Genomic DNA, 53095 nt, shown 5'->3' on the forward strand with positions numbered 1-53095 from the left:
ACCCAACCACCCGGGCGGGGCGCGGCTGTTGATGGAATATCAGCGCCCGAATTGCTTTCCCCCACTCACGCGAGGAATAACGAATTGGGAAGCTGCGGACCCGAGCCACAGAACGGTACCTCAGATGTCGGAAAGCTCGAATTCCGGCGTTCGGAGGTGCCTGAGCCGAGCGGCCCCCAGGGCCGGGCGGCGGAACCCGCCACGGAGGCCGGCCCCTCCTCCTGATGCTTGTTCGTCACGGTTGGCGCCACCCGAGACTCAGAGCCCGCTGGTGCCGACCACGACCCGCGCGGAGCCCGCGGAGCCGCACGCGAAGCCGCCTCAGCCACGTCGGGTCCGGCCGGCACCTGGCGACGGCGGGATAGGTGCGTATAGAGCGATCACGCATCGTCGCAGGTCAGTGGCCATGTGATGTATCGCTGAGGGCTATTTGAATGTCAGATCGGGACGCACCTTTCCCCTAGAGGGGAAATGATCAGGTGCCCGATCGAGGTGGATTCGGCGTGGCGGGTTCCCCTCCAGGGGAAACGCCCACTACGGTCAGGGCGCGTACATCGTTCCCCTCTAGGGGAAAGCCCGAGGTGAGGAGCGGTATGGGCCGGGCAAGGCCAGCAGCGAACACTGCCACCGGCGAGTACCTCCAGCTGGAGCTGCTCGACAAGAACGACAAGCCTTTCGCGTGGAGCGGCGGCGGTCGGCACGTCAACGCCAGCAAGAAGCTGGGCGCGGCGCTGTACGCGAAGGACAGCGGGTACACGAAGAACGACAAGCTGGTCTACGGCTTCTACCTGTTCAACTCGCCGCCCGGGGACGAGCCGCTGCGGATGAGTTTCCGTGAGATCGGCGTCGACCTGGAGTTGCGTCCGAACGCGGTGAGCAAGTCCGTGGGTAACCTTCATCGTGGGGGCTACCTCCTGGAAGCGGAGAAGGTGGGCCGGGTGAAGTTCTACAAGCTGAACCCGCGGGCCGCTTACGACGGCTCCTCGGGGCAGCAGCGGCACGCCACGCAGCACGCGCGCCACCCGTCGACCACCTGCCCGCCGGAGAAGAAGGAGGCGTCATGACCACGCAGATCGCCGAGCCGTTCGCCCCGCGCTTCATGGAGGCCGCCGAGCTCAACGACCTCCTCCTTCGCTCCCAGCTCAAGCAGGGCGCCGACCTGAAGGTCCTGATGTTCTTCGCCACGGCCGTCCCGATGGGCGACCCGGTGCGCAGCACTGCCACGGACATCGGCAGGCTGGTCGGCCTGAGCACCACCAGCGCCTCGCGCAGCATCGGCCGGCTCGCTGAGAACGGCTGGCTCCAGCTCGCCTACACCGCCGTCGGCGTGAAGTTCTACCGTCTCGGCACCAGGGCCACCGGCCTACCGCCGGCACCCGAGTCCGAAGACGACGCCGACGCGCCCCTGGCGACCGTCCGGCACCTCCACGCCTCCTGACCCGCCCGGCTGGGCACCACGGCGCTGCACCCCACGGTGCGGCGCCGTTCCCATGCGTGCAGCCCAGAGCGATACATCGTTCCCCCAGGAGGGAAACCGCAGCTAGGACGGCCTCCCAGCGCCGTTTCAGGGCCTCTCCCGAACGCGCTGACCTGCGACAGCGCTAGACCAGAAGGCCACCGCGATACATCGTTCCCCTCCAGGGGAAACCCTCCTCGCTGCCACGCGTTTGCCCACGTCAGCGGCGTGCGCGGTGCGACGTCGGTTTCACTAGTGCTACCGACATGTTCTGGAGGAGCAGAACAAAGTCCGTGTTGAGCGGAGCCCGCCGCGAGCAGGCGCGTACATCGTTCCCCTGGAGGGGAAAGCGGCAGGCCGTCGCCTCGTACGGTGGCGCTGCTGCCACCAAAAAGTGGCAGCAGCGCCACACAACGGTGTTGTTGGTCAGTGGGCTCTGACCATGCAGCAGCCGTGCATAGATCACGGACGGAACATGGCAGAACTGCGATGTTATGCAGCCGCCAGATCGCAGCGCCGCACAGCGCTGCTGCCCTCCGCTGCAACCGCCGGGACCGGCCCCGCTGCACGAGCAGCACCCGTGTGCCGCCTGGGTCGGGCGAATGTTGCACCGCGAGCCGGAAGACCGGAGCAGCACACGGTCTTGCACCCCTCCGCCGCCCTTGCACCCTTCACCACCAGGAGCAGCAGCCCGTGCAGCAGGACGGGCAGCAAGCGGGAGGGTGCAAGGTGCTGGCCGGTGCTGGAGATCCCGCCAGGGCTTCGCCGGGAGACCGCTGGGGGGGCGAGCGGGCCAGGGCCGGGCACCGTCTTGCACCCCAATGTAGTTAGGTACTTGTAGTACCTATGTGCGGGTTGAACTCTCCCCCCCTGAGAGCGGAGCTCGCGGCCGGAGAGCGAGAACACCGGCGCTGGAGACGAGCCGCAGCAAGACGGCCAGGGAGCTACGGAGTCACCCCGGACCGCGCGAAGCGCTGTACGCCGCTGTGACGGCACGAGAGACCCGTGATCACCGCTCGGGAGCCTGGAAGCGATCAAAGCGCCGCAGGAGGCCGCACAGCGTCGGGAAGGATCATGCGGGCCCTGGGGTGACGGGCGTAGTGGCCCGACCGTGCGAATGCTGCGCACCCACCAGAACCGCCGACCGAACATCCGCGTCAGCGAGGTCTTGCGCAGCCTCTACTGCCGGTACTTCGCCTACGGCGGGTGAGGAGGAGCGCGCTCGTCATCTGGTCAGTCAGTCCTAGGTCTTCCTCATTACGCGAGCGATCCCTCACCAACCGGCGGACCCGATCCCTCACCAAACGACGGACACGCCGATCCGCTGCGGACTGTCCTCGCGGTCGGCGCCGGCTTCTTCGACCCGGGCGAGCAGCACGCGGTCGGCCTGGTCCAGGACGTCGCGGGTCAGACCTCGATGAAGGCGACCACAACCACGGTTTTCAACGCGGTCACCCAGTACACGAGCCGGACGCGTTCGACGTCGTCGACGTACTGGCGCAGCCGCGGGCCGCTGCTGTCGCCGGGCAGGAGTTCGCCGGCGTCGGGGTCGACGGAGATGACGACCAGGGCGCGGTCCAGGGCGTGCAGCTCGGCTTCGCTGGTGATGGTGTCCAGCTGCTTGGCGGCGGAGTCGGAGAACGCGATGCGGGCGCGGCGCGGGCCGTGCGGTGTGGGCATCAGGCGACGGCCGGGCGCTGGGCGGCGAGCCGGGCGAGGTGGGCCTCGCGCAGCTCCTCCCACGGCGTGCAGTCCTCCACCGAGGGCAGGCCGTTGGTGGCGATGTCCTCCAGGACGGCGGCGAGCTGGTCGGCGCTCTCGCGGGTCCGGGCCGCGTACGCGCGCAATCCGTCGGCGGCGGCGGGCTCCAGCTGCTGCCGGACGGTGGTGTCGGCGGGGGCCGGCTGTTCGCTCATCGAGGGCCTCCAGGGCGCGAACGGGCGTGTGTCACCACGGTATCGGCCGTACGGCGGCCGTGGGGCCGCTCGGCTTCACTCAGGCACGGGCTGCGCGGCCGCGGCGACTTCGACCTTGGCGCACCAGGGTTCGCCGGCGCACTTCCCGCCGAAGCCGGGGTTGGCGCAGGTGCACTCCGGTTCGCGCTCCGTGACCTGCGTGATGCGGTAGAGGCCCGGAGTCATCGTGTCGATGCGCAGCTTCTGGACCTTCGCCGTGGCCTCTTGGATCGAGGCGGCGTGGGTGGTGTAGATCAGGGTGGTGGCGCCCGGGTGGGACGGGTCGGTGCACCGTGCCACGACCTGGTATTCGTGCTTCGTCGGCACGGTGCACTGGCTCGGGTCGGCGGCGGTGCTCTGCAGGGCCTGGGCATAGAGGGCGGCGGTGGCGCTGTCGGTGCTCACCCGGCGATTCTTCCGCACTCCACGGGCCGCCCGGGGACGATCCCGGCGGCTCGTACGAGGGCGCGCTGTCCGATGACACAGATCAGCTGAACAGTGACACAGGTGAGCGTGTCCACCTGGGGAAACAGGGGGTCGATGACACAGATCGGCCCACTGTTCAGGCGGGCGAGGGATCGCGGCCGGATGCGGACCGTAGCCGCTTGGGGAGGGGTGTCACGCTGATCGGCGAGGTGGCCCAAATCCGGGGCCGGGCCCGTGGTTCCGGGCCGGATCGTCAGCGTGACACCCCGACGTGACAGCCGGATCGGGGTGCGTGACACCGGTCAGCGTGACAGCGTGACAGTCACCCTCGGTGATCGCGGATGCGGTGCTACGGGCGGGCGCGGGTGAGGAACGCGGCGAGCGCACCGGCTGCTTCGGGCTCGGTGGTGGCGAGCCGGGCCGCGAACGCCAGCTGGTCCATGTCGGAGTCGGGGACCAGGCGGGCGAGTTCGGCGAGCAGCGCGGCGTGCGTGAGGACCGACGGCGTGAGAAGGCCGGCGGCTTCCTCGCGGGCGGCCGGGTCGCGGTAGTGCCCGAGGTGCGCGGCCAGGGCGTGCGCGAGCCAGGCGTCGACGTCGGCCTGGACGTACCCGCCCGCTCGCCGGGTGAGTTCGTCCCGGACGGCTTCGTCCCCGGGACGGGGCTCGGTCTGCTCCAGCGTGCCCAGCTCGCGCAGCGCCTGGAGCTCGTCGGCGCGGGCCGCGATCCGCGCGGCCTCGCGCAGTTCGGCTTCCCGGGCGGCGGCGGCCGCGGCTTCGGCGGCGAGCTCGGCACGGACGAAGCCGTCGGCGTCCGGGTCGTAGACGGTGCCCGGGGCGGCGTCGGCGAGCAGCTGCGCGATGCGCTCCCACTCCGCGAGCTCCGCCGGGCCGCGGACGTCGTCGGCCAGGTCCTCGTGCCGGGACGCCTGCCGGGCGTCGAACCGCGCTTCCTCGAGGGCCGCCGCGACAGCGCCCGCGTCCATCCCCTTCGCCCGGCGCCGTACGACGCGGCGGCCGATGCGGGCGGGGTCGACCGGCTCTCGGGGCGCGGCGACGCGCGGGGCGAGCGGGCGACGGGTACCGCCGCCGGGCGGCCACATCCTGGTCATCATCGGCCTCGCATTCGTGGTGAGGAATCAGAGCGGGCCGCCGCCAGAGCGCTGTACGACGACCCGCCGGATTGTTTTATAGCAGGCCCGGAATTCGACCGTGTCAGAACAGGAACTCGATGGCCTGAACGTGCGTGAAATCCGCGCGCAGACCATCGGCGCGGGTGCCCCATTCCGTGAAATACGACTCGGTGATGGCCTCCGCGACGATCGGATGCAGATCCTCCTCCGTCGCTCCTGCCTCCTGGAGAGCCAGGATCTGCCGCGCGTAGGTGGGCGAGATCGGAGTGGTGATGGTGCGTATGCGGCCGTCGTCGGAGCTGCCCGTGCACGTGAATCCGAAGTACGCGGTCACCTCCACCATCATCCCGCTGAACGTGGACGCCTGTTCGCGCGCCTGTGCCCTGACCTGCGGTTGCCACTCGGATTCGGTCTCCTCCACCAGGGCGGCCTGGAGGCGCTTCTGCGGGGTCGTCAGCTTCCCGGCGCGGTAGCGCTCCACCGTGCGGCGCGAGACGCCCAGGCGCTCAGCCAGGGCCTTGGTCGACCCCTTCGCCCGCGTGAGGAGGAATTTCACCTGAGCCTTCGCGGATTTCGGCGCGGGCCGGGTGAAGACCTTCCGCTCAGCCCGCGCGAGGGCCTCCAGGACCTTGCCGCGGCTCGGGGCCGGCTGCTGCTGCTCGTGATCGCTCATGCCTCCCAGGGATCACGGATCGCCTGTGGACAGATTCCGGGCGGCCTCCCCACGCGAGCGAGCCCGGACCAACTGGTCCGGGCTCGCGGGCTGTTCGGGGCGCGGCTGCTACAGGTCGAACTCGAGGTGTTCGACGTCGGTGAACCGGACCTCCTCCAGGGAGCCGGCGCGGCGGCCGCCGTCCTGGAAGTAGACCTCCTTGAGTGCTTCGGCTGCGATCTCCTGGAGCTGGGCGTCGCTGGCGCCGGCCTCCTGGGCCTCGAAGAGACGGGCGGCGTAGACGGGCGGCAGGGCGACGGTCAGGTGCCGGATGCGGTCCTGGTCCGTGGACCCGATCGGCGCGGTGTAGCCCATGCGGGCGCGGGCGTCGATGACGATGCCGCCGGTCGTCGCGGCCTTCTGCCGGGCCTTGGCTCGGATCTGGGGCTGCCAGCGCTTGGTCACCTCGCGCTCCAGGCGGGCGGCGAGGTCGGCGCGCGGCTTCTTGGCCTTGCCCGCCACGTACCGCTCCACCTGCCGCTGCGACATGCCGAGCAGGTCGGCGACCGCCTTCGTGCCACCGAGCTGCTTGACCATGTACCGCATCTGCGGGCCCGCGGACTTGGGCGCCGGGCGGGTGAACGCCTTCTGCACCGCCTTGTCCAGGCCGTCCCCGAACATGCTCATCGCCTGTCTGCTCCCCTACTCGCCGTTGTCGACGTCGGTGACGGTGCCGTCCTTGATGTACCGGGCGAGGTTGAGCTCCGGGGCGTTGAACCGCTCGCGGACCTCTTCGCCCCACAGGACGTCCTGGGTGCCCTCCCACTTGACCAGGCCCGGGTTGACCCCGAGCTTGAAGCCGCCAGGCAGCGGCTTGCCCTCCCGGTAGGGCAGGAAGTCCAGCGGGCTCGGTCCGTTCGCGGCGTAGACGACGCAGTCGGACAGGATCGCGATGGGGTACTGCCCGGTGAACGCCGCGTGCTTGACGATCTTCCGGTGCAGGTTGATCCGGGTGCGGGAGATGACCCCCGCGCGGATGTGGGGATTCCACGTCGGACGGGACAGGGCCCGCCACGGCTCCCCCGGCCGCCAGCCCTCCCCGCGCGGGCGCTCGCGCAGCTTGCCCAGGCCGCCCTTCACCGTCGCCTTGACCGCAGAGACGACGATCGCCAGCTCCGGGTCACGGGCCTTGTAGCCGTTCATCGCCGCGAGGAAATCCTCCGGGGCGAGGTCGGCGTCGACGCCGAGGTCGGCCATCGTGGCGAGGTAGGCGTCCCGCAGCCGGTTGTACCAGCCGTCCAGGTAGCGGCCGTTCTCGCGCCGCACCCACGCCTCCAGCGGGCGCACCTCGTAGCCGAGCTCCACCGCATAGGCCACGGTGGGCGTCGCGTACCAGGCCGGCCCCTCGGGCCGCTCGCCCTTCGGCGTGAACGGCGAGGGCAGCAGGCTGCCGTCCAGCTCCACCCACTCCTTGCCGACCTTCACGCGGGACAGGTCGACATGGCTCAGGTCCACCAGCCACGAGCCGGGCAGCTTCGGGTCGAACACCGGAGCCTTGACGTGCGTTGCCTCACCGAGGCCGACGTTCAAGCCGTTGGCGCCGGCCGCGAAGGCCATGTTGACGTCGATGCCGACCAGGTGGCGCAGGGTGCACTCCGCGTCGGTCATCGGCCGTGCCCAGTCGTACGCCTCCTCGAACAGCTTCTCGCCGGGGCCGCGCACGTGGAACCGAGGCAGATCCTTGAGGACGGGGTGGCCGTCGGGGACCTCGCACGGCGGCCAGTTCATCGGGTCGATGGCGTCCTTGCCCAGGCTGCCGGGGTTGTGCTCGGAGTGCCGCTTGCCGTCGGCGTCCGGCTCGGAGGCCCGGGTCGGCGGGTGCAGCGCGGTCATCAGCTCCAGGCCGGTCACGGCGGTGGAACCGCGCGGCGTCATCACCCGCGAGGCGTACACGCCCAGGACGCGGGCGAGCTCCGCCGGCGGAAGCTGCCCGGCCTCGCCCCAATGACGGGTGTCCAGCGCGTTCCACGACGGGATGCACAGCTGCACGCAGGCCCGCTCCGACCCGGTCGCCGGGCGGTAGATCCTCGCCCACGGCCCGAACCCGCGCTTCGTCAGCTTCCACTCCGCACGGACCAGCTGCTTGATGACCTTGTGGCCCTCGGGCAGGCGCCCGGCGAGCCGCTCCTCTTCCGTGAGGGTGGCCGGGAGGCCGTAGCGCTCCAGGGCCGCCTCGGTGAGGACGATCAACGGGTCGGCGTCCTTGCCCGGCCCGGACAGCTTCGGCTGACCGAGCTTCGCCTCGCGCAGCGTCCAGTCGACCAGGGACGGCAGGGACTTGGCGGGCACGTCCAGGACCAGGCCGCCGGTGCAGTACGCCAGCACCTTCCCGTCGTCGTCGACGTCCAGGACCGCCAGCGGGCCGTTCTCGAACCGCGGGTTGGCGCCGCCCGCCGGGGTACCGGCCGGGGCAGCCTTCCGCGTGCCGGGACGGCGCGACGTCGGCGTGCTCCTGGTGGTGCTCGCCGGGCGGGACGCGGCGGCCGGAGCAGCGGCGACGGGAGCAGGGGCAGGGGTCTGGGTGTTCTCGGGTGCAGTCATGACCGCAGCCTCGGGGGCCGGGCCTGTGGACAGAGTCGGCGCTTCCGCCGGGGCGGGCGCGCCGGTGAACGTGGCGGGCACCGGCGTCGGGTAGAGCTCCGCGAGTTGCTTGAGCAGCCGGGCGTACGCCTCACGCTCCGGGCCGCGCGGCTCGGTCGGCTTCTTCGTCGACTCCCAGGCGGACACCGTGGCCCGCCGCACCTTCAGGGCGCCGGCGACGTCGTCCAGCGTCAGGCCGTGCGCGGTGCGCAGCCGCTTGCGCTCCTCCGCCGACGGCAGAGCAGAGCGGGACGCGACCAGCGCGTCGACCGCGTCGAACATCTCGGACATGGAACACCTCCTGACCCACACTCTACCCCATGAACCGTAAGGTTCGCGTACTTCTACCGTACAAACACCGTACGCATTATGTTCGAGGGGTGGAAACGCCGCGCGGCGCCCCTGCTCAGCAGGGACGCCGCGGGCGGGCCGGACGGCTGATCAGTCCGACTGAAAGAGGTCATGGTTTGCCGAGGTGGTCTGCCACCGGCCGTTGGCAGAAGGGAGACCGGACACGGGGCGAACGTAGGTGTCGTAGACCAGGAACGCGACGACCTGACGCCCAACACGGGACGGGCTGTCCTTCTTGCGAAGCCTCCAGTTCCCGCCCGGCAGCACGCCGCGAACCTGCGGTTCCTCGTATCGCTCCACCCGGCGGAAGCCCGGCCGGTCCTTGGCGACCACGAGGCGCCCTTCCTCCTGATCCAAGACGAGGGCCCTGCCGTCGTCGTCCCAGGATTCGACCCGCACCTCCAGTTCGTCGTCCTCGCCCTCAGCAGCCTCGGAGTCGGTGAAGTAGGCGTAGTAGCGCACCCGTTGAGTGTCCATTCGATGATGGTGGCCCCTGTTGAACTGGGCACGGAGGAGATCCAGTCAATCCGCCTCACGCGGACGCCTGGAGTGGAGTCGGCTGCGGTAGCACGACCGCCGTCCCGGCCTCCCGCGCCGCGCGCTCCGCACGGGCCCGGCGCAGCGCCGCGGCGTGGGAGGCGTCGGCTTCACGGCGGCGCTGGGTACGGGCCTGGTCGATCGGGGCCGGCGCATCGTCCGCGACGACGTCGGTCTCGGGGAACGCCCGGCGGGACAGCTCGCGCATCGCCCGGTTCTGCCGCTCCACGGCCTCCGCGATACCCGGGTCCACACGGGACGGCACGGCGGCCTCCTGGTGCGCGGCGAGCGCGCGGCGGTAGCCCTCGCACGCCGTCTCCCTGGACTTCGCCGGACCGGTGGGCGCGGGGGCCGGGTCTGCCGGAGCGACGTCGGCCGGGCCCGGCGCGGGGACGGCGCCGGGCGCCAGGACCCGCAGGGCACGTACGACGGTGCGGCCCGCTGCCTTGTTGGCGGCCGCGATGACCCGGGCCTGCTCCAGGCGGGCCTTCGTCGCCCACGCCGACGACTCCGGGCACACCGTGAGCTGGCCGGAGTCCGGGTCGTACGACACGGCGGCGACGTGCCCGGCGAGCTCGGGGGCGATGGCCGCCCACCGCTCGCGCAGGGAAGCGCCGGCGGCCGGGAGCTCCCAGGCCCGCTCGGTGACCAGCGCGCCGATCGCAGCGCCCAGGCCCATCGGCTCGCGCCCGTCGCGCCGCACCGCCGTACCGGTCCGCGGCTTCTTCTTCGCCTTCTGGCTGGCGCCGTTCTTCCGGGCCGCCTCCATCGCGGCCCGCAGCGCGACCCGGGCCAGGTCGACGCCGGACACCTCGCCCTCGCTCATGCCTGCCCCCAGGTGGTGTGTCCGAGGACCAGGTGGTGCGTGCCCTCCAGGCGCTGCGCTTCATCGACCAGCCTGTTGCTGAACAGCCTCCTGGCCGACGTCTCGCCGTACTGGTCGATGTGGTCGAACACCACCTGGTGGTCCTTCATCCCGCGCACCCGCCAGTCGCGGACCTGCTCGGGGGTCAGGTCCTCGAGGACGAGCTCCTGCTCCTGGTCGTCGCCGTCGACCGGGTCGGGCGCGGCGAGCGGACGCGGCGCGGGCAGGACGACCGGCGCCATCGGCGCGGCCGGGGCCTCGAAGGCCGGCTGCGCGGCCGCGGCGTCGGCGCGGTGGGCCTTGGCGGCGGCCTGCTGCTCGCGGATCTGCGCCCACCGGTGCTCGCGGACCCACGCCTGGGCGGTGACGTCCTGGTGCAGCTGCTGCTCGGTCGCCGCGCGGCGCTCGGTCTCGGAGGCGTGCGGCATCGCGGCGTCGACGGCGGCCGCGACCGCACGGCGCTGGTCGCGGCGGTCGACCTGTCGGTCCTCGCAGCGCGGGCAGTCCCGGCCGGAGTCGAGCAGCGCGCCCTCATCGCACCGGGGCTCCGCACACAGCCGGATCTGCGGCAGGCCCCGGCCGATCAGCCAGCCCACCGGGTCCGTGATCGGACCGCCCAGCCGCATCTGGTTCTCCAGGCGCCGGGCGAGGCGGTCGGCGAGGATCTGCGGCGCGTCGGCAGGACCGGCGAACCCGACCACCCGGGCCAGCTCGGTACGGACCTTGGTCTCCATCAGGCGTCGGACGGCTGAACTCTCCAGGCGAGCCCAGACCAGCCGGACCGGGGCCAAGACGGCCCGCAGATCCGGCGACGGCAGAGCCGCCCTCCCCTGCTGCTGCCTGCCCTGACCCGCACCATCCACGACCCGCACCGGAGCACCGGCCACCGGCCCGCGGCCGCCCTTGATGCCTTCAACGACCGGGGACTCCTTCGGCTGTTCCCCGCGGAGCGGGCCGCCGTCCTCGCGCACGCACGCGCGGTCCGGCAGACCGTGGTTCCCGCCACGGCCTTCGCCGGAAAAGCCACCAGAGAGCGCGAGAGAACCACCAGGAGTAACCCCAGAAGCGTGGAGAGCGTGGTGCTGTGCAGTTGCGGCGAGGTCTGCCGATCCGGCGATTCCGTCGTGCCCGGCGCCCTCGATCCCAGTCGCCCCAAGGGTCTCGCCCGTCTCGCCGGACTCAAGATCTCCGGATGCAGTACCGGCGAGGTCTGAAAACACGGCGTCCGTGACCCGGCGGGCCTCCCGTACGGCGACGCCGTGGGCCTTGGCGACCGGCACCAGGCGCACCCGCGACTGCGCGTTCAGGCCCGAGCCGGTCTCCTTGCGCACCACGTCCGCGACGCCGTGCTCCTGGAGGCGCTTGAGGACCTTCGCCCCGGCCGCCGCCGTGCAGCCCAGCAGCCGCGCGACCGTCGCCGCCGGACGCCCACGGTCGGTGTCGACCGACCCGGGGCACAGCTGCAGCCAGCCCGCCGAACCCGTCGTCAGCACCATCAGCAGCAGCCCGAGCCGGTCCGTCGCCGCGCCCCGGCCCGTACGACCGGCGAGCAGCCCGGCCGGGATCACCGGCTTGTCCTTCGGCGCCCACCCCGGACCGAACAGCACGGTGATCAGGCTCAGCAGCACCGCCAGCTCCGAACGGGACAGCGCCAGTGCGTGCCGCCGGTCGCCGGCCTGCTGCGCCCGGTACATCGGGATCACCCAGCACTCCAGGCCCGTCGCCCACCCGATGCTGTTGGTCGCGACGTTCGAGCCGAGGAACCCCGCAGCGCGCAGCTCGGGCAGCACCGTGTGCGCGACCGTCGACTGGGAGACCCCCAGCCACCGACCGAGCTCCTCAGCCCAGATCGACGTCTCGAAGTCCTTGCGGGCATCCGCCTTCGCGGTCAGCACCACCGAGGCCAGCCGCGCGCCGTCCGACGCACCGGCCAGCGCCGGGGACGTCACGAGCGCGCGCACCGCGGCGAGCAGCCGGGCCCGCATCGTCTTCGACAGCTGGAGCGGGTTACCCAGCTCCAGCCGCGCGACCGGACCGGCCTGCGCCGGAACCGACCGCAGCCGACGACGCGACGCCCCGCCGGCGAACTCCGTGCGCGGGCTCGGGAGCACGGCGGCCGACGCCGCCACGGCACTCATCGGCTCACCCGGATGGACGAAACAGAGATCATCTCGGCAGCCTTGCGCAGGTCGCCTGTGGACAGATTCCGAGCAGCGGCGAAACCTCCGCTCCCTCCCGCCTGACGGGCAGGAACTTCGGATCGCGTCCCGCCACACGGGAAGCCGCCCGCGAGGACGGTCCCGTCGACGGAGTTGTGGACGACGTCCGCGAGCGGGTGCACGAGCCGGGCGGCGGGTGCCGCGACCGGCCCCAGCGAGACCGCTCCGAAAGCCTCGCGCTTGTAGCTTCCTACCGGAAGACCCTCTTCCTGTACGAACAGGAAAAGGAGGGAGGAACCGTACGCCGATCCCGTCACACGGGACGACCGCCGCGCCTGAACCGGGGTGAAACGGACAAGGTCAAGCTGACAGAGGGACACCACTTCGGGCACTATGAGAACGACCTGCCTTCCATATAGCTGGACGGACCAGAGCCCCTCGGGGCTGGACCGACCTTCCTTGGATGTGTCAGGGGCCGCCCCCTTCGTGAGAAGAGGGCGGGCACCGATCGGGTGGGGGGAGATTTCTCCGTCCCTCCCGGTCCTGCTGAACCGCGTGGCCCCTGTGGTGGGGGCACCGCGGGTCGTGCGGGTTGGTACTGATCTGGCTGTGGTGGCCGTGGTTAGTGGCCGGTGGTGCTGGTGGCCCTGGTAAGGGGCCGACTTGGAAATGTGCGGCTCGGTGAGCCGCGGCTCAGGACCAGCTAGGAACTGGGACCTGGGCGACCGACACGGTGGTAAGCCGGTCGGTAGACGGGCCGCGCGAGGCCAGCGGGAGGTTAGTCCGCTTCTTGGCGCGCGCGGCCGATGGCCACTAGGTCATCCCGACCCCCTGGATTCAGAGGCCGGCGTCGGCATGCCCTCATCCGCTTTCGCGGCCTCGGGAAAGCGTTCTGCGAGGCCCTTGAGGAGACGCAAGTAGTTCTCCCGGTGCGGGCGTCGAGGGCTGGTCTGGCCCAACTCCCAGCGTGTGACCGCGACCCTCTTCACGCCCACGGCGTCCGCGACGTCCTGCTGAGTGAGGCCGGCCGCGAGGCGCAGTTTCGCGCACACCTGCGGAGACGGCAGGGCCTCGGGCAGGCCGTTCAGCAGAGCGTCGACCCGCTGCGAGCGGTCCGAGTCGGACATAGCCACGCCTTCCATGATCGTTGTAACTACGAAAGATACACGATCTGATCTCCGGCGGGGGCGCGCCGCTACCGCGGAGAGCGAGACGTTCAACGTGCCCCTCCCTCACCCAAGCCCGGCAGGTGGGAGTTGGTCGCCTTCGCGGCCGCCGCCAACTCGGGCAGCTCCACCACGACCACTCCGGCTTCCACCAGCTGTTCGTAGCCGACGCAGTCGTCGACGAACAGCGAGGGCTCACGCCAGGCAATGACGACGCGTGGGATGCCGGCCTCGAGGATCCGCCGCGCGCACGGGGTACGCGGCGAGTGCCGCTGCGAGCACGGCTCCAGCGTGCTGTAGATCGTGGCCCCGGCAAGGCGCGGGTCATCCGCGGGCAGCTTCGCGAGCGCGGCCTCTTCCGCGTGCTCGTGCGGGTCCGCCTCCCGGGAGTAGCCGGACGCGAGCTCGCTGCCGTCCTTGCCGACGATGACCGCGCCGACCGAGTAGGCCCCTGCGGCCGGCGGGCACAGCGCGGCAAGACTGATCGCGCGGTTCATCCAGCACAGGTCCTGGTCTCGGTCGGGCACGTACATCAGGCAGTGCGCTCCTTCGGGGCGTAGCGGACGAAGACGACGTCGTCGATCGCCCGGACCTCCAGCACCTTCATCCGGGCGGTCGACCCGCCCGGGTAGTCGGCGGCACCGAGGAAGCGGGCCGCTTCCGGCTGACCGACCAGCAGCGGCGCGATGGCGAGGTGGACTTCGTCGGCGAGGTCCTGCGCCATGAGCTGGGTGTGGATCGTGCCGCCGCCCTCCACCATCAGCTGCTTGATGCCGCGGCGCCCGAGCTCCTCGAGGACCAGGCCCCAGTCGAGGTCCGGCCCGACGCTGACGACGTCGGCAAGGTCGCCGAGCGTCGCGCGGACCTTCTCCACCGCGCTGTCGACGGTCACGACCAGCTTGTCGCCGCCGTGGTGCCAGAAATTGAGGTCGGCGGACAGGTCTCCGGTCCGGGTGACCGTGACCTTGAGCGGGTAGGCCGGCTTGCCGTCGGCGACGCGCTGAGCACGGCGTTCGTCGCTGTTGACCAGCAGGCGCGGGTTGTCCCGCCGCATGGTGTTGGCGCCGATCAGGATCGCGTCGCTTTCGGCGCGGACCTGGTCGACGCGGTCGAAGTCCGGGGCGTTGGACAGGCGCAGCCGCTCGGGGCTGGTGTCGTCCAGGTAGCCGTCGACCGACATGGCGGCGGACAGCACGACGTACGGGCGGGCAGTCATCTGCTCAGACTTCCGTTTCTGTCTCGTGGGCCAGGGTGGAGTCGAAGGCGGCGCGGAACTCGGAGACCGGGGCCTCGCGCTGCCAGGGGATCAGGGCTGTGTCGAGCCGGGCGAGCTCGTTGGTGATCCGGCCGGAGCCGGTGTCGGCGGCGACGGTCAGCGCGTGCATGCCGACCGTCGCGGCCCGCTCCGGATCGCGGGCGCCGGCCAGGGCCACGGCCTGCCGCGCCATGTAGACGCCGCGGTCACGGTGGTAGTCGCCGGGCATCAACTGGATGGCGTGGGCGAAGGCGTCGGCGGCCTGGTCGTGCTTGCCGAGGGCCTCCAGGCCCTGCGCGCGGTGGACCTCCACGTACGACGCGTTCAGCCACACGCCCCACGGGGTGGGATCGGCGGAGGCGCCATCGAGGGCGTTGCGGACATCGTCGATGGCCCGCTCGCTCTCGTCGGCGTCACCGCGCAACGCGTGTCCGTATGCCTCGTAGGTGCGGGCCACGGCGGCGAGCCGGCTGCGGGGCCGCGCCATCCGCTGGGCGGCTTCGGCCAAGTCGACGACGTCGACCAAGTCCGCTGTGTCACCAGCCAGTTGTGCCTTGCGGGCCATGACGTAGGTGGTCAGGTCCGTGTCGCCGACCGTGTACGACCACTGCATCGCCCTGTCGAGCCAGTACGACGCGGCGTCCGGGTTGCCCAGGTCCTGGTGAAGCCAGGACAGGAATTCCCCGTACTGCGTCTGGAGCTCCATCAGGTCGCGCCGGTCGGTGCCCTTCGCCTCCCGGCGCAGCTGCTGGATGACGTCGATGTAGTCGCGCGTGGTCTTGAGGGCGTGGCGCGGCCCGAGAAGGTTGTCGCCGTCGATCAGATGGCGGCGGGCGCGGCGCAGGTGCTCAACCGGTGTCGAGCCGTAAGCCGACGCAGCCCGCGCCTTGCGAACCAGGCCCGGCACGCCGTCAGAGTCCGCGGCCGCCGGCGAGCCCATGCCAACCGCCGCAGCGGCTCCCAACCCCACCCCCGCGCGCAGTAGTGCACGCCGTTCCAGAGCCACCCAGACCACCGACCCATCACGTAGACGACACGGGACCGAGATCCCCTCACCGTCCGACGCTGCCTGGTCAGCCACCGCCAAGGCCAGGTTCACCGACGACTTGGCCACATGAACGGGCGGATTGGCCACATGGTCACGCTCGTCACCGATCCGCTCCCAGAGGCGGAGCAGCATCCCGCTGGCGTCCAGGGCGCCGTCCAGGAGCGCCGCCTGGGTGCGGTCGGCGGGGCGCTCCGCTCGTTCGAATCGCCCCAGGTGGGCGTGGTCGATGCGGGTCCGCTTCGAGAGTTCGCGGAGGCTGAGACCTCGCGAATTCCGCAGCTCGCGCAGCTGGTAGCCCCAGTTGTGTAAGGGGGACACCCAGGGCGTCAACTCCCTCGGTTTCTGTGCCATCCCGCCCCAATCCTGTGGCTGATGTGGCCAGTTCGCCCGGCCACATGTCAGATCTGGAACTTGTAGCTCCCCGGGCTTAGAACCGAAGCAACGGTTTCCGAGCCCAGCGAGGGGGTGTTGCTCAGTGAGTGCTGTCGGGCAGTTCGGTCTCCAGTTCAGGTCCGCCACCACGGCTGTAGTTGGCCGCGCGCTGGAACAGGGCTCCGCTGCTGCGGTCGGCCGCTTCCACGGTCCGGACGTGCACGAATCCACGGTCGCTGTAGTACCGCTGGAGCTCGTCGTTGGAGCGCCACGCATCCAGGCGAAGCAGCTGCTTGCCCTGCTGGAGCGCTTCCCGTCCAGCCCAGTCGAGCATGGCCGAACCAAGGTCCTGTCCTGCTACGTCGCGACGCACGACCATGCGGTGCACGTAGAGCGCGGGGTCGCTGGCCTCGGATGGGGTCCAGAAGTCAGGGTCGGCGTGCTCGTCGACAGTGATGGTCGCGACCGGCGCACCGTCTGCTTCGACGATCCAGCACTCGCCAGCTTCGATGTTCGCCTTGATGCGTTCCTCGCGGGGCGGGTACTGCCACTGGTCGATGCCGCGCTCGTTGAGCCACGAGGCGGCGTGTTCCCAGAGGTCGATGACCGTACGCAGATCGGTGGCGACGGCAGGGCGGATCGTCAGGGCGTCCGCGACCGGTGGCCGGCTGCGTTCGTAGGTGATGACGTGCCGGTCACCTGGCAGGACGTTGACCACCGCGCGGACGGGCCTTCCATCCTTGGTGAAGCCGGTGCACAGGTGCACGGCGACGGGCGTGCCGGGGCCGAGCTGGAGGCGGTCAGCCTCTTCGGGCGTCGGCATCCGGACGTGCAGCTCATCGAGGGCACGGACCTGCTCGTGCCCCAGTTCCGCCAGCACGACGTTCGCGCCGCGGGCAATGTCGTCCGGGTTCATGATCTCGCTGTTCTGGACCAGGGACAGCGGGAAGTGGGAGTCGTTCGTGTTGTACGGGATGCCGTCGACGAACCGGACGCGCCGGCGAACAACCACCAGCTCGCCCTCGTTCATCTGGAGGCGCTCGCGGACGTGTCGCGACGGCGTCTCCACCTTCACCTCGATGTACTGACTGGCCTCCCGGCCTTCCTCGTGCATCTGAGTGAGGAACTGGTCCATCTCCGGCGACAGTGGACGCTTTCGGAACTCGCCCTGCGGTCGGTACACCATCGGTCGCCGACTGCGGACGAAGTAACCGCGGGGCCGGTCACTGATGATGAGACCTTCGTTGACCAGGACTTTCAGCCCCTGCACGGCCGTCGAACGAGTGGTGTCCCATTCGGTCGCGATCTCTGCTTCGGTCGGCAGCCGGTCACCCGGGGCCAAGGTCCCGTCGGTGATCTGAGCGCGGAGTTTGTCCGCGATGCGCTGATAGAGGGCCCGTGCCCTGCCGCTGACTGCCATGGGAGATGTCTACATGCCCGCGAATGACTAGTCAATGTAGGCGAAGAGCTTGACCTCGTGTCGCGCACCGTGCATGCTTCATTGCGTCGGGCATTGAGTAGTCAATCTAAGTCGACTACTTGAAGTCCGATCTGACCAGCACCATCGCAGCAGATCGCCACTTCGGTGGCCGGAGTCCAAAGCCCTAGCCACATCGGGGCCCGAGGCACCTCTAACTCCTCCGCCCATGGTCTGCAGCGAGCACCACCCCGCAGCGCTGATGCGTTGTCCGTCCTCCGGGACCGCCGGTTCGCCGTGCGGCCTGGAGGGCGGAGAGAGCACCTGCGACGCACCCTGCCCCTCCGTACGAAGGAGCCCTCATGGCTACGCGAACCCGTGACCTCGCCGCTCAGAAGCGTCCGCGCCGGGCCCGGTCCCGCGCCATCAGCACCCTCCCCCCGCTCGTCGTCTCCAGCCTCAAGCCGCACGAGGTCGACTTGGCGTACTCCACGCTGGTCTGCCCCACCTGCCGCACCTGGGTGCCGATCAGCACGCCGCACAGCTCGCGGCCCAAGCTGGTCCCCCACCACACGGAGAAGGCCGGCACCGAAGACCCGATCCGCTGCCCCGGCAGCCACCGCCTGGTCACCGTCAACCTCACTGTCGACCAGTGGTTCCAGCGACTGGAAGAGGGCCTGACCCAGACGAACGGGCGACGCTCCACCCGCGTGATCCGCAAGCCGAAGACGGGTTCGACCCCCGCCGTCATGCAGATCGTCGGCGGCACCGTCGACGACAAGACGGCCCGCAAGCTGGACGAAGCCCACGTCCGCGGCTGCTCCAGCTGCTCCATCAAGGACGACAAGGGCAACATCCTGCGCGCCGCCGACCTCACCGCCCGGTGCACGGACGGCCGCCGCCTTGCCCAGCTCGCCGCGCACACCAAGCGCCTCGCCCCCGCCCGCCGCAAGGCGCAGATGGACCGCGAGGACTGGAACGACCGCCGCGCGTGGGGCCTGCGCCTGCTGCACGAGCAGCAGTGGCAGAACGCCTCGGAGTCAGTCTCCGACGCCGACCTCCGGCGCGTCCGCGACACCCTGGCCGCGCTGATCCAGACGCTCAACCCGCGGAAGGCTGACGCCCCGCAGCTCACCGACTGGGAGCGCGCCGACCTGATGAGCGCGATCACTCTCCTGGCGACGCAGGAAGAGCAGCTCACCCGGTAGGACCCCACGACGAACGACCACGGCCCCGGCCACCCCGCAAGAGGGGGTGGCCGGGGCCGTGGCTGCTCGTACGAACGGCCTGAACAGCACGACAGCCCCGGCGACTTGAGACCCCCGGGGCTGTCCAGGACCTGAATCGGAGGACCTGATGCGAAACAGCATCGCACGCCCGCTCGGCAACACGGACTCGGACCCGGACATGGACGAGGCGCTGCGCCGGGCGAGGGGCGGCAAGTGATGAACGCGATCACGAGCCTGACCGACGCGGAGCGCGAGGACCTGTCGAAGAAGAACAGCGAGCAGAACAAGCGGTCGGAGAACAACCGCCGCTGACCGATCCCCCGGCATTGCCCGTCGGCCCCGCCCGCTCACCCGGGCGGGGCCGGCGGAGAGCGTCGGGAGCTCACCCCCGCTCCGGCCATCCGGCCGCAGACACGCGAACAGCCCCGGGGATTGCGCCCCCGGGGCTGTCGAACGGACCTTCTGGGAGGCCCTGATGAACCGCTCCATCGTACGCACCCCCTACTACGGCGCCGTCGCCACGAGTGACACCGAGGCCCCCCGCGCGCTCTGCGCCGACGAGGACCCCGAGCTCTTCTTCCCGATCGGCGATACCGGCCCGGCGCTGCTCCAGGAGGACGAAGCGAAGGCTGTCTGCCGTCGCTGCCCGCTGATGGAGTCCTGCCTCCAGGGCGCGCTGGAGCGAGGCGAGAACTACGGCGTGTTCGGCGGCCTCTCCGCGAAGGAGCGCCGCTCCCTCAAGCGCCGCGCCGCCCGCAACCGCACCGCCTGACGGGAGCGGCGGGCAACTTCCGGCCCGCCCCGCAGCACCGCCGCACAACGGCTGTCCGCACCACGGGCGGCCGGTCCCTTCGCACGTCTCGGCCCGGGAAAATCCCGGGATCGCTTCCTCCCCGCAGGAGAGCCCATGCGTAGCAGCACCCAGCTCGGCACCGCGACGACCGGCACCACGCTGCCGGACTCGCTGTGCACGCACACCCCGAAGTGCCCGTCGGCCGCCAGCCCGGACCGGGAGGCCGCGCACGTCGTGGCCGCTCACCCGGAGCAGGGCTGGAGCCTGCTGTGCAACGCCGTACTGATGTTCGAGGACACCGGCGAGCTGCTCCCCGACGGCCGGGTCGTCGCCCCGCACCGCCCCTTCGCCGCGGTCTGACGGCTGCCTGATCCGCCCGTACCGGCCGCCGAACCCCGGCGGCCGGGACGGGCGGTGACTGGGAGCCGGACAGCCCCGGCCCCACCGGCCCCGGCCGGTGTACGCGATGTGAGGAGAGCACGTGACCCAGCCCCAGACGCAGGCCGTACAGCCGAAGGCCACCTACATCAAGGGCGACATCGTCCTGTTCCGCGACGTCGAACGGTTCTGGCTGGGCAAGCCCGGCCACACCTGCGTCGGCAGGGTGGAACGGTCCTGGCGGCACGTCGACACCGGCAAGGTCCTCTACGACCTGACCGAACTGGGCAGCCTCAGCTACCGCGCCGGAATCGACCCCGACTACATGCGGGCCCTCCCGGCGACGGACGCGATGCACGACATCGACACCGCGCCGCTGAACGAGACGGACACCGGGGCGATGACCCCGGCCGCCGTCGCCTGGCTGCGCCAGCACCTCGTACAGGACGCCGCCGCGCTGCCCGCCCGGCGCTGACCACCCAGCACAACGGCCCTCCAGGCCCCCGGCATTAGAGCTGCCGGGGCCCCGGAAGGCCTGGTCACGACCCTACCCACCGCCGTAGATCCACGGTGCCCCTCTGCACGGAGGCGCCCGGAAGAGAGGAACCCCGTGGCCACCAAGCCCGCCACCCGCCGCAGGCGCCAGCCCGCGGCGACCACGAAGCCCCGCAACGGGCGCGCCAAGGCGACACCGCCGCCGGCCTCCATTCCCGCCCAGGCCGCCGCCCCCGAGGAGACGGTGCCGCTGGTGCACCCGGAGGCCGACCCCGTCCTGGCCGACGCCGCCGACCGCGCTGCCGACCTCCGGGACCTGGCCGCCGACGACGCCGCGCGCGTCCTCGCCGACAGCGAGGTCCGCGCCGCTGAGCTCCTGGACGGCGCCCGCTCGGAGGCCGTCTCGATCACTGAGGCGGCCATCACCGAGCGGGCCCGCGTCCTGGCCGACGCGCAGACCGACGCCGACCGGGTCCGCACGGACGCCGCGACCGCTGCGGTCGCCGACGCCGACCAGGTCCTGGCCGACGCCGACGCAAAGGCCAAGCAGCTGCTCGCCGACGCGCACGCGGAGGCCGACACCGTCACGGCGACGGCGTCCGGCGAGGCCGACCAGGTCCTCGCCGCCGCCAATGAGGCTGCCGAGCAGTTGCTCGCCGACGCGCGCCACCAGGCGCAGGAGGTCACCACCGCGGCGGCCGCGCAGGCCGACATGGTGCAGGCGGAGGCCGCGCAGGTCCTCGCCGACGCGGAGACGAAGCGCACCGAGCTGCTGGCGGCGGCGGAGCGCACCGCTGCCGAGACCCGTACCCGCGCCGCCACCGACGCCGAACAGCTCCTGGAGCGGGCGCGGGGCGAGGCCGACCGGATGCGCGAGAGCGCGGACGACCAGGCCGCGCAGGTGCGGGCCGGGGCGGAGAAGATGGCCGCCGGCCTTCGTGCCGACGCCGACCGCGCCCTGGACGACGCCCGCACCTCCGCTGAGGAACTGCGGGCGGCGGTCGACAAGGACGTCGTCCGGCTGCGCGAGCAGGCCGAAGCCGACGCGAAGACGGCCCGGGAGGCGGCGGCCAAGGCCACGGCCGACCAGGCCGCCGCCGCCCAGGCCCGAGCCGAGGCGGACCGGGTCCTCGAGGCGGCGACGGAGCGCACCGTGCAGCGGGCCCGGCGCCGGGAGATCCGGACCGAGTCCCGTGCCGCGCGGCGCAAGGCACGAGCCGACGCCCGTCCCGCCGGCGGTGTCCCGCCGCTGTCCGGGCAGGAGCTGGTCCTGGTCGCCGGGATCGTCCTGGCGGCCGCGGTCGTCTCCACCCTCGGTCTGCTGTCCTCCTACACCGCGCTGGAGACCAAGGCGACGGGGTGGGGATGGGAGTGGCCGTGGCTGCTGCCGGTCGGCATCGACGTCGCCATCCCGGCCTTCACCGGCGCCAGCCTGGTCCTGATCCGCATGGGCATGGAGCTGCGCTGGATCCGCTGGGTGCCGCGCGCGCTGACGGCGGTGACCGTGTACCTGAACTGGAACGCCTCGGACTCCGCGTCGGGGCGCCTCGGGCACGCCGCCCTCACGCTGCTGTGGGTGGTGTTCTCGGAGATCGCCTCCCACGTCTACGCGACGCGGATCGGCGCGGTCACCGGCAAGGTGCGGATGGAGACGGTGCGGCGCTCGCGCTGGATCCTCGCCCCGATCCCCACCGCCCGCCTTCGCCGCCGGATGATCCTGTGGGAGATCACCTCCTACGAGGAGGCGCTCACCCGTCTCCAGGAGCAGACGTACCTGCGAGCGCAGCTCAAGGAGGAGTACGGGTGGCGGTGGCGGAGCAAGGCTCCGCTGGAGCAGCGGATGGCGCTCAAGCTCGGCTCCGCGCCCGCCGCGCTCGCCGACACGCTCACCCCCGAGGACGCGCTCACCGTCGAACGGGTGGAGGAGAGCGAGCACGCTCGCCCCGACGCGAGCGCGCTCACCTCCGGGGAGACGCGCGGCGAGCGTGAGCGCCCGGCGCTCACCTCCGGCGCTCACGAGGGTGAGCGCGCCACGGAGGAGACGGACGCTCAGCGAGCGGACGGCGCGCTCACGCGCAGCGAGAGTGACGCGCTCACCGAGCGCCGCCACGCTCGTATCCGCCTGCTCTACACCGAGCTCGGGCGCCGCCCGCAGTGGACCGAGATCCGCGACGCGCTCACCGACGCGGGCCTGTCCGACGAGCCGGTCTCCCGCCCGACCGCTCAGCGTCTGCGCGCTCAGGTCGAAGAGGCCACCCCGGGCGCGTAGGTGAGCGCCCGGTGAGCGCCGACGCGCTCACCCCTCTCGGTAGAACCCCTGCCGCTCATGGTCGTCCCCGGTCCGCGCCCACGCTCCCGAGCGTGAGCGCGGACCGGTGGCGGCCACGGCCGGCAGGCCGGACATCCCTTCACCGCATCCCGAGCGCGGTGGAGCGCACCTCCCTGGCCCTGCCGATCGGTTGCGGGCCCCCTTTCCCCCTCCCATCCCCGCCGGGCGCGCCCGGAGAAGGAGAAACCGCAGCTCATGGATATCAACGCACTGTTCACGGATGAGGGCCTGCGGGCCTTCACCGCCACCGTCCGCGACCAGCACGTTCGCGACGCCCAGCAGTACGGGCAGATCGCCGACATCGTGCGCCGGCGCCTGGAGCAGACGCCCATCGAGGGCGACCGCTGGATGGCCAAGAAGATCCGCGCCTGGAAGGTGTCGCGGCAGCTCAAGGCCATGCAGAAGGCGTCCGGCGAGGCCGCGAGCAAGGCGGAGGCCCTGTACGCGACCTACGTCAACGAGGTCCTGGAGCTCCCGCAGCGCCGGGCGGTCGCGGAGGCCAAGAAGCTGGAGCGCAAGAACAGCCGCCAGACCGCCGTCGGCGCCGCCGTCGCGAGCTCGCTGAACAAGACGGTGACGTCGCTCAACTCTCCCCAGGAGCAGGCGCCGGACACGGTCCCGCAGGCGAGGCCGGCGGAGTTCGTGGCCCCGGACAACCCCTGGAACCAGTGGCCGATGGCGGCCGGTGGTGAGCGGCCGACCAGCACGATCAACGACTACTTCCCGAAGGGAGAAGGGCGTTGACGACGCCTCGGCAGACGCAAAACCGCGCGAAGCACTGGAACGCGCGGATCGCGGAAGCCACGACCGACAAGGAGCGGGCCGGGGTCTGGTACGACGCGTGCCGGACCCTGGCGCTCAAGGCCGAACGCGAAGGTCGTCCCGAGGTGTGGCGCAAGCTCACCGAGGAGTTGCACGACTTCTTCAAGAACAACGGAGGGTGACGAAGTTCTTCTTCATCACCGCCTCTTCCTCGCCGCCTGGAGCACCCCAAGGCGCGCGCGTGCCGTGCGCGCGCGAGGGTGCCCCAGGCGGTGACCGTCTGTCAACTCCGAGAGGGAGACGTCATGGCCGACGACGACGGCCCCAACAACTTGATCCACTTCCCACGCGTGGGCTACACCGCCCCCGCTGAACCCCCTGCGGAGACGCCCGCTCCGGCCACCGCCGACGTGCCGTTCGCGGCCACCGCCGACGTCTCCCCGGCCCCCGCAGACGCCCCCGAAGCGTTTGCACCCGCGATCCGCACCTCGCCCCTGGACACCATCTCGGCGCTGCCCGAGCCCGGTCTGGGGACCCCGTTCGCCGCCGACTCCGAGTCCGCCGCGGCTCCGGCCCAGGCGGGCGCGATGGTCCCGGCGACCTTCCGGCCGGAGGGTGCGCAGCCCGCCGCGCCGCGTCTGGGATCGCTGTCCCTGGCGGCGATCCTCGCGGTGTCCCTGGCGGCCATGCGCGGCATCCACTCCGCTGTCGCGACGGGCCGGGCAAACCGGGAGCAGCGCGAGGCGGTCGCGAAGACTGCGAGCACCGCCAAGGACGGCTCCTCCGGGGGCGGTTCGAAGAAGCAGGTGCAGCCCAGCCACGAGTACGGCCGCAAGATGCTCCAACGTGGTCCTGGCGGGCCGGGAGGCCGCTCCGGCGGCTCCGGTCCGGGCAGGTCCGGGCGGGGCGGCAGCGGCTCGTACAGCGGCTCGGGCGGCCGGGGGCGTGGCGGGTCGACGACCCGCTCACCCAGCGGTTCCGGTGGTGGGCGCGGCGGCGGTGGCTCCGGGCCCGGCCGCTCCAACTCCGGCTCCGGTGGCGGCAAGGGCGGCTCGGGTGTCACCCCGCTCAAGCGCACCTCGCAGGGCGGCGGCGTGAACCTCAAGAAGAACCGCGGCCCCGGCTCCTCCGGGTCGGGCGGCTCGGGAGGTTCGGGCGGCGGCAAGGGACCGGGCAGCGGCGGCGGTGGCGGCGGGCGCAAGCGCTCCCCCAACGGCGCCGGTGGCGGTTCCTCCACCACGAACCGCAAGCGCGGGCCCGGCGGCACCGGGTCCGGGGCCGGCGGTTCGTCCGGCGGGCCGGGCAAGAAGCGCGGACCGGGCTCCGGGACGGGCCCCGGCACCAAGAGCCCCGGCAAGGGCACAGGCTCGGGCGGCAAGACCACGCCCGGCACGACCAGTTCGAAGGGTCCCGGCACCGGCAAGGGCACGGGCACCGGTCCGAAGAGCGGGACGAAGAAGTCGCCGCGCGGTACGACCGGCCCGTCCGGGATCCTGCGGAAGAAGCCCGGCACCACCACCTCCGGCACTGGCCCGAAGACGAAGCCGAAGGGGAAGGGCAGCAGCGGCGCGGGCACCACGGCACCCGGCAGCAAGCGCGGGAAGGGCAAGACCCGTTCCGGCAAGGGCCGGACCGGCCCGGCCTCGGTGCCCAAGACGCCGGGTGGGAAGTCCCGCAAGGGCAAGAAGCTCACGCTCACGCCGGGCATCGCGCACGGCACGTTCGCGTCATCGGTGAAGCAGGACTGCCGCTGCCGCAAGTGCCGACGCTTCCGCAAGGAGTACAGCCGCAAGGTCCTCGGGGCGATGAAGTCCGCGGCCCGGGGCCGGACCACCTTCGGCGAGGCGGTGCACGAGACCGCTGAGAAGCGGCTCAGGCGCCGCCGCAAGAAGATGGGCCCGCCGGTCGTCACGAAGGTCAAGGTCAGGAAGCCGAAGAAGAAGACCGGCCCGAAGACCAAGACCCCCAAGCCCGGCAGCACCACGCCCGCCGGTCCCGCCGCGAAGGCGCCGGCCGGTCCGGCCGCGAAGGCGCCGACCCGCCGCACGCCCTGGTCCACGGCCAAGGCGCGGGCCCGTAAGCGCGCCCGGATGCGGACCACCACGGTCCCCGGGCCTCGCCCGGCGCCGACGCCCGGCACGACCACACCGCCCCCGACGCCGGGTCCGGCTGGTCCTCCGGCAGCTGCACCGGCCCCGGCCGCTGCGGTCGCCGGGGCCGTCACCGCTCCGGCCCCGCCGGGCGGCGGCACGGTGCCGGGCACCGGCGCGCCGCGCCTGTCGCCGTTCGAGGCGATGGGCATGGCGACGTCGGTGGCCGCTCCGTCCGGTCCGATCACGGTTGAGCGGGCCGACTCCCCGGGGTCCGGCCCGTCGACGTCCGGCGCGGGTACTCCCGCTGCCGGTCCCCCGAGCACGAAGGAGAACAGCGTGAGTGACGCCTGGCTGACGAAGTGGGGCAGCGGCAGCGTCGCGGACATGGACGCGCAGCACGAGACCGAGGTCACCCTCGACGACACGCTCGACGTCCTCGAGGAGCTCACCGCGCAGTCGTTCAAGGCGCACGAGACCTGCAAGAAGCTCTCCGTGAAGGCGCGGCAGATCCGGTACGAGCTGGACGAACTCGCCGCCGACCTGCGCTCCACGCACAACGTCATCGGGCGTCTGACCGGCGCCGCGATGGCGAAGCTGGCGGAGTCCATGGAGCTGTTGGCCCGCAAGGCCGACGAGATGGCCATCAAGTCCCTGACGGCCGCGGAGCTCTCCGAGAGCGCGGAGAACGCGATGTTCGACGCCTACCGGCCCCTGGTGCAGGCGACCGAGGACGCCGGCCTGCTCGTGCCCGCCGCCCGCGTCCACAACGAGAACTGAGAGGAGATCAGCACGTGAGCGACAACCTCCCCGCCATTCCGGGCATGAACAACGGCGTCGCCAGCACCGGCGGCGGCGCCAGCAACGGCAACGGCTTCCTCGCCCTCGCGGGCCGGACTGCCAAGCTCGCCGCCTCCGCCCTCTTCCTCAAGGAGGGCATGCACCTGCTCCGCTCCCACATGCAGGCCAACGCGAATGCGGCCATGCGCCTGTCGGAGATGTGCGGCCAGGCCGAAGTCGAGCCCCAGTTCACCTCGATGATCGAGGACACCTCAACCGCCCTCACCGGCGTCGCGGAGGCGTCCGGCGAGATGGTCAACGCTGCCGACGCCGTCGACACCGATGCCCGCGGCTTCAACGGCGCGCACGAGCGGGAGTACCGCCCCGGCTACGAAGCCTCCAACGGCTCCGGAGTCCGGCAGGCCAAGCCCGGCTTCTACCGGCGATCCGGCCGTCGCAGCTGATCAACCCCACCCCGCAACAGCAGGGGCCGGACCCGGATCTGTCGGGTGCGGCCCCTGCTGCTGCCCGCTCCCTGAACGGAGGCAGTGATGAGCACCATCGACCAGGCGGCACCGGCCGTCGACACCGCCAAGCGCGTCCCGGGCCACGTCATCTACCGGCGCGTCCTGGCCGAACGCACCTCCTACGCCCTCGCGGCCGCCGGGATGGCCGTCGGCCCGCAGCTGGACGACAGCGCCTGGTCCTACCTCGCCTCCGGCGGGATCGGACTGGGCACCCTCGCCTGGCTGTATGCGAAGACCAAGGACCCCGATCAGGGCCTGGACGTGCTGACCCGGGCGCAGCGGGCGATCCCGTTCCTGACGGCCGCCGGCACCTACGTGGCGAACCTGATCACCCCCGGCTTCAACTGGTGGGAGGTCGTCGCCCCCGCCGCGTGGGCGTCCCTGATGGGCTGGATGGCGCCGCTCACCCGCAGCGCCGGCCTGGTCCTGGAGCTCACCGAGCATCAGGCGCAGGCCGGCCCCGCCCGGGAGCTGACGTACACCGAGTTCCTCGCCGCGAAGTGGGCGCAGGCCACCGGCGACGGCACCCGCCTGGTGTCCATCGCGCCGTTCCGCGCGGACCGGCCCGACTTCGAGGCCATCGTCGTCGCCCAGGCCGGGAAGGCGGTGCCCACCTTCACCGAGGTGCAGCTGGCCGCCGCATTCGACTTCCCGGTCGGCACCGTCAAGATCCGCCCGGTGCAGGGCTCCGGGCCCGGCCGGATGCGGCTGGTCGCCCGCCCCACCTCCGAGGACGTTGAGGCTGTAGCCGAAGGCATCCGGGGCCTGTGGGATAGCGCGGTCTCTGCCCCGGGCAAGGCCGCCCCCGGCGTCGACCTGGTCAACTACCGGGCGGAGCCGCACCGCATCGTGCTGCATGTCGCCGCCCCGCCGGGAAAGGAGATCCACCTGCCGCACCGGGCGATCTGCTCCGCGTTCGGCATCGATGACCCCTCCCGGCTGGTCATCGAGACCGACGGCATCCGACAGGGCGTCGTCTCCATCTACAAGACGAACCCGCTGATGAAGGTCCGCAAGGCCACCGTCGAAGACCTGACGATGGACTCCAAGGGCCGTATCACCATCGGCGTCTGCCACGACGGCAAGCCCGCCCGGATGCGGCTGTGGGACCCCGAACTGGGCGCACTGCGCGGCATCACCGCCGGCGTCACCGGCGCGGGCAAGTCCGTCCTGCAGAACCTGATCCTCGCCGCGGAGAAGCGCTCCGGCGTCGTCTCCTGGGTCGGCGATGTCCAGGGCGGCATGTCGCTGCCCGAGGCGGAAGGCCGGGTCGACTGGTTCGCCAAGGGCCCGGTGGAGACGCTGCTGATGCTCACGGCCGCGCACGCGGTCATGAAGTACCGCGAGCGGATCTCCAACGAGATGGGCCGCGGCGACTTCGCCCTGAACCGGCCGTGGCCGCTCATCAACATCACGCTGGACGAGATCAACCGGCTGCTGTCCCACCCGGACGAAGCGATGCGCAAGGCCACCGCCTACCTCATCGCCGACATCCAGAAGACCGGCCGCAAGGTCGGTATCGGCATCCGGCTCGCCGTGCAGTCCCTGCACCTCAAGGACCTCGGTGACGACGACGCGATCCGCCAGCAGGGCAAGGTCGGCGCGCTGTTCCTCATGCGCACCGCCTCCTCCTCCACCAAGGAGATGGGCCTGGACGGCATCGCCCCGACCGGCTTCCAGATGGAGAACATCCCCGCCCGGATCTACGAGGACGGGCAGATCGAAGCCCTGTTCTCCGGCAAGGACGACGAGGACGGCGAGTCCACCGCGGGCATGGCGTACATGTTCCTCGACGGGCGCGCCAAGTTCATGCGCACGTTCTTCGCGAAGAAGGTCGACGGCGTCTACCCCGACCTGATCGCCCTGTACGGCGACGAACCGGCGAACGGACTGACCGAGGGCGAGGCCAAGGCCGCGCAGGCCGGGGCCGCGATCTACGGCGTGCGGCACACCAACCCGTACGCCGACTGCGAGACCCTCGCCCAGGCGTTCTCCGACGCACCCGGCAGCAAGCCCATGGCCGGCCCCCCGGCCGCCGACGCCGATGCCGACGGCGATGAGGCACCCGCCCCGTTCGACGCGCCGTTCGGCATCCCGTTCGGGGACAGCGGTCCCGACCTCGGTGAGGAGCCCGGCCTCCAGGACCAGATCCTCGAACTGCTCGCCGACGGGCCCCAGCAGCTCAAGGACCTGCGCGCCGCGCTGCCCGGCTTCCAGCCCTCCAGCGTCAGCAACGCCTGCACCCAGCTCAAGGCGAAGGGCCTGGCCATCTCGCGCAAGCGCGGCCACTGGCAGCTCGCCGACAGCTGACCCGCACCCACCACCCACTCACCGAAGGAAACCGATACCCGTGGCCCTGTCGATCTCCCTGGTCCTGCTCCTCGGCATCATCGTCTTCATCCTCGTGCGCACCGGCTACCAGCGGATCATGCCGGGCATCGCCGTCGCCCTGTTCGGCTTCTTCCTCGCCAGCACCGGCATCGCCCCCACGATCACCAGCGCCGTCTCCTCCGTCACCGGATGGATCAGCAGCTTCTGACCAGCCCGCCCGACCCCGCCGAAACGAGAAGGAGAACACGACGATGAACCGACCCCTGGTGCTCCTGGTCGACGACGCCGCCGACGTCCTGGCGGCCAGCCCCGAGGCCCGCGCGCTCGTCAACGAGCTGCTTCGCACCGGCCGCCGCAACGGCCTGGTGGTCCGCTCCGAGGGCCGCCAGCCGCTGCCGCACTGGCAGTACCCGACGCCCGGCGCGCTCGAAGCCGCCGCCGACCGGCAGCAGTAGTCCCGCCCGCTCCCCCGCCCCTGCGCCCTCCCCGCCCACCCGGCGGGGAGGGCGCCCCGCGTCTGCCCCGAAACGGAGATCACCGTGGACTTCGACCACATCACCCGCCCGCTCACCGACGCCGAAGCCAAGGCCGAAGCCGAGCGGATCATCGCCCGGTCCTTCCAGACCGAGACGCCGCCCGTGCGGCACATGCCGACGTCGTTCCGCGACGACACCCCGCTGCCCGCGTACGGCGACACCCCGCCCGTCCATCAGGACGACAAGCGGATCGTGCCCGCGTGGGCGGCCGGGATCGCGGTCGCCTCCATCGGCGTCGGCGCCGGCATCACCGGCATCGGCTGCGGGGCCTGGCTCGTGCTCCAGGGCCTGGCCTCCGTCACGCTCTACGGCGTCCTCATGGTCACCCTGCCGTTCGCGGGCGTCGCCATGGTCGCCACCGCGATCGGCGGCGCGATCAACAAGGCCCGCAGCGCCGTCACGAACAACGTGTACGAGGCGCCCGTCGTGCAGAACACGCAGATCAACAACACCAGCAACCAGCGCGGGATGTTCTCCCGCACCCGCAACGACGTCCGCTGACCCGGGCGCCCTGCCTCGTATCCGACACCCCGCCACTCGCGCCGGGCTTCGGGTGCGGGACAGGCCGTCCGGCCTCGCGGTCAGTCGTAGTCGATCCAGATCCGGCCGTCGCCGTCGACCTCGGCACCCCGGATCTGCCCGTCGACGATCGCCCCGTTGACCGTCACCTCGACGTCGTACTCCACGTCGATCCACAACACACCGTCGTCGTCGGTGAACGCGGGCCAGATCGTCCCGTCCGTGTCCACGACCTCTTCGAAGACGACTTCCTCCGGCTCATCGCGGGTGAACCACCCCATCGCAGCCGCCTCCCCTCTCCGGTCCTGTCGCACACAGCTTGGCCCACTCGCACGCTCCGTGAACACCGCATCGACAACAAGGAGTTGCCCCGTGCAGTCCAACGACAACACCCCCGGCCAGAACCGCCAGGAGCTCGCCTACCTCCCCGTGCCCTTCCCGAAGGCCCCGCCCAAGCCGCCGCGGTTCGCCGCGCTGCGCGACGGGCTGCGCGACTGGTGGACCCGGGCCTGGGACATCGACGGCGTCCTCTACGAGATGTGGCAGGACGTCCTCAGCGCCCCCGAGGACGGCCCGCGGCACATGGCCCCCTGGATCCGCGCCGTCCTGATGGCGGCCGGAGTGTCCTTCGTCGTCCTGATGGCCAAGGCCGCCGGCGAAGTCGTCCTGGACGCGCTGCACCAGCTGCTCACCGCCGTGCCCAAGGTGCAGGTCGGCGTCGACACCTCCAGCGGCGTGGCCGCCGTCGTCGACCAGCCGGTGCGCACGTACATCGCGCAGCACTCCGCCGGCCTCGCCGTCGAAGGGTCCACCGTCTACACGCTGTGGCTGCTCACCGGCATCGTCGGCCTGGTCCTCGGCTACCTCTCCCGGAACAACGGCGTGCGCGCGATGTGGACCGCGTGGGGCGCGGCCACCGTGTTCATGGTCTGGACGACCACCCCGGCAGCCAGCCGCCCCATCGCGGCCGGGCTCGCCGTCCTCGCCTGGACGTTCCTGTCCGCGTTCGCGATGCGCGGCCTGACCCTGCGCCGCCGCGTCGTTGCCGGGCGTCCCGCGAAGGTCACCGTCAAGCCCGAGATCCACGTCCCCGTCCAGCCCCCGGCCCCGGCCGCCGAACAGCACCCGCACAGCGGCTGCCCGTTCCGGGACTGACCTCCGGTCGCTCCGCCTGGTCCTCGCCCACCCCGTTCCCGGGTGGGCGAGGGCTGGACAGGCCGACCGGCCACCTCGCGCCCCGCCGGCACAGCACGACGTCGGCGGGGCGCGGCGCTTGCTGTCCACCGACATCAGGAGGAACCGCTCGTGCTCATTCCCCGCCCGCGCCGCCGGATCGGCCGGCCCCGCCCGCAGCGCCCCGGCCCCCGCTATCCGCACCGCCCCCACCAACTCCCCGGCGCCTGGAGCCGGTGATGCCCCGCCCCCGGAAGAAGCGCCGCCGCGAGATCAAGCGCGTGCCGCGCAGCACCGCGACGCTGGAGGAGTTCGACCGGCGCGCTTGTCCCGAGGGCCTGGTCACCCGGCGACAGTTACGCGAACTCGGACTGAGCCCCGGCGGACACGGACCGGTCGCGGTGCTGCGCTGCAAGGGCTGCTCGTACCGACCCGCCCAGGCGTGCATCCATCCCACCCGGGCCTGGCTCTACAGCGTGGCGCTCGCCCGGCCCAAGCGCACGCCGACGTTGGCGCAGGAAGAGGCGCTGGACCGGGCGATGGCCGCGAGATCTACGTGCCCGGAATGCAGGCGTCGGTACTACTTCTGCCTCCCGCTGCGTACCCAGGGCTGCTGCGACCCCTGCGCCCGGGGCTACGAGCCCAGCCCGGACACCTACTTCGCTTCCACGGCTCCGGTGACCCACCGGCTCGCCGCCTGATCAACGATCCCCTCGAAGGAGAGTCACCGTGCCACTGTTCACCCGCACCGCCCCCGCTCCCGAGACCTGGACGCCGGAGGGCACGGTCGTCTCCCAGCGCTACCGGGCGCTGGAGGGCGCGACCGTCCTCGTCTACACCGCCGTCACCGACCGGGGCACCCCGCGCTTCGTCGCCGCGTGCCTGGGCTGCACCCACCGCGCGGACCGCAACAGCGCGGGCAACGTGATGACGGAGGCGGAGGCCGCCAGCGACGCCAACGCGCACGCCGCCGCCTGCCGAGCGGTGCCGCGCGGGGTGCCCGCCCGGCCCGACGACACCGAGGCCGCGAAGCTGATCCGCACCCGGCTGTGGGCCCGCCGCTACGGCAACACGCCGCACCAGGTGCGCCTGTCGGACTTCAACGGGCTCCGCGTCGACCTCCAGCGCCCCACCGACTGGATCAAAGACGTGTTGAGCGACATGGCGCAGGCCGACCCGGGCTTCCTCGTTGCGACGCCCACCGACTCCGGGCAGGGCTTCCGCTTCACCGTCCAGCCCTTCGCCCGGCCGTGACGGTGCGCGCCCGGACCGCCGTCCTGGTCGCGGCCGCCGTGCCCGTCACGGTCGCCGCAGCCGCCGCCGTCCTCGAGGCCGGCCACTGGCGGCTGTACGCCGACCGGCACCGCATCGAGCTGAGGCCCCAGCCCCGCCGCTCCTGCCCCGACTGCCGGAGCGCGGGCGGCTGGTGGGTCGGCGGCGCGAACCCGGAGATGGAGGCATGCGACTGCTGGGCAACCCGGCGCGAGCTGCGCATCCGGCTCCTGCCCGTCCCGGCCTGGCCGGACGAACCGCCGTTCTGAACGACCTCCGCCCCGGCCACGCAGGCCGGGGCGGAGCCCGCTCACAGGGTCGGCCGCAGCATCGGCAAGAGGCCGGCCGCCCCGCTCCCCTTTCACCCGAAACCGAGATCAGGAGAGCCCCAGCATGCACCGTCTGCCCCTCACCACCGAGCGCCTGGCCCTCTTCGGCACCCTGCTGGCGACCTTCGGCGAACTGCACCCTGCCTGTGACCACTGGATCCAGGGCAGCAAGACCGCATCGAGGAAGCGGCTGTACGGCAAGGACCTGGTCCACGCCGACGGCTCCCCCGCCGCACCGGACTCCAGCCGCCCGACCATGACCACCAGCACGCTCGGCAGGCGTGCCGTGGCCTGCCACGTCGCCTCGTACACCGCCGTGCAGCTCGGGGCAACCGTCGCGATCACCCGCGCGTTCGGCTACCGCGTCACGCCGACCGCTCTGCTCGCCGGCGCGGCCATCAACGCCTCGACGCATGCCGCGATCGACCGCGGGGCCTTACTGCTGTGGCTGGCGAAGAAGACCAAGAAGACCGGCTACATCGAGCACTGCCAGGCGGTCCGCCTCGACGACGACGGCGCGGTCACCAAGGAGATCAACGGGCCGGGCAGTGCGTGGATGGAGCTGGACGCGGCACTCCACCGCGCGATCGGGATCGGCGCTGCCGCCGTCACCACCTGGCTCACCACCCGCCCCGGCGCCCGCCGGTGAGCCGCACCCGCATCGAACGCGTCCGCGCCGCCGTCGGCATCGCCTCCCTGGCTCTCCAGCAGATCGAGGACGACCTCAGCGCCGACGACGTCGACCAGGAGGAGCTCGCCGCGATCCTGCGCGAGCTCATCGAGGACACCGACCCGCCCGGCGGCTTCATCCCGGCCCTGGCGCAGATGGTCACCGTCGCCGCGCGCCGTGCCGAGCAGATCGAGCCCGACCGCGACGGCGACGCCTCCTGCCCGCTGCACGAAGCCGCCGCCCTGATCACAGACAACGCCGGGCAGCGCCTCATCTGGGCAGCCCGCGCCCTCCACCCGCAGGGAGGCAGCTGAGATGGCGAACACGAAGGCGGAGAACCCGCCCCGGGGGCAGTGCACGCAGTGCTGGTACCACGCGTACGCCAGCCGTCAGGCACACGCAGGGCTCGGCCCGCGCCAGGACTGCCCGCAGTGCGTGGACCACATGAACAACGGCCACCCCGACCACATGATCGTTCGCTGACGGCGCTGCGCGACGCCGCCGTCCTGCTCACAGACAACGCCGGGCAGCGCCTCATCCGGGCTGCCCGGCACCCCTCATCCGCAAGGAGATCCGTATGACCGCGCCGTACTACCCGCAGATGCCCAAGAACAGCCTGGTCGTCCTCATCGGCCCCTCCGGAGCCGGAAAGACCACCATCGCGAACACCTGGCCCGCCTCGCAGGTCCTGTCCCTGGACGCGCTGCGCGAGACGGTCAGCGACGACGCGGGCGACCAGGACGCGACCGGCGACGCCGTCGCCGCCCTGCACCTGCTCCTGGAGGCGAGGATGCGCCGGCACCTGTTCACGGTCATCGACGCAACCAACGTCACCCGCGCTTCCAGGGAGCCGCTGGTCGCCGCCGCCAAGCGGCACGGCATGCTCCCCATCGCGCTCATGGTCGCCACGCCCGGCATGGTGTGCGTGGACCGGCAGGGCGCGCGGCCGGTCAACCGCCGCGTGCCGGAGGAGGTCGTCATCCGGCAGCGCAAGGACATGGTCGACTCGCACCACCGCGGCCTCAAGTCGGAGGGCTTCATCGAGGTCGCCTACTCCGAGAGCCTCTACCAGCTGCTGCCGTTCCTGGAGCGGCTCAGCGAGAGGCGGCAGGCCGACCTCGGGCTGGACGATGGCGACGGCCTCGGTGATCTGCTGCTCCCCCGCCGGGTGTTCGGCCCGGAGATCCTGCCGCTGTGGCGGTGGAAGGACGGCTCGAACATCGCCGGCGGCGACCGCGTCGCGGAGATCCGCCTCGGTCAGATGTACCTCACCCTCGCGTTCCGTCCGAACGTCGACGGCGAGGGCGACTACGGGTTCGACGTCGCCGTGCCCTGCCCGCATGACGACGAATGCACCGGCCGCGCCTGGGTGCCCGCGTACAGCGTTACCTGCCTGTTCCGCGCGCTGAACGGCGACCTGGACGACGACGAGGACATCGTCTGCACCGTCCACGGCCCGAACACCGGCGACGACGACCAGGACGACGATCCCGACGGCCGCGCCGACCTCGAAGAGCAGGCCCTGGAGGCGATCAGCGGATGACGACCAAGGCTCCCGCGTGCGGCTGGGACCAGGCCGTCTTCCGGTGCGGCCGGTGCGGTGTCGAGCACACCGCCACCACCGAGGACGACTACCTCAAGGCCGTCGGCGCTCACGGTGACGCCCACGCCGTGTGGGACCGGCTCAACCCCATCGAGCGGTCCGGCTTCGCTTCGATCCTGCGCACCATCCTGTCCGCGCCGGAGCTCGCCGCGGAGCTCCTGGCCCTCGCCGACCGGCAGGCGGCGGGAGGCGGGGACCGGTGAGCCGCGCCGCCGACGGGCCGCACCCGCACCCGCTCACCCCGGCCGACCTCCCGGCCGGTGACGACTGGGTCCGCGGCTGCCCGGACTGCCACCTCCCGATCCAGGGCGGCGGCGCCGGACTCACCGCGCACCGCCGCACGGTCCACACCAACGCCGGTGACTCCCGGCGGCCCATCACGATCCATCTGGAGTTCTGACCCGCCCCGCCCTCACCGGCGTGACGGACGTTCCGTGCTGCCCCGACACCGGCCACCGCGCCGGGGCCGGGGCGGTCGCGGTGGTCCCTCACCACGATCACGAGAGGAGATGGACGTCATGGACCTGCCCTACTTCGAGGTCGACGTCCCCGCACACAGCAGCCAGAGGCCCGGCCTGGAAGGCGTACACGTCTTCACCGGCCGGGCCGACAGCCGCAGCGCCGCCGTGCAGGCCGCGCACGAGGTCTATGACGCGGCACGCGCCGCGTCGGAGGCCGGACTCGAGATTCCCCACGGGCGCCCGGACGGCTGGTGCGCCTGCGGATACCGGTCCGGCTGGGAGCTCGACTGGACGGCCGCGAAGGCCGGCCGCTGGAGGAGCCCGTACAGCTGGCTCAACTCCAGGCCCATCGACCTGTAGCTCTGCCCCGGGACAGCCGCTCTGCTTGACCGGCTTCGACGACTGTCCCGGGCCCATCCATCCCGTACGAGACGAGACGGAGAACCCAAGTATGTCCTCGCTCCTGCGCGTTCAGGGCCAGATCGGCCAGCGCACCCTCTTACTGACCACCGCCGCGCTGCCGTTGACCGGCTGGGCGGTGCACGCGGTCGCGCTGCACAAGCAGCTCGCGAAGACCCGGCGTGACCCGCTGACCGGTCTCCTGCGCCGTGACGCGTACACCGCCCGCGCCCGCCGGCTCCTGGCCCGCCACGGCGACGACACGGCCGTGGTCATGATCGACGCCGACCATTTCAAGGCCGTCAACGACACGATGGGCCACCTGGCGGGCGACGCGGTCCTCGCGTCGATCGCGGCCCGGCTCACCGCATGGGCGGGCCCGCGCGCCGCGATCGGCCGCCTCGGAGGCGATGAGTTCGCCGTGGTCGTTCAGCTGACCGCCGCAACCCGCGAGCAGCGCCTGGAGCAGCTGGTGCGGATGCTGCACACGCCGGTCGTCCTGGACGACGGCCGCACTGTCGACGTCGCCGCGTCGGTCGGCGCCGCGACACCGGACGTGATCGGCGTACGCGATCTGGCGCAGCTCCAGAGGGCGGCCGACGCAGCTCTGTACGACGGCAAGCACTCCGGTCACGCGGTCCTCGCGGCGGCGCAGCACGCCACGGTGCCGTCGATCAACGGCCGCCGTTCCGGGCGCCCGGGTACAGCGGTGTGGGGGCGAGCCGCATGAGCGTCGCGACCCTGCCCGAGGGCGACTGGATCCGCGGCATCAGCATCAAACAGCCGTGGACCACCGCGATCCTGACCGGCGCGAAGACCATTGAGAACCGGCCCCGGGCATGGCGGACCGGCTGGGTGCTCCTGCACGCGGGCCTGGAGATCGACCGGCCCGCCCTGCGCCTGCCGCTGGTCGCCCGCACGATCCGGGGCCGCGAGCTGGTGACCGGCGCCGTGATCGGCGTCGCCCGGATCACCGACTGCCACCAGGACCCCGACGGCTCCCCGCCCTGCACCGAGTGGGCGCAGCCCGGTAAGTGGCACCTGGTGCTCGCCGACGTCCAGGAGCTCGCCCTGCCCGTTCCCGTCGGCGGGCAGCTCGGTCCCTGGAAGCCGACGCCGGATCTGCTGGCGCAGGTGTTCCAGCAGTTGCCCGACTTCCGGCCGTGACCCGCAAGCGAGACAAGAAGCCGCCGTTCGAGCCGGGCTGTGTCCCGGCTCCCGGCGGCCTTCTCGACTGGCGCGACAGCCAGCACTACGACCACTGGCAGATGCGCCCCTGCGCGCTGTGCGAGCAGCCCACACCGCTGCGCTCCCACTCCGGGGAGCCCGCTCACAAGGTGTGCGCTGAGTCCTGGATCTCCGAGCACCCCACCGAGGCACGCCTCGGGAGGTTCGCCTCCGACGTCCAGCCCAAGCGCCGGCGCGACGACAACCACGCCTGACTTCTACCTCCAGCTGGAGGCACCCCATGAGCAGCACCGACCGCGACGTCGACCACGCCCTCGCCTATCCCGAGCCGCCCGCGTCCCCGCTCTGGCACCGCCACCGCCCGGCGGACCGGCCGCTCACCGACGCCCAGAAGCGACGCAACCGCGAGCTCCTGGACATCGCTCAGCGCACCACCCGACCCCGCTCCCCTCGCCCCACCCAGACCCTGGCGGAGGCCAGCTGATGGACACCAAGCACTGCACCGTTGACGGCTGGGTCGACGCGATACCCGCCCCCGGCCCGCGCGGCAACGCCACCTTCGACCTGATCGTCCGGCCCGCTGCCGTCAGTGCCGTCGATGCGGACCTCACCGACGCGGAGATCACCGCGCAGGACACCCCCGACACGATCGTGTCCTGCACCAGCGGAGATTCCCGCGTCACCCACGAACTGCTGAACGGCGTGCAGCCCGGCGACCTGCTGCGCGTCACCGGCACCCTTGACCAGCCGCAGACGCCCGGCGAGCCCGCCCGGCTCACCATCGGCGCACTGGAGGTCCTGGACACCGGGCTCATCCCGGTCCTGCGCGACACGGTGATGGACCGGTACGGCGACTACTGCGTCATCTTCGAGGCCGACCGCGACCAGGTCCCCGTCTTCACCGCGAGCGGGCAGTGGGTCGGCCTCGCGGACAACCCCGACGCCATCGCCACCCTGATCGACATCCACGAGCGCGTGAACGGCGGTGACGCGTGATGCCCGCGACCACCGCGCAGACCCGCACCGTCCTGGAGCGGTTCCCCGCCGGCCACCCCCGCGGCTCGTGGCCCGCCGACGAATACGCCGCCGCCCAGCGCGCCCAGGGCCGCGACGCGCACGTCGTGATGGACCTCGGCAGCGACCAGTTCCTCGTAGTCACCGACACCACCCACTGACCCGTCCCACCGAGAGGCGCACATGACCGAGACCGAGACGTTCGAAACGATCCGCTACACCGCCGACGTGGTGGCCCTGACTCCCGACGGCAACGTCCTGCTGATCGAGCGCGACTGGCCGCCGTACGAAGGCCACTGGGCTTTTCCGGGTGGTCACGTCGACCCCGGTGAGACGAGCCGCGCGGCGGCTGCCCGCGAGCTGTCGGAGGAGACCGGCGTCCAGGTGGCCGCCGACAACCTGCGCCCGATCGGCGTCTGGGACGCCCCCGAGCGCGACCCGCGCGGCCGGTACGTCACCGTCGCGTACATGGCCCTCGTTCCCGCCGACACCGCGATCGTCGCCGGGGACGACGCCCGCACCACCCGTTGGTGGCCCCTGGACGACCTGCCGGAGCGGCTGGCGTTCGACCACACCGACATCCTCAGCGCGGCCGTGGCCCTCGCCCCCTGAGACATCGGAGCGCCGCGCCCGACCTTCCCGGCCGGGCGCGGCGCTCCGCCATTCCTGCCCCTCACCCAGCGACCCCGGAGGCACCTTCGTGGAACCCATCCGCCTGATCTCGTTCGGCTACCTGCACCTGCCCACCGGCCCGGACGGCCAGCCCGTCCCGCCCGCCGCCGACCGGATCGAAGACGTCCGCGACCGACTCCGCGACCCGGCCGCCGCCCGCGACATCCTCGACCTCGACGGCTTCCACCCCCGCGTCCAAGACGTCGTCCTGAATACCCCCGGCGCCCGCGAGCTCCTCGCCAACCTCGCCGACTACGCAGACCTGCCCGCCGGCCCCCGCCGCATCGGCATCGGATGTGCGGGAGGCCGGCACCGTGCATGCGGCCTCACGGAAATCCTTGCCCGCGAACTCCGGGCACGGGGCCGTGAGGTCGAAGTCGAGCACCTTCACGCCCATCTGCCGCGCGTGCTCAAGACACCCCCCGCCGCCCCTGCCACCGTCTCTGAGGAGGAGATCGCCCGATGATCCGTCACCTGTTCCGCCGTTGTGGCAACGCGCCCGGCGACGTCACGCCCGAGGACCAGGCCGTCGTCGACCAGTTCCGCGCGATGCTCACCGCCGTACGCAACCCGCAGCCCTGGGCGCCCGGCCACCCGCAGGACATCGCCGTGCGGGTCGGGCCGTTCGTGGAACGCGCGCACACCCGGCCCGGCGACGACCACGGCCCCGACGTGATCGCCGTGGCCCTGGTCCACCCCGACACCCCGCACGCCGCGGCCTACCTCCACGGCCGCCAGCTCGGCTACACCGAACGCGGCTGGCTCCGCTGCGAGACCAGCGCGATCCTCGGCTTCTGGCAGCCCGGATACGCGATGCTCACCCACGCCGCCGCGAACCTCCCCCTGCCCGACGACGTCGGCATGGAGCTCGCGCACTACGCCCTCTACATCGAGGCCCGCCGACGCGACGACAGCCTCGACGGCTTCACCCTGCTGCGCGTCGGCCCGTACACCCAGACCCGGCACGCCCAGCAGGACTACGACCGGCTCACCGCCGCCCTGGAAGGCCGGGAGACCACTGCGGTGCCCGGGTTCCGCGTCTCCGCGCGGAACGCGCCGTTCGACGTCAGCGACCACCAGCTGTTCGTTGACCCGTACGAGGCCGACGCCGTGGCGCTCCTGGACGCCGCCGTCGCGGGGGTGAGCGCATGACCGCCCCGGCCCTGTACGAGATCGAGACCAGCGAGGGCGACGACGGCACCACGCACCCCGTCGAACAGCTCTGGACGCCCTGCGCCGACGACGCAGCCGACAGCGGCTTCGTCGCCCATCGCGGCCTGTACGTCACCGGGATCGACGACCCGACCGAGGATCACCTCTACCCGATCGCGTTCATCGTCCTCGGGCACCAGCGGTGGGCCGACGCCATCGAGGCCGCCGCCGCGTACATGTCCCGGATCCACGGGTGGAGGAACCTGCACCTGTACCCCGGCGACGACCCCTCGGAGCTCATCCCCCGCATCCCGCGCGCCGTCCAGACCTGGGGCGTGTTCTTACGGCACCCGCACCCTGATCACGGCGGTTGCGGATGCGAGTGGGACGACACCTGGCGCATGGTGTGGGCGCCGGCCACCGAACCCGGGGCCGTTCCGATCACCGCCATGCGACACCCTGCCGCCCCGGCAACCGCCGCCAGCCTCCCCAACCCCGATGAAGGCGCGCCCGCGACCTTGGCGGCGTGACGCTCAGCACCTCGAAGCCCTGCACTCCGTCAACACGGGGTGCAGGGCTTTTTTCGTTTCAGGGCCGATGTGGTCGCGACTTGTGATGTGGCGCCTGTCCTCGGGGAGCGGGAGACGTGGCAGCATCATGCGGAAGGTAGCCACCGCATGAGGAGAGACCCCGCCGTGCTCATCGCCAACATCAGCCCACGAAGTATGGGCAAGACGACCGACACCGGCATGATGGGACACGCATTCCACGAAGCCGGATACCGCGTGCAGCTGTGGGACGCGGACGAATCCGAGCACCTCACGCAGTGGTCCGAACTCGCTGGCTTCCCCTTCCCTGTCGAGAGCAACGCCTCCGCCAAGTTTGCTGAGGAGTACACGCCGCTCGGAGAAGACGGGATCGACATCGTCGATGTCGGTCACACCGAGAACCACCCGCACATCGCCGACAGCGTGCTCAAGGTGGCCGACCTGGTCATCGTCCACATGGAACCTTCCATGGCCGACTACCAGCGTGTCCACCAGCCGCGCACTTCTACCCCGGTCAAGACCATGGTCGGCCGCTCCGCGTTCGACAGGCCCTCACGCACCGCCCCGCCGATGTGGGTGCTCCTCAACCGAGTACGCCCCAACGTCCGCAGCGAGGGTGAGATCCGGGGCCTGCTCACCGACGCCGAATACAACGTGCTCACGGTGAAGATCCCGGTCCTGGACGACATCAAGCAGGCCACAGGCTTCCCTGTCGAGAACGCGGCCAGGGGACCGTTCGGTGAGCTGGTCACCGAGATGCAGGCACGGGGGCTGGTCAAGAGTGCCTAAGCGTCGCGACTTCCGAGCGGCGGCCGACAAGGGCGCCCAGCAGTCTCCCGCCAGCAGCGCGACCGCCACGTCAGAGAGCGTCGTCGTGCCTGACCGGCCCGCCGATCCTCCGCAGATGCGCGCTCAGCCCTTCACGATGGAGCACTGGGGGCTGTCCCTTCCGGACGTCGACGCCACGCCGGAGACCGCGCACGGACCGCTTGATGAGCAGGAGCAGCGTCTCCTCGCCGAGGCTCACCGGGCAGTCGACAACGCGCGCACGGCCCGTTGGATGCTCGGCTTCTCCCTGGAAGTGGTTCGACGGCGCCGCCTGTACCGCGGCGACGGCACCCGCACCTGGGAGCAGTACCTGAACCTGGAGCACGACGGCCTCTCAACCAGCGAGGCCGACCGCCTCCAGAAAACCTGGCGCCTGGCGCAGACCGTGCAGAAAGAGCTAGGCCGGCCCCTGCCCGACAGCCACCTGCGCAAGCTGCAGCCGTACGCGGAGCGCACCAACGACCAAGAGGCCGCGCGCGCCTACACCGAGCTGTACTGGGCCCACCAGAAGGGCGGGGTCCGGCTCGTAGCCAACCAGGTTCAGCAGCGAGTGAAGAAGGCAGTGGCGGCAGCCAAGGGCGTCTCCGATCCGGCTGAACGCAGCCAGGCCGTCAGCGCCGCCTGGACGGCCGCGCCAGAAGTGGGGATGCCTACCCAAAGGGTCGAAGCGAAGGGCGAGCAGGGCGACACGTCCGGCCGGAGCTCAGACCCGGTAGACGCTGCACTCCAGCTGCTGGACACGGCGCGGCAGGTAGTCGAGAACGCCACGGAGGACAAAGCCGCGCGCCGCGCCCGCAGCAGCGAGGAAGCCCAGCGTCAGCAAGACGCCATCCGTCGCATCGGTCGCATCCTCAGCAAGGTGAAGGTTGAAGCCGACACCGACATCGTCGACGGGGAAGTCGTCGTGGACGCCGAACTCGTTGAGAGCTGATCCCCGTCATTGAGCGGGACTTCCCCAATTGGGGAACTCCCGCGATTTTTGGGGACGTCGGGACTCGGGGCCGGTTTCCCAAGTTTGGGAAACCGGCCCCGTCGCGTGTCGGGGCGCCCATCTCAGGGCCCGGTGAGGATGTCGTGGGTGCCGATGCGGCGCCAGATCACGTGCGGGACGCCAGGGTGCAGCGCGGGACCGTACTCCCACGTGGCGCGTCCTGCGGGGCCGGTGCCCATGGACCAGGTCAGTTCGTAGATCCCGGTCGCCCGTTGGACGCGCTTGACGCGGAGGCCGGCGCGGAAGCGTCCTCCGGTGCGCAGGTCGTGGACGAAGGCGGTCACGGCCTGGCGAAAGCGGCGGCGCTGTTCGGGAGTGAGGCGGTCCAGGTCGGCGGTGAAGCGGGGCAGAGCCTCGTACGTGGGCACGGCGAACTCCTCCGGGAAGCACAAAGCCCCCGGCCGGTGGCCGGGGGCAGTGGTGGCTGTTCGTGTTGAAGGGCGTCGGTGACGTGGCGCGGTCAGGGGTGGTGGGTTGTCGTGCGTTTTCGTGGCTGGTGGTGCTCGTGGGTCGGCGCGCAGCATTCGCACGGCCGGGGTCAGATGCCGTAGCGGGCGTGCATCAGATCCGCCCACTCCTGCGCGCGGGTCATGTCGCCAGCGCAGCCCTCGCAGTGGGGCACCATGTCGGTCCGGCTGGGGTACGGCGTGTTCGAGCGGACTTCGACGACCGTGCGCAGCGTGAGCGGGCGGCGGCACAGCGGGCAGAGGTCTCCGTGGAGCAGTTCCTTGGTCATGCGGCGGACTGTGCACACGTCGGCGGCTTACCGTCTCGGGCTGGTGTGACGGCCCGCCTGGCGGGCGCCACGGTAAAGATCTGGTGATGGCCTCCCGCCCGGCGGGAAGCACCCCGGATCACGCTTTTACGCAGGTCATGGGCGGTGTTCTATGGCCCGATGCTCAGCGCGAAGAAGGTCGGCCCGGGTGGGTGGCGGTACTACTTCCGCAGCGTGATGGTCGGCGACGGCCGCCGCCCTGCGGGCAAGCCGCTGCGCGCCGCCCAGGACGAAGCCGGTGTTCCGCCCGGCGTCTGGACGGGGCGGGGACTTGCCGCGGTCGGCCTTGCGGCCGGGGACGTGGTGACCGAGCGGCAGGCTGAGCTGCTCCTGGGGGAAGGCCGGCACCCGGACGCCGACCGGATCGAGGGCGAGCTCCTGGCGCAGGGGGAGAGCCCGGCCCGCGCCCGGCGGGCGACCGTGCTGGGCAGGCCCATCGAGCACAACCAGTCGCCGGAGACCGAGGACGCCAAGGAGCGCTCGCCGTGGCTGGCCCTGGATTTGGTGTTCCGGGCGCCGTCGACCGCGCAGATCTCGTGGGCGCTCATGGATGACGAGCACCGCCTGGTGCTGGAGCTGTGCCAGGACATCGCCCGGGACAAGGCGCTGGCGTGGCTGGAGGACTCGGTCGCGGAGATCCGCTGGGGGAGCGGCGGCAAGCACCGCAAGCCGATCCGGGACGGGCTGATCGTCGCGGTGTTCCGGCACTACGAGTCGAGAGCCGGACAGCCCCTGCTTCATGACCACGGCCTGGTGTCGATCCGCGCCCGGCGGCCGGACGGGAAGTGGGGCAACTTGTCGGCGGACTCGATGCTGGAGAACATCGTCGCGGCCGGAGCCCTCTACTCCTTGTTCTTCATGGAGGAGGTGTCCGCGCGGCTCGGGTGGGCGTGGGAGCCGCGGGAGGTGACACCCGGCCGCCGTCCCGTCATGGAGGTCGCGGGCATTGATCAGCGGCTCATCGGCTGGCAGTCGACCCGCCGCCAGCAGATCCAGGACGCGCTGTCCGTCTTCACCGCCGACTACGAAGACGAGCACGGGCATGCGCCGGGGGAGCAAGCCGCCTACGCGCTGAGCGGGAAGGCCGCCGACCGGACACGCCCGCCGAAGCCCGAGACGCCGCGGTCGCTGACCGAGCTGCGCAACGACTGGAGGGAGTCAGCGATCCGCAAGTTCGGCGTCGACGTCGTCTCCCGGCTCGCAGTGCGGGCGCGAGCGGCGGCCGCGACGGTGTGGGCCCGGGTGCGGCCGGTGGTCGACGTCGTCCTGGCCGCCGTCAACGTCACGGCCGTGGTGTACGTCATGCGCGGTGCGTTCAAACGACGGCACCTGCTCGCCGAAGCCCGCCGCCACCTCGCCTACGTTCTGCGCGGCCGACCGCACCAGCCCGGCCTGGACGAACGGATCGTGCAGGCGGTCGTCGACGACTACACCCGCCCGGTCGGCCGCCGGATGATGACCGCCGACCTGCGCGCCCTGTACCCGAGCGACACCGAGGACCAGGCCGTGCTTCGCCCGCTGACCCGCAAGCGCACCGCGCCCCCGTACGAGCGGGCCCGCCTCGCCGCCGGCGCCCTGGCCGCCCGGGTCCGCGCCGCGCGGCGTGCGGAACGCCTGGGCTCCCGCCCCCTGCCGTACGCCGTCGCTGTGCCCGGCGCCTCGAGGTCGCACCCGCGGCCGTTCCGCACCGGACGGAAGGACGGCCGCCTCCGGGAGCCGGAGACCGGCGTCGACGCGGTGGAGCAGACCCGCCAGACCATGGAAGCCGCCGCCGCCAAGGTGGCCGCCACGATCCAGGACAGCAAGCGGGCGCGCGCCCTCGCCCACGGACTTCGACCTCAGCCCGCCCCGGCGACGACCCCGCCGCCGCAGCACACCCAGCAGCCCGGCATCCAGCACGCCCCGGGCCGGAATCCAGGAGGAGTCGCATGACCACCCCGGAAGAACTCCCCGACCCCGAGGACGCACTCGCCCGCGCCCGCGCGGCCCGGCCGGAGATGGCCGCCGCGCTCGACGAGGACCAGGAGCCCGAGCTCGACGAGGACCTGGGGTGGCAGCCGGTCTGGAAGCGGCCCCGGAAGTTCAAGTCGAAGGCGGACAAGAAGAAGGAGCTGCGCAAGCAGCGGGAGCGGCTCCGGGACGCCGGGAAGCGCCGTTTCGCCGCCGGGCAGTCGCGCAGGCCCCGCTCCCGGCAGAACCGGATCGGCAACGCGGCCGCGCGCCGCGATGCCCGCGCCCTGTCCCGGGTACGGCACTCCAACGCCTGGCTGTGGTGACGATGCCCGGCATCGTCCACCGAGTGGAGCCGATGGCGATGCACGACATCGAGTGGGCTCCACTCAGTGGGCTCCACCCGATGGGCTCCACCGAGTGGGCTCCACTCGGTGGACTCCACCCGATGGACTCCACCGTGGTGCGCACCGGATGACGATGGACGCCACTCTGATGCGCACCACGATGTCCGCCACCGCACCCGGTGCGCACCATCCGACGATGTCCGGCGCGCACGTGCGCACCCGGTGCACCGCACCCGATGTCCCGCACCGCACCAGTGCGCGCACCGCAGGCCCACCCCTTGTCCAGGTCGCGGCGGGCGCGCATCGCTCCTGGACCAGGTTCGCCACCCAGCACGTTTCCCCTAGTCAGCGCCGGTCTGAGCTGTCGGACAGGTCGCAGTCAAGGGGGTGTGTGATATAGGAGCCCGCCCGGCCGTGGCGCGCGCCCGGTGCGGTGCGGCGCGGCCGGTGACGCGCACCGCGATGGGTGGTGCGGTGCGCCGGTGCGCGCACCACCGACGCCGGCACCGCACCTGGTGCGCACCGGGTGCGCGCGGTGCGGTGCGGGGTGCGCACCACCGGCATCGGGTGGTGCGCACTACACGACGGTGAGGCGCACCGGGTGCGCTTCCATCGCCTGCTTCATCCCTGCGGCCTCCAGCTGGCGCAGGACGTCGGCGACGTCGCCGTGGTCCTCGGCGAGGATGTTCTCGGTGAAGCGGGTGATGGTGTCGGCGATGCCCGGTGCACCGGCCAGGCACACGCTGTGGCAGAGGAGCTCCAGCAGCAGCCGCCCGAGCGCGGCGGCGAGGAAGGAGTGCGCGCACGGCTCCCCGTCGTGGTCGTCCTCGGCGGTGATGGGGATGAAGACGCGCGCGGCGACGTCCAGGAGCAGCCGGTGCAGCTCCGGGCCCGCGTCGTCGGCGACCGCGCAGGCGGTGTCGATGTCGCCGGCCTGCATCGCCCGGATGTAGGCGAAGGCGTCGGCGACGTCGGCCGGCTGCATCGGGGCGAGCGACGCGGCGACAGTGTTCTCGGGCATGGGTGGCTCCTCATCGTCGGGCCGCCCCGCGGATCGCGGCGGCCTCGAAGACACCCTCGAACCGCAGCCCTGTGGACAGAGTCCGAGCACCGACGGTGAGCAGCCGCCGCCCGGCCCCTCACGACGTTTCCCCTTGACCTGGTCCGCTACGTGCGACATACCGACCATTTCAACGGGGGAGAAATCTCCGTCCCGGCACGCTGCGCGACGGCTCCGGGAAAAGACGCTGCCGCCCGGGACGTGCCGCTGGAAGACTGCGGGGATGACCACGCAGCGGCTGCCGTTCCCGGTCCCGGACGACCGGGCCCACTACTTCGTCACCTGCTACGCCGACATGCACGACCTCGTTGAGGACCTGGTCGTGCCCGACGGCGCTCCCGAGGCCGCGGCGACGGTCCTGCGTACGGCGCGCGAGCTGCTGCGCCAGTCGTACTACTGCTACGAGTTCTCCACCGTGGCGGTCATGCACTCCCTGATCGCGGTGGAGATCGTGCTGCGCGACCGGATCCCGGACGCGGGCAAGAAGCCGCTGCACGGGCTCATCAAGCAGGGCGCGGTCGACGGCATCCTGACGGCCCGGCAGGCGGAGTACCTCGACTATGGTCGGCAGATCCGCAACGGGATGGCGCACGGCCAGACCACGCACGCGGTGATGCCGCCGGCCATGGCGGTGCCGATGGTGACGACGTCGTTCGCGATCGTCTCCGAGCTCTGCGCGACGCCTACCGGGTGATCACGGATCGGTAACGGTGAACGGTGGATCGTCACACCGTCGACTTTCGCGACACCTCTAGCAAGTGACGGGGGGATTCCATCCGGCCCCCCGCGCCACCTGCGTGAGGAGCTTCGCCATGACGTACACCAGCAGCGCCCGGCAGCCCGACCCGGAGCCGCGCCCGACCTGGACAAGGGGTGCTGAGCGCCTTCCGGGCGGCCCGGAATCCAGTGCCGTGAACGGTGCCGTGAACGATTCCAACGTCGTGCCCATCACCGCAGCTCACACCGCCCGTCAGGGTGCCTCCCGGCACGCTGACACCTCTCTCCCTTCCCCTGAGACGTCGGCGAAGGGGAAGAGGTCCACTCCCACGGCCGGGAAGGTACGGGCCGATGCGCTGCGGATGCTGGGGTGTGTGCGGATAGCGACGGTTCGGCAGATGGCTTCGGTGATCACGGCGGAGGAGTCGGACGGCCGGTCGTACGTGCGCAGGGCGATGGTGGAACTGGCGGAGCTCGGGCTGGCGGAGACGAACGGCAAGCACGGCAAGGACAAGATCTGGAACCTGACGGTGGCGGGACAGAAGGCTCTGGCTGACGGCAACGAGCTGCCACCGCGCCCGAAGGCCGGCACCGGAGCGAAGGCGGTGAAGGCCGGGTTCGGTCCGCACGGCCTCGCGGTGACCGACACGATCCTGGCCTACGGCGGTCGGCGCTCGCTGACCGACTGGCAGGTGGAGGTGAACCACGCCATCAAGGAGACCGGCCTGAGCTTCAACACCGACGCCGTCCTCGCGTGGCCGACCAAGACCAGCGAGGTCCGCCTCTTCGAGCTCGACAACGGCACCATGTCCCAGGCCCGCCTCGCGAAGGAGGTCTGGGACTACGAGCGCTACGCCGGGCACCGCGTCTGGGAAGGCGCCCGCGGCACGATCGGCGGGACGTTCCCGTTCTGGCAGCGCCACCGCTACACCCGCTCGAAGACCTTCCCGCGGCTGCATGTCGTCTTGGCGGGGAAGGCGGAGCACCTGCTCGACAACCGCCTCCAGGCGCTCACCGCCGACGTGCGGGGCATCGCCATCGCGGTGTGGGCGAACACCCTGCCCCGGCTCCAGCGCGGCGAGCCCTGGTACGAGATCGGCGTCGACGATCCCTACCGGCGCCGCGAGCGCTACCCCGAGCCCGCCGGCCGCTGACGTCCGAGCCGGGCAAGCCCTTCGGCGCGAGGGGCTTGCCCGGGGCGGCGAACCGGCTACGCCATGGCGGCGGCCACGGTCTCCAGGACGGCGCGCTGTTGCGGGGCGAGGGGTACGTCGATCCCGCGCAGTGAGCGGAGCGTGGTGCCTTCGGCGCACAGCCTGCACAGCCCCATCACCGGCATCGGACCGGCGCCGATCAGGGTGTGCGAGGAAGAGCTCTCGTAGACGGGCCGGTAGCAGCCGGGGCACAGGCGGCAGTCCTCGAGGTCGTCCGCCGGCGGCGCGTCCGGACCGAGCACCGGCACGATCCGCAGGAGGTTCTCCCCGGCTTCCGCCCACAGCCCCATCGGTCGCTCCGCGCTCCGCTCGAAGACAACGTCGCCGTCCGGGCCGTCGGAGGTGCGGACCCGGGCCAGCGTGCCGACACCTTCCTCCGGGTGGTCGGGCATGAACGCCAGGACGGTCCTGTAGCCGGGGCCCTCGGTCACGCCGAAGACGTGGCCGCGCCCGGCCGCGAGGGCCGCGCCCACCTCGTTCAGCCCGCCGTCGACGTCGTTGCGCAGGCGCAGCGGCCAGGAGGCCGGAACGCCGTCGATCTCGGCAGGGGAGGACGTGATCAGGATGCCGTTGCCGGACTGGCGAACGTCCAGGTGCTGCATTCCCTCGGTGGAGTGGAACGCGGTGCCGAACCACTCCGTGGTCGGCTGGCCGCTCTCGCCCCGGGGGCGGCGCGGCTTGTGCTGCTTGTGACGTCCCATGCTGTGCCTCGCAGACGTGGCCCCGTGCGCGGGCCGATCGGTCCGCTGAACCCACCAACCGGCAGCACGCCGACCGGGCTACGCCAGGGGCTCGCCGTTCACTCACCCGGCCCACCCGGCTGTCGGATTGAGCACGCTGTTGACCGAACGTGGGACCGAGCGGCCCCCGGTCTTGACCGAGAGTGCCGGTGCGCGAGACGGTCGGCGCAACTAAGCGCAACCGACTCGACACGGGAGAGCGCCATGACGTTACGGTTCGTCGGGATCGACCCGAACACGGGAGGCGGTGGGTCGCCGACGGTGTGGGTGGAGGAAGAGAGCGCCGACCTGGTCCTCCAGGGTGCGGAGGCCGAAGCGTTGTTGAAGGCGATGATCGGCGGGACCGAGTGGGTGCCCGGCCACGCGGTGGGCGTCCCGCCGCACGAGACGGTGATCCGTATCCCGGTCCGGATGGCGTCGATTCTGAGGGAGGCGTGTGATGTCGCAGAGCAGCGTGCCGGACTTCGCTGAACTGCTGAGGGGCGCTCAGCACAGCGCGGTGCATCTGGAGATGCGCGACAGCTACGGCGTCGGTGACGAGGCCGAAGAGATCGCGTTGTTCGCCCGGACCGGTCAGATCGACCTGGACCCCACGGCCCGCTGGTGGCCCGAGTGGCTCGGTCTGGTGAAGGAGACCCTGGCCCGGGGCGTGGTGATGCGCCGCGCGCGGATCGTCTCCGAGCCGGTGACGGACTACATCCGGTGGGAGCACGCGGCCACCGTGCTGAACGTGGGCGCCGGCGAACAGGTCCGCTGGCTGCCCCGCCGCAACGCCTCCGACATTGCCCTGCCCGGAAACGACTTCTGGCTGATCGACGGCCGCCTGGTGATGTTCCATTTCTTCAGCGGCGACGGCGACTGGGTCGACCCGGGCTGCGAACTCACCGAGGACCCGGCCGCGGTGAGCCTGTGCGCGTCGGCGTTCGAGACGGTCTGGGAGCGCGGCATCCCGCACGAGAAGTACACCGTCTAGGCCCCTGAACGACGCCGTGACCGCCTCTCCATCGTCCAGCGCACAGGCAGCCCGTGAGGCCCTCGCCGTGCGGTTGCAGCACCTGCGCAAGGACGCCGGCCTCACCGGGAAGGACATCTCCGCCCGGTGCGGCTGGCATCCGGCGAAGACGACCCGCCTGCAGAAGGGCGCGGCTCCGCCCTCGGACGCGGACATCCGTGCCTGGTGCGCGGCGTGCGGCGCGGACGACCAGGCGGAGGACCTCATCGCCACCGCCCGCGCGGTCGACTCGATGTACCTGGAGTGGCGCCGCCTCCATCGCAACGGGATGCGCACGGTCCAGGAGGGCTGGTACGCCCTGCACGAGCAGACCCGCGTCTGCCGCGTGTACGTCTCCAACGTCCCGCCCGGGTTCTTCCAGACCACCGCCTTCGCCACCGCCCTCATGGGCCAGATCACCGCCTTCCAGGGCACGCCGAACGACGTCTCCGAAGCGGTCGCCGCCCGGGTGGCGCGCTCCCGGTTCCTCTACGAGGGCGGACACCGCTACGTCGTCCTCATGGAGGAGTCGGTCCTGCGCTTCCGCACCGCCGACCCCGACGCGATGCGCGGGCAGCTGCGCCACCTCCTGGCCGTGATGCCGCTCGCCTCCGTCTCGCTGGGCATCATCCCGTTCACCGCGCAGCGCACCGTGTGGCCGCTCGAGGCGTTCTACCTCCACGACGACGACGTGGCCGTGGTGGAGACGCTGACGGCGGAGATCAAGGTGACGCAGCCGCGCGAGCTCGCCGACTACGCGAAGGCGTTCGCCGGCCTCGCGTCGATGGCCGTGTACGGCGACGCGGCCCGCGACCTGATCCGGGCCGCGATCGACGCCCTGGAGTGAAGCTGCCGCAATTACTCGCAATCTCGTTGAGGCCAGTCGCCAACGCTGCGTAGCGTCGAAGTCACCGACGGACCACCAGCCGGAGAGGCGGGGCCGCATGCGCGCACACACCGACACCACCGCCCCGGCCCCGGAGGGCCGCGGCCTCCAGCCGCCCGCCTACGGCGTTCCCTCCCCGGCACTACTGGCCCGCGCGGACCGCGGCTTCGCCCGGTTCCTCGGTCAGCACGGCGAGGACCAGGACGACGGGGACGGCGGCGGCGAGGACACCCAGCGGTGACCGCCGGCCACCCGCGCGAAGACGCCCCAGCAGCGAGGCCCGCCATGCACACCAGCAGCCACACGGTCCTGTACGACCCCCACGGGCTGATCGAGGCGGAGCTCCCGCTGGATCGCGAGCCGTACGAGTGCCTCGTCAAGGCCGTCCTCGCGTGGACCGGCGAGGACACGCTCGCGGAACGCGACTACGAGCAGATCGGCCTCCAGCTGACCGGCCACGCACGCGCGGTCGCCTCCGACGTCCGGCGCCGCGCGAACCAGCTGCCCAAGGACAGCGGGCCCCGGGCGCTCGCCGACGTCGTCCTGCGCGAGGCGGAAGGCCGGCTGTCCGTCCCGCTGGAGGGCACCGTGCGCTGTGTCCAGAACCGCGCCCGCCTGGTCCGCGCCCTCTACGAACGGCTGGACCGGCTCGAGGCCGCGCTCGCCCCGGAGAGAGTTGCGCCGACCGTCGGCTGACCCGTGTCCGCGGCCGACGGCCGCGCGGAAGGGTACAAGTACCGGTATGGCGCGGGAACGGATCCGGTGGCCGGCGGTCGTCGACCGGGCCCGGGAGATCGTGGACAGCTACGAGGGCGGCGTCACGCTGCGCCAGGTCATGTACCGCCTGGTCTCCGAGGGCGCGCTGCCGCACACGGCGCCGATGTACCGGCGGCTGTCCGCGCAGCTGGCCAAGGCCCGCCGGGAGGGCCGCTTCCCCGACCTGATCGACACCGTCCGGGAGATCCACGTCCCACCCGCATGGGAGGGCGCAGACGCGTTCGTCTCGGAGATGCCCGACTGGTTCCGCCTCGACCGCACCGAGGGCCAGGAGCACGCCCTGTACGTTGCGGCGGAGAAGGACACCCTGCGCCAGCAGCTGACCGGCTGGCTCGCTCCTGCGGGCATCCCGGTGCTGGTGGTCCGCGGCTTCGGCTCGCAGTCGTACGCCGACATCGTCCACGACCGGGTCACCGCCGACCCGCGCGACGGGGTCCTTCTCGTGGTCGGTGACTTCGACTGCTCGGGTGAGGACATCGAGCGCGACTGGGTGGTGCGCACCGGCTGCTGGAGCCGGACGGAGCGGGTGCTGCTGACCTACGACCAGGTCCGCGCCTACGAGCTGCCCGCGACCGAGGGCAAGCAGGGTGACCCGAGGTGGCCGGCCTTCGCCGACCGCTACGGCTTCGACCCCCGTCGCCCGGTGCAGTGGGAGGTAGAGGCGCTGGAGCCGGCCGAACTCCAGCGCCTGGTCCTCGCCGCCGTCGACCCGTACATCGACCGCGACGTCCTCGCCCGGCAGCTCGCCCGCGAGGAACAACAGCGCCGCGCCCTTCAGGAGTTCGTCGGCCGGTGGGGCGCGGCGTCCGAGGGGCCGTCCTAGCGCTGTACGGGGGCCTGCGCGGCTTGGGCGAAGTGCAGCACGACTGCCTTGGCCCCGGCGGCGAGTTCGTCCGACAGGTCACTGCTGCGCGGGTCGGTGGGGTGGTTCTTCACCCAGATCATGGAGAACTTGATGATCTGGTCGATGTCGCTGGGACGCAGCAGGATCGCGTCGCCGGTGTGGAGCGGCTCGGGCTGCCGGTGCTGCCACAACCGGTAGAAGCGGCCCTCGACGTCGTTGAAGCCGAGGTGCCGGTCACCATGCGGGTTGATCAGGTGGGTGGTGAAGGGCAGATCGCTCGGGCCCGGCTGCCAG

General features: G+C 71.7%; 70 protein-coding genes (1 of these 70 cut by a window edge). 49 read left to right on the plus strand and 21 right to left on the minus strand.

Translation table 11 applies throughout. The annotated features are described in order from the left end of the window. Positions 1 to 593: 593 nt before the first annotated feature. Positions 594 to 1064: a transcriptional regulator gene (locus ACGFZA_RS40235; protein ID WP_393685844.1), complete on the plus strand. Its 471-nt coding sequence runs from the start codon at positions 594 to 596 to the stop codon at positions 1062 to 1064. Further along, positions 1061 to 1438, plus strand: coding sequence for a hypothetical protein (locus tag ACGFZA_RS40240; protein WP_393685846.1), 378 nt, complete (start codon positions 1061 to 1063; stop codon positions 1436 to 1438). Before ACGFZA_RS40235 ends, ACGFZA_RS40240 begins: the two co-directional genes overlap by 4 nt. A 1425-nt stretch (positions 1439 to 2863) precedes the next feature. Here ACGFZA_RS40240 and ACGFZA_RS40245 read toward each other — a convergent pair. From ACGFZA_RS40245 to ACGFZA_RS40315, 15 genes are all read right to left on the minus strand, one after another. Then, positions 2864 to 3136 (minus strand): hypothetical protein, encoded by a 273-nt coding sequence (locus tag ACGFZA_RS40245; protein WP_393685848.1) that lies wholly within the window; start codon positions 3134 to 3136, stop codon positions 2864 to 2866. Further along, on the minus strand, positions 3136 to 3372 hold the full coding sequence (locus tag ACGFZA_RS40250) for a hypothetical protein (protein WP_239225342.1): 237 nt from the start codon (positions 3370 to 3372) through the stop codon (positions 3136 to 3138). The genes ACGFZA_RS40245 and ACGFZA_RS40250 overlap by 1 nt, the downstream gene beginning before the upstream one ends. A gap of 75 nt (positions 3373 to 3447) precedes the next feature. Continuing rightward, positions 3448 to 3816 carry a hypothetical protein gene (locus ACGFZA_RS40255; RefSeq protein ID WP_393685850.1) on the minus strand — a complete coding sequence of 123 codons (369 nt, stop codon included), beginning with the start codon at positions 3814 to 3816 and terminating at the stop codon, positions 3448 to 3450. Between the two features lie 370 nt (positions 3817 to 4186). Continuing rightward, positions 4187 to 4948 carry a hypothetical protein gene (locus tag ACGFZA_RS40260; protein ID WP_393685967.1) on the minus strand — a complete coding sequence of 254 codons (762 nt, stop codon included), beginning with the start codon at positions 4946 to 4948 and terminating at the stop codon, positions 4187 to 4189. Between the two features lie 103 nt (positions 4949 to 5051). Further along, positions 5052 to 5642, minus strand: coding sequence for a telomere-protecting terminal protein Tpg (gene tpg / locus ACGFZA_RS40265; protein WP_393685852.1), 591 nt, complete (start codon positions 5640 to 5642; stop codon positions 5052 to 5054). A gap of 108 nt (positions 5643 to 5750) precedes the next feature. Further along, entirely contained in the window at positions 5751 to 6308 is a 558-nt protein-coding gene (tpg, locus tag ACGFZA_RS40270) for a telomere-protecting terminal protein Tpg (protein ID WP_391223970.1), read from the minus strand. 15 nt (positions 6309 to 6323) lie between these two features. Beyond that, complete coding sequence (tap, locus tag ACGFZA_RS40275; protein ID WP_393685854.1) at positions 6324 to 8552, minus strand: telomere-associated protein Tap; 2229 nt, start codon at positions 8550 to 8552, stop codon at positions 6324 to 6326. A gap of 150 nt (positions 8553 to 8702) precedes the next feature. Continuing rightward, positions 8703 to 9089, minus strand: a complete 387-nt coding sequence (locus ACGFZA_RS40280) for a hypothetical protein (RefSeq protein WP_393685856.1) — start codon at positions 9087 to 9089, stop codon at positions 8703 to 8705. Between the two features lie 55 nt (positions 9090 to 9144). Then, the gene (locus ACGFZA_RS40285) at positions 9145 to 9975 is read right to left on the minus strand and encodes a DciA family protein (RefSeq protein ID WP_393685858.1); all 831 of its coding nucleotides are present in this window, start codon (positions 9973 to 9975) and stop codon (positions 9145 to 9147) included. Beyond that, the gene (locus ACGFZA_RS40290) at positions 9972 to 12152 is read right to left on the minus strand and encodes a hypothetical protein (protein ID WP_393685860.1); all 2181 of its coding nucleotides are present in this window, start codon (positions 12150 to 12152) and stop codon (positions 9972 to 9974) included. The genes ACGFZA_RS40285 and ACGFZA_RS40290 overlap by 4 nt, the downstream gene beginning before the upstream one ends. A gap of 839 nt (positions 12153 to 12991) precedes the next feature. Beyond that, the gene (locus ACGFZA_RS40295; RefSeq protein ID WP_376343624.1) at positions 12992 to 13300 is read right to left on the minus strand and encodes a helix-turn-helix transcriptional regulator; all 309 of its coding nucleotides are present in this window, start codon (positions 13298 to 13300) and stop codon (positions 12992 to 12994) included. A gap of 89 nt (positions 13301 to 13389) precedes the next feature. Continuing rightward, the gene (locus ACGFZA_RS40300) at positions 13390 to 13872 is read right to left on the minus strand and encodes a deaminase (protein WP_393685863.1); all 483 of its coding nucleotides are present in this window, start codon (positions 13870 to 13872) and stop codon (positions 13390 to 13392) included. Next, positions 13872 to 14555, minus strand: coding sequence for a RibD family protein (locus ACGFZA_RS40305; protein ID WP_393685865.1), 684 nt, complete (start codon positions 14553 to 14555; stop codon positions 13872 to 13874). Before ACGFZA_RS40305 ends, ACGFZA_RS40300 begins: the two co-directional genes overlap by 1 nt. Positions 14556 to 14559: 4 nt before the next feature. Further along, complete coding sequence (locus tag ACGFZA_RS40310) at positions 14560 to 15993, minus strand: helix-turn-helix domain-containing protein (RefSeq protein ID WP_393685867.1); 1434 nt, start codon at positions 15991 to 15993, stop codon at positions 14560 to 14562. Positions 15994 to 16114: 121 nt separating this feature from the next. Beyond that, positions 16115 to 17434: a GNAT family N-acetyltransferase gene (locus tag ACGFZA_RS40315; protein WP_393685869.1), complete on the minus strand. Its 1320-nt coding sequence runs from the start codon at positions 17432 to 17434 to the stop codon at positions 16115 to 16117. 359 nt (positions 17435 to 17793) lie between these two features. Here ACGFZA_RS40315 and ACGFZA_RS40320 point away from each other — a divergent pair, with 359 nt between their 5' ends. The 13 genes from ACGFZA_RS40320 (at position 17794) to ACGFZA_RS40380 (ending at position 30182) form a co-directional block, all read left to right on the plus strand. Further along, positions 17794 to 18639 (plus strand): hypothetical protein, encoded by an 846-nt coding sequence (locus ACGFZA_RS40320; RefSeq protein ID WP_393685871.1) that lies wholly within the window; start codon positions 17794 to 17796, stop codon positions 18637 to 18639. 496 nt (positions 18640 to 19135) lie between these two features. Then, positions 19136 to 19432: a WhiB family transcriptional regulator gene (locus tag ACGFZA_RS40325; RefSeq protein ID WP_393685873.1), complete on the plus strand. Its 297-nt coding sequence runs from the start codon at positions 19136 to 19138 to the stop codon at positions 19430 to 19432. Positions 19433 to 19624: 192 nt separating this feature from the next. Then, positions 19625 to 19813, plus strand: a complete 189-nt coding sequence (locus ACGFZA_RS40330; RefSeq protein WP_393685969.1) for a DUF5999 family protein — start codon at positions 19625 to 19627, stop codon at positions 19811 to 19813. A gap of 121 nt (positions 19814 to 19934) precedes the next feature. Further along, complete coding sequence (locus tag ACGFZA_RS40335; RefSeq protein WP_393685875.1) at positions 19935 to 20306, plus strand: hypothetical protein; 372 nt, start codon at positions 19935 to 19937, stop codon at positions 20304 to 20306. A gap of 135 nt (positions 20307 to 20441) precedes the next feature. Then, positions 20442 to 22595: a DUF2637 domain-containing protein gene (locus tag ACGFZA_RS40340; protein ID WP_393685877.1), complete on the plus strand. Its 2154-nt coding sequence runs from the start codon at positions 20442 to 20444 to the stop codon at positions 22593 to 22595. A 255-nt stretch (positions 22596 to 22850) separates the two neighbouring features. After that, positions 22851 to 23399 carry a hypothetical protein gene (locus ACGFZA_RS40345; RefSeq protein WP_393685879.1) on the plus strand — a complete coding sequence of 183 codons (549 nt, stop codon included), beginning with the start codon at positions 22851 to 22853 and terminating at the stop codon, positions 23397 to 23399. Next, positions 23396 to 23599: a hypothetical protein gene (locus tag ACGFZA_RS40350; RefSeq protein WP_393685881.1), complete on the plus strand. Its 204-nt coding sequence runs from the start codon at positions 23396 to 23398 to the stop codon at positions 23597 to 23599. The genes ACGFZA_RS40345 and ACGFZA_RS40350 overlap by 4 nt, the downstream gene beginning before the upstream one ends. A 123-nt stretch (positions 23600 to 23722) precedes the next feature. Further along, complete coding sequence (locus tag ACGFZA_RS40355; RefSeq protein ID WP_393685883.1) at positions 23723 to 26287, plus strand: hypothetical protein; 2565 nt, start codon at positions 23723 to 23725, stop codon at positions 26285 to 26287. A 14-nt stretch (positions 26288 to 26301) separates the two neighbouring features. Continuing rightward, on the plus strand, positions 26302 to 26751 hold the full coding sequence (locus ACGFZA_RS40360; RefSeq protein WP_266862586.1) for a conjugal transfer protein TraB: 450 nt from the start codon (positions 26302 to 26304) through the stop codon (positions 26749 to 26751). Positions 26752 to 26838: 87 nt separating this feature from the next. After that, positions 26839 to 29124 carry a hypothetical protein gene (locus ACGFZA_RS40365; protein WP_393685885.1) on the plus strand — a complete coding sequence of 762 codons (2286 nt, stop codon included), beginning with the start codon at positions 26839 to 26841 and terminating at the stop codon, positions 29122 to 29124. 40 nt (positions 29125 to 29164) lie between these two features. Beyond that, complete coding sequence (locus tag ACGFZA_RS40370; protein WP_054219701.1) at positions 29165 to 29353, plus strand: hypothetical protein; 189 nt, start codon at positions 29165 to 29167, stop codon at positions 29351 to 29353. A gap of 43 nt (positions 29354 to 29396) precedes the next feature. Continuing rightward, on the plus strand, positions 29397 to 29600 hold the full coding sequence (locus ACGFZA_RS40375) for a hypothetical protein (protein WP_393685887.1): 204 nt from the start codon (positions 29397 to 29399) through the stop codon (positions 29598 to 29600). Positions 29601 to 29684: 84 nt separating this feature from the next. After that, positions 29685 to 30182, plus strand: coding sequence for a hypothetical protein (locus ACGFZA_RS40380; RefSeq protein ID WP_119611691.1), 498 nt, complete (start codon positions 29685 to 29687; stop codon positions 30180 to 30182). A gap of 80 nt (positions 30183 to 30262) precedes the next feature. Here the strand turns inward: ACGFZA_RS40380 and ACGFZA_RS40385 are convergent, their stop codons facing one another. Continuing rightward, a complete protein-coding gene (locus ACGFZA_RS40385) occupies positions 30263 to 30481 on the minus strand; it encodes a hypothetical protein (protein ID WP_119611690.1) in 219 nt (72 codons plus the stop codon). 91 nt (positions 30482 to 30572) lie between these two features. Between ACGFZA_RS40385 and ACGFZA_RS40390 the strand changes: the two genes are divergently transcribed. The 23 genes from ACGFZA_RS40390 (at position 30573) to ACGFZA_RS40500 (ending at position 42440) form a co-directional block, all read left to right on the plus strand. Then, a complete protein-coding gene (locus ACGFZA_RS40390) occupies positions 30573 to 31355 on the plus strand; it encodes a hypothetical protein (RefSeq protein WP_393685890.1) in 783 nt (260 codons plus the stop codon). 257 nt (positions 31356 to 31612) lie between these two features. After that, on the plus strand, positions 31613 to 32074 hold the full coding sequence (locus tag ACGFZA_RS40395; protein ID WP_393685892.1) for an RRQRL motif-containing zinc-binding protein: 462 nt from the start codon (positions 31613 to 31615) through the stop codon (positions 32072 to 32074). 28 nt (positions 32075 to 32102) lie between these two features. After that, positions 32103 to 32627, plus strand: coding sequence for a hypothetical protein (locus ACGFZA_RS40400; protein ID WP_393685894.1), 525 nt, complete (start codon positions 32103 to 32105; stop codon positions 32625 to 32627). Then, a complete protein-coding gene (locus ACGFZA_RS40405; RefSeq protein WP_393685896.1) occupies positions 32624 to 32914 on the plus strand; it encodes a hypothetical protein in 291 nt (96 codons plus the stop codon). The genes ACGFZA_RS40400 and ACGFZA_RS40405 overlap by 4 nt, the downstream gene beginning before the upstream one ends. A gap of 124 nt (positions 32915 to 33038) precedes the next feature. Further along, the gene (locus tag ACGFZA_RS40410) at positions 33039 to 33623 is read left to right on the plus strand and encodes a hypothetical protein (RefSeq protein WP_393685898.1); all 585 of its coding nucleotides are present in this window, start codon (positions 33039 to 33041) and stop codon (positions 33621 to 33623) included. Next, positions 33620 to 33958: a hypothetical protein gene (locus ACGFZA_RS40415; RefSeq protein ID WP_393685900.1), complete on the plus strand. Its 339-nt coding sequence runs from the start codon at positions 33620 to 33622 to the stop codon at positions 33956 to 33958. Before ACGFZA_RS40410 ends, ACGFZA_RS40415 begins: the two co-directional genes overlap by 4 nt. Before the next feature lies 1 nt (position 33959). Then, positions 33960 to 34127 (plus strand): pRL2-8, encoded by a 168-nt coding sequence (locus tag ACGFZA_RS40420; RefSeq protein ID WP_393685902.1) that lies wholly within the window; start codon positions 33960 to 33962, stop codon positions 34125 to 34127. 94 nt (positions 34128 to 34221) lie between these two features. Then, positions 34222 to 35187: an AAA family ATPase gene (locus tag ACGFZA_RS40425; protein WP_393685904.1), complete on the plus strand. Its 966-nt coding sequence runs from the start codon at positions 34222 to 34224 to the stop codon at positions 35185 to 35187. Further along, the gene (locus tag ACGFZA_RS40430; RefSeq protein WP_393685906.1) at positions 35184 to 35450 is read left to right on the plus strand and encodes a hypothetical protein; all 267 of its coding nucleotides are present in this window, start codon (positions 35184 to 35186) and stop codon (positions 35448 to 35450) included. Before ACGFZA_RS40425 ends, ACGFZA_RS40430 begins: the two co-directional genes overlap by 4 nt. Next, complete coding sequence (locus ACGFZA_RS40435) at positions 35447 to 35647, plus strand: hypothetical protein (protein WP_393685908.1); 201 nt, start codon at positions 35447 to 35449, stop codon at positions 35645 to 35647. The genes ACGFZA_RS40430 and ACGFZA_RS40435 overlap by 4 nt, the downstream gene beginning before the upstream one ends. Before the next feature lie 118 nt (positions 35648 to 35765). Further along, on the plus strand, positions 35766 to 36068 hold the full coding sequence (locus ACGFZA_RS40440; protein ID WP_393685910.1) for a hypothetical protein: 303 nt from the start codon (positions 35766 to 35768) through the stop codon (positions 36066 to 36068). Between the two features lie 91 nt (positions 36069 to 36159). Beyond that, the gene (locus ACGFZA_RS40445) at positions 36160 to 36837 is read left to right on the plus strand and encodes a GGDEF domain-containing protein (RefSeq protein ID WP_393685912.1); all 678 of its coding nucleotides are present in this window, start codon (positions 36160 to 36162) and stop codon (positions 36835 to 36837) included. Further along, entirely contained in the window at positions 36834 to 37274 is a 441-nt protein-coding gene (locus ACGFZA_RS40450) for a hypothetical protein (protein ID WP_393685914.1), read from the plus strand. The genes ACGFZA_RS40445 and ACGFZA_RS40450 overlap by 4 nt, the downstream gene beginning before the upstream one ends. Beyond that, complete coding sequence (locus ACGFZA_RS40455) at positions 37271 to 37549, plus strand: hypothetical protein (RefSeq protein WP_393685916.1); 279 nt, start codon at positions 37271 to 37273, stop codon at positions 37547 to 37549. The genes ACGFZA_RS40450 and ACGFZA_RS40455 overlap by 4 nt, the downstream gene beginning before the upstream one ends. A gap of 26 nt (positions 37550 to 37575) precedes the next feature. Next, positions 37576 to 37779: a hypothetical protein gene (locus tag ACGFZA_RS40460; protein ID WP_393685918.1), complete on the plus strand. Its 204-nt coding sequence runs from the start codon at positions 37576 to 37578 to the stop codon at positions 37777 to 37779. Next, positions 37779 to 38291: a hypothetical protein gene (locus ACGFZA_RS40465; protein ID WP_393685920.1), complete on the plus strand. Its 513-nt coding sequence runs from the start codon at positions 37779 to 37781 to the stop codon at positions 38289 to 38291. The genes ACGFZA_RS40460 and ACGFZA_RS40465 overlap by 1 nt, the downstream gene beginning before the upstream one ends. Further along, positions 38291 to 38470 carry a hypothetical protein gene (locus tag ACGFZA_RS40470; protein WP_334647011.1) on the plus strand — a complete coding sequence of 60 codons (180 nt, stop codon included), beginning with the start codon at positions 38291 to 38293 and terminating at the stop codon, positions 38468 to 38470. Before ACGFZA_RS40465 ends, ACGFZA_RS40470 begins: the two co-directional genes overlap by 1 nt. A gap of 22 nt (positions 38471 to 38492) precedes the next feature. Next, positions 38493 to 38921: an NUDIX domain-containing protein gene (locus tag ACGFZA_RS40475; protein ID WP_393685922.1), complete on the plus strand. Its 429-nt coding sequence runs from the start codon at positions 38493 to 38495 to the stop codon at positions 38919 to 38921. An 88-nt stretch (positions 38922 to 39009) separates the two neighbouring features. Next, a complete protein-coding gene (locus ACGFZA_RS40480) occupies positions 39010 to 39447 on the plus strand; it encodes a hypothetical protein (protein WP_376343554.1) in 438 nt (145 codons plus the stop codon). After that, the gene (locus ACGFZA_RS40485) at positions 39444 to 40133 is read left to right on the plus strand and encodes a hypothetical protein (RefSeq protein WP_393685923.1); all 690 of its coding nucleotides are present in this window, start codon (positions 39444 to 39446) and stop codon (positions 40131 to 40133) included. Before ACGFZA_RS40480 ends, ACGFZA_RS40485 begins: the two co-directional genes overlap by 4 nt. Then, positions 40130 to 40663 carry a hypothetical protein gene (locus tag ACGFZA_RS40490; RefSeq protein ID WP_393685925.1) on the plus strand — a complete coding sequence of 178 codons (534 nt, stop codon included), beginning with the start codon at positions 40130 to 40132 and terminating at the stop codon, positions 40661 to 40663. Before ACGFZA_RS40485 ends, ACGFZA_RS40490 begins: the two co-directional genes overlap by 4 nt. A gap of 147 nt (positions 40664 to 40810) precedes the next feature. Then, positions 40811 to 41470 carry a plasmid partition protein gene (locus ACGFZA_RS40495; protein WP_393685927.1) on the plus strand — a complete coding sequence of 220 codons (660 nt, stop codon included), beginning with the start codon at positions 40811 to 40813 and terminating at the stop codon, positions 41468 to 41470. Between the two features lie 115 nt (positions 41471 to 41585). Then, positions 41586 to 42440, plus strand: coding sequence for a hypothetical protein (locus tag ACGFZA_RS40500; protein WP_393685929.1), 855 nt, complete (start codon positions 41586 to 41588; stop codon positions 42438 to 42440). A 122-nt stretch (positions 42441 to 42562) separates the two neighbouring features. Here ACGFZA_RS40500 and ACGFZA_RS40505 read toward each other — a convergent pair whose 3' ends face one another. Together ACGFZA_RS40505 and ACGFZA_RS40510 are read right to left on the minus strand one after the other, a co-directional pair. Next, positions 42563 to 42868 carry a hypothetical protein gene (locus ACGFZA_RS40505; RefSeq protein ID WP_393685931.1) on the minus strand — a complete coding sequence of 102 codons (306 nt, stop codon included), beginning with the start codon at positions 42866 to 42868 and terminating at the stop codon, positions 42563 to 42565. Positions 42869 to 43038: 170 nt separating this feature from the next. Continuing rightward, positions 43039 to 43236: a hypothetical protein gene (locus ACGFZA_RS40510; protein ID WP_393685933.1), complete on the minus strand. Its 198-nt coding sequence runs from the start codon at positions 43234 to 43236 to the stop codon at positions 43039 to 43041. 159 nt (positions 43237 to 43395) lie between these two features. Between ACGFZA_RS40510 and mobF the strand changes: the two genes are divergently transcribed. Genes mobF through ACGFZA_RS40525 form a run of 3 tightly spaced genes read left to right on the plus strand, consistent with a single transcriptional unit; the run spans position 43396 to position 45703 of the window. Continuing rightward, positions 43396 to 45207, plus strand: coding sequence for a MobF family relaxase (gene mobF, locus ACGFZA_RS40515; RefSeq protein WP_393685935.1), 1812 nt, complete (start codon positions 43396 to 43398; stop codon positions 45205 to 45207). Then, complete coding sequence (locus ACGFZA_RS40520) at positions 45204 to 45551, plus strand: hypothetical protein (RefSeq protein ID WP_393685937.1); 348 nt, start codon at positions 45204 to 45206, stop codon at positions 45549 to 45551. The genes mobF and ACGFZA_RS40520 overlap by 4 nt, the downstream gene beginning before the upstream one ends. Before the next feature lie 2 nt (positions 45552 to 45553). Next, the gene (locus tag ACGFZA_RS40525) at positions 45554 to 45703 is read left to right on the plus strand and encodes a hypothetical protein (RefSeq protein ID WP_393685939.1); all 150 of its coding nucleotides are present in this window, start codon (positions 45554 to 45556) and stop codon (positions 45701 to 45703) included. 446 nt (positions 45704 to 46149) lie between these two features. Here ACGFZA_RS40525 and ACGFZA_RS40530 read toward each other — a convergent pair whose 3' ends face one another. After that, positions 46150 to 46593, minus strand: coding sequence for a hypothetical protein (locus ACGFZA_RS40530; protein WP_393685941.1), 444 nt, complete (start codon positions 46591 to 46593; stop codon positions 46150 to 46152). A gap of 262 nt (positions 46594 to 46855) precedes the next feature. On the opposite strand from ACGFZA_RS40530, the gene ACGFZA_RS40535 reads away from it, so the two are divergent. Together ACGFZA_RS40535 and ACGFZA_RS40540 are read left to right on the plus strand one after the other, a co-directional pair. Beyond that, positions 46856 to 47326, plus strand: a complete 471-nt coding sequence (locus tag ACGFZA_RS40535) for a hypothetical protein (RefSeq protein ID WP_393685943.1) — start codon at positions 46856 to 46858, stop codon at positions 47324 to 47326. Positions 47327 to 47711: 385 nt separating this feature from the next. Then, on the plus strand, positions 47712 to 48503 hold the full coding sequence (locus ACGFZA_RS40540; RefSeq protein WP_393685971.1) for a replication-relaxation family protein: 792 nt from the start codon (positions 47712 to 47714) through the stop codon (positions 48501 to 48503). Positions 48504 to 48559: 56 nt separating this feature from the next. Here ACGFZA_RS40540 and ACGFZA_RS40545 read toward each other — a convergent pair whose 3' ends face one another. Continuing rightward, positions 48560 to 49264 (minus strand): hypothetical protein, encoded by a 705-nt coding sequence (locus tag ACGFZA_RS40545; protein WP_393685945.1) that lies wholly within the window; start codon positions 49262 to 49264, stop codon positions 48560 to 48562. A 243-nt stretch (positions 49265 to 49507) separates the two neighbouring features. On the opposite strand from ACGFZA_RS40545, the gene ACGFZA_RS40550 reads away from it, so the two are divergent. From ACGFZA_RS40550 to ACGFZA_RS40575, 6 genes are all read left to right on the plus strand, one after another. Next, entirely contained in the window at positions 49508 to 49774 is a 267-nt protein-coding gene (locus ACGFZA_RS40550; protein ID WP_334647023.1) for a hypothetical protein, read from the plus strand. Continuing rightward, entirely contained in the window at positions 49743 to 50276 is a 534-nt protein-coding gene (locus ACGFZA_RS40555; protein WP_393685948.1) for a DUF6879 family protein, read from the plus strand. Before ACGFZA_RS40550 ends, ACGFZA_RS40555 begins: the two co-directional genes overlap by 32 nt. A gap of 16 nt (positions 50277 to 50292) precedes the next feature. Then, complete coding sequence (locus tag ACGFZA_RS40560; RefSeq protein ID WP_393685950.1) at positions 50293 to 51141, plus strand: helix-turn-helix domain-containing protein; 849 nt, start codon at positions 50293 to 50295, stop codon at positions 51139 to 51141. Positions 51142 to 51238: 97 nt separating this feature from the next. Beyond that, the gene (locus ACGFZA_RS40565; RefSeq protein ID WP_334647025.1) at positions 51239 to 51421 is read left to right on the plus strand and encodes a hypothetical protein; all 183 of its coding nucleotides are present in this window, start codon (positions 51239 to 51241) and stop codon (positions 51419 to 51421) included. Positions 51422 to 51465: 44 nt separating this feature from the next. Next, on the plus strand, positions 51466 to 51876 hold the full coding sequence (locus ACGFZA_RS40570; RefSeq protein ID WP_334647026.1) for a DUF6415 family natural product biosynthesis protein: 411 nt from the start codon (positions 51466 to 51468) through the stop codon (positions 51874 to 51876). 46 nt (positions 51877 to 51922) lie between these two features. After that, entirely contained in the window at positions 51923 to 52780 is an 858-nt protein-coding gene (locus ACGFZA_RS40575) for a hypothetical protein (protein ID WP_393685953.1), read from the plus strand. Here the strand turns inward: ACGFZA_RS40575 and ACGFZA_RS40580 are convergent. Further along, positions 52777 to 53095, minus strand: the 3' portion of a protein-coding gene (locus ACGFZA_RS40580; RefSeq protein WP_393685955.1) for a hypothetical protein. The gene runs 23 nt beyond the window's last position; 319 of the gene's 342 nt are visible here — the last part of the coding sequence; the start codon falls outside the window, past its right edge; the stop codon is at positions 52777 to 52779. The two genes, ACGFZA_RS40575 and ACGFZA_RS40580, sit on opposite strands and share 4 nt — an antisense overlap.

The sequence above is a fragment of the Streptomyces sp. NPDC048211 genome (assembly GCF_043202315.1).
In the GTDB taxonomy this organism is placed as follows: domain Bacteria; phylum Actinomycetota; class Actinomycetes; order Streptomycetales; family Streptomycetaceae; genus Streptomyces.

Coding starts and splice junctions, on each gene's coding strand:
- ACGFZA_RS40235 (WP_393685844.1), top strand. CDS start 594: ATGGGCCGGGCAAGGCCAGCAGCGAACACTGCCACCGGCGAGTACCTC.
- ACGFZA_RS40240 (WP_393685846.1), top strand. CDS start 1,061: ATGACCACGCAGATCGCCGAGCCGTTCGCCCCGCGCTTCATGGAGGCC.
- ACGFZA_RS40245 (WP_393685848.1), bottom strand. CDS start 3,136: ATGCCCACACCGCACGGCCCGCGCCGCGCCCGCATCGCGTTCTCCGAC.
- ACGFZA_RS40250 (WP_239225342.1), bottom strand. CDS start 3,372: ATGAGCGAACAGCCGGCCCCCGCCGACACCACCGTCCGGCAGCAGCTG.
- ACGFZA_RS40260 (WP_393685967.1), bottom strand. CDS start 4,948: ATGACCAGGATGTGGCCGCCCGGCGGCGGTACCCGTCGCCCGCTCGCC.
- tpg (WP_393685852.1), bottom strand. CDS start 5,642: ATGAGCGATCACGAGCAGCAGCAGCCGGCCCCGAGCCGCGGCAAGGTC.
- tpg (WP_391223970.1), bottom strand. CDS start 6,308: ATGAGCATGTTCGGGGACGGCCTGGACAAGGCGGTGCAGAAGGCGTTC.
- tap (WP_393685854.1), bottom strand. CDS start 8,552: ATGTCCGAGATGTTCGACGCGGTCGACGCGCTGGTCGCGTCCCGCTCT.
- ACGFZA_RS40280 (WP_393685856.1), bottom strand. CDS start 9,089: ATGGACACTCAACGGGTGCGCTACTACGCCTACTTCACCGACTCCGAG.
- ACGFZA_RS40285 (WP_393685858.1), bottom strand. CDS start 9,975: ATGAGCGAGGGCGAGGTGTCCGGCGTCGACCTGGCCCGGGTCGCGCTG.
- ACGFZA_RS40290 (WP_393685860.1), bottom strand. CDS start 12,152: ATGAGTGCCGTGGCGGCGTCGGCCGCCGTGCTCCCGAGCCCGCGCACG.
- ACGFZA_RS40295 (WP_376343624.1), bottom strand. CDS start 13,300: ATGTCCGACTCGGACCGCTCGCAGCGGGTCGACGCTCTGCTGAACGGC.
- ACGFZA_RS40300 (WP_393685863.1), bottom strand. CDS start 13,872: ATGTACGTGCCCGACCGAGACCAGGACCTGTGCTGGATGAACCGCGCG.
- ACGFZA_RS40305 (WP_393685865.1), bottom strand. CDS start 14,555: ATGACTGCCCGCCCGTACGTCGTGCTGTCCGCCGCCATGTCGGTCGAC.
- ACGFZA_RS40310 (WP_393685867.1), bottom strand. CDS start 15,993: ATGGCACAGAAACCGAGGGAGTTGACGCCCTGGGTGTCCCCCTTACAC.
- ACGFZA_RS40315 (WP_393685869.1), bottom strand. CDS start 17,434: ATGGCAGTCAGCGGCAGGGCACGGGCCCTCTATCAGCGCATCGCGGAC.
- ACGFZA_RS40320 (WP_393685871.1), top strand. CDS start 17,794: ATGGCTACGCGAACCCGTGACCTCGCCGCTCAGAAGCGTCCGCGCCGG.
- ACGFZA_RS40325 (WP_393685873.1), top strand. CDS start 19,136: ATGAACCGCTCCATCGTACGCACCCCCTACTACGGCGCCGTCGCCACG.
- ACGFZA_RS40345 (WP_393685879.1), top strand. CDS start 22,851: ATGGATATCAACGCACTGTTCACGGATGAGGGCCTGCGGGCCTTCACC.
- ACGFZA_RS40355 (WP_393685883.1), top strand. CDS start 23,723: ATGGCCGACGACGACGGCCCCAACAACTTGATCCACTTCCCACGCGTG.
- ACGFZA_RS40365 (WP_393685885.1), top strand. CDS start 26,839: ATGAGCACCATCGACCAGGCGGCACCGGCCGTCGACACCGCCAAGCGC.
- ACGFZA_RS40375 (WP_393685887.1), top strand. CDS start 29,397: ATGAACCGACCCCTGGTGCTCCTGGTCGACGACGCCGCCGACGTCCTG.
- ACGFZA_RS40385 (WP_119611690.1), bottom strand. CDS start 30,481: ATGGGGTGGTTCACCCGCGATGAGCCGGAGGAAGTCGTCTTCGAAGAG.
- ACGFZA_RS40395 (WP_393685892.1), top strand. CDS start 31,613: ATGCCCCGCCCCCGGAAGAAGCGCCGCCGCGAGATCAAGCGCGTGCCG.
- ACGFZA_RS40410 (WP_393685898.1), top strand. CDS start 33,039: ATGCACCGTCTGCCCCTCACCACCGAGCGCCTGGCCCTCTTCGGCACC.
- ACGFZA_RS40420 (WP_393685902.1), top strand. CDS start 33,960: ATGGCGAACACGAAGGCGGAGAACCCGCCCCGGGGGCAGTGCACGCAG.
- ACGFZA_RS40425 (WP_393685904.1), top strand. CDS start 34,222: ATGACCGCGCCGTACTACCCGCAGATGCCCAAGAACAGCCTGGTCGTC.
- ACGFZA_RS40430 (WP_393685906.1), top strand. CDS start 35,184: ATGACGACCAAGGCTCCCGCGTGCGGCTGGGACCAGGCCGTCTTCCGG.
- ACGFZA_RS40440 (WP_393685910.1), top strand. CDS start 35,766: ATGGACCTGCCCTACTTCGAGGTCGACGTCCCCGCACACAGCAGCCAG.
- ACGFZA_RS40445 (WP_393685912.1), top strand. CDS start 36,160: ATGTCCTCGCTCCTGCGCGTTCAGGGCCAGATCGGCCAGCGCACCCTC.
- ACGFZA_RS40450 (WP_393685914.1), top strand. CDS start 36,834: ATGAGCGTCGCGACCCTGCCCGAGGGCGACTGGATCCGCGGCATCAGC.
- ACGFZA_RS40460 (WP_393685918.1), top strand. CDS start 37,576: ATGAGCAGCACCGACCGCGACGTCGACCACGCCCTCGCCTATCCCGAG.
- ACGFZA_RS40465 (WP_393685920.1), top strand. CDS start 37,779: ATGGACACCAAGCACTGCACCGTTGACGGCTGGGTCGACGCGATACCC.
- ACGFZA_RS40470 (WP_334647011.1), top strand. CDS start 38,291: ATGCCCGCGACCACCGCGCAGACCCGCACCGTCCTGGAGCGGTTCCCC.
- ACGFZA_RS40475 (WP_393685922.1), top strand. CDS start 38,493: ATGACCGAGACCGAGACGTTCGAAACGATCCGCTACACCGCCGACGTG.
- ACGFZA_RS40485 (WP_393685923.1), top strand. CDS start 39,444: ATGATCCGTCACCTGTTCCGCCGTTGTGGCAACGCGCCCGGCGACGTC.
- ACGFZA_RS40490 (WP_393685925.1), top strand. CDS start 40,130: ATGACCGCCCCGGCCCTGTACGAGATCGAGACCAGCGAGGGCGACGAC.
- ACGFZA_RS40495 (WP_393685927.1), top strand. CDS start 40,811: ATGAGGAGAGACCCCGCCGTGCTCATCGCCAACATCAGCCCACGAAGT.
- ACGFZA_RS40500 (WP_393685929.1), top strand. CDS start 41,586: ATGCGCGCTCAGCCCTTCACGATGGAGCACTGGGGGCTGTCCCTTCCG.
- ACGFZA_RS40510 (WP_393685933.1), bottom strand. CDS start 43,236: ATGACCAAGGAACTGCTCCACGGAGACCTCTGCCCGCTGTGCCGCCGC.
- mobF (WP_393685935.1), top strand. CDS start 43,396: ATGCTCAGCGCGAAGAAGGTCGGCCCGGGTGGGTGGCGGTACTACTTC.
- ACGFZA_RS40520 (WP_393685937.1), top strand. CDS start 45,204: ATGACCACCCCGGAAGAACTCCCCGACCCCGAGGACGCACTCGCCCGC.
- ACGFZA_RS40525 (WP_393685939.1), top strand. CDS start 45,554: ATGCCCGGCATCGTCCACCGAGTGGAGCCGATGGCGATGCACGACATC.
- ACGFZA_RS40530 (WP_393685941.1), bottom strand. CDS start 46,593: ATGCCCGAGAACACTGTCGCCGCGTCGCTCGCCCCGATGCAGCCGGCC.
- ACGFZA_RS40535 (WP_393685943.1), top strand. CDS start 46,856: ATGACCACGCAGCGGCTGCCGTTCCCGGTCCCGGACGACCGGGCCCAC.
- ACGFZA_RS40540 (WP_393685971.1), top strand. CDS start 47,712: ATGCTGGGGTGTGTGCGGATAGCGACGGTTCGGCAGATGGCTTCGGTG.
- ACGFZA_RS40545 (WP_393685945.1), bottom strand. CDS start 49,264: ATGGGACGTCACAAGCAGCACAAGCCGCGCCGCCCCCGGGGCGAGAGC.
- ACGFZA_RS40550 (WP_334647023.1), top strand. CDS start 49,508: ATGACGTTACGGTTCGTCGGGATCGACCCGAACACGGGAGGCGGTGGG.
- ACGFZA_RS40555 (WP_393685948.1), top strand. CDS start 49,743: ATGTCGCAGAGCAGCGTGCCGGACTTCGCTGAACTGCTGAGGGGCGCT.
- ACGFZA_RS40565 (WP_334647025.1), top strand. CDS start 51,239: ATGCGCGCACACACCGACACCACCGCCCCGGCCCCGGAGGGCCGCGGC.
- ACGFZA_RS40570 (WP_334647026.1), top strand. CDS start 51,466: ATGCACACCAGCAGCCACACGGTCCTGTACGACCCCCACGGGCTGATC.
- ACGFZA_RS40575 (WP_393685953.1), top strand. CDS start 51,923: ATGGCGCGGGAACGGATCCGGTGGCCGGCGGTCGTCGACCGGGCCCGG.